The 57,071-nt window shown below is 70.3% G+C and carries 48 protein-coding genes and 1 tRNA gene (1 of these 49 running past the window's edge); 19 read left to right on the top strand and 30 right to left on the bottom strand.

Features of this window, described 5'->3' with window-relative positions; translation table 11 throughout:
- The 6 genes from hflX to miaA all read right to left on the bottom strand — a co-directional run.
- A protein-coding gene (hflX, locus tag ACWDEW_RS27550; RefSeq protein ID WP_362981215.1) for a GTPase HflX crosses the window boundary here: on the bottom strand, positions 1-1,226 show its 5' portion. The gene continues 268 nt to the left of window position 1, outside the view; only the first 1,226 of its 1,494 coding nucleotides appear in the window; the start codon lies at positions 1,224-1,226; its stop codon lies beyond the left edge, outside the window.
- Positions 1,227-1,366: 140 nt separating this feature from the next.
- A complete protein-coding gene (locus ACWDEW_RS27545) occupies positions 1,367-2,854 on the bottom strand; it encodes a M1 family metallopeptidase (protein ID WP_450515925.1) in 1,488 nt (495 codons plus the stop codon).
- 146 nt (positions 2,855-3,000) lie between these two features.
- Positions 3,001-5,145, bottom strand: a complete 2,145-nt coding sequence (locus ACWDEW_RS27540; RefSeq protein WP_450515923.1) for a RelA/SpoT family protein — start codon at positions 5,143-5,145, stop codon at positions 3,001-3,003.
- A 283-nt stretch (positions 5,146-5,428) separates the two neighbouring features.
- Entirely contained in the window at positions 5,429-6,298 is an 870-nt protein-coding gene (gene dapF / locus ACWDEW_RS27535) for a diaminopimelate epimerase (RefSeq protein ID WP_450515922.1), read from the bottom strand.
- Positions 6,299-6,393: 95 nt separating this feature from the next.
- On the bottom strand, positions 6,394-6,894 hold the full coding sequence (locus ACWDEW_RS27530) for a hypothetical protein (RefSeq protein WP_450515920.1): 501 nt from the start codon (positions 6,892-6,894) through the stop codon (positions 6,394-6,396).
- Positions 6,895-7,002: 108 nt separating this feature from the next.
- On the bottom strand, positions 7,003-7,941 hold the full coding sequence (gene miaA, locus ACWDEW_RS27525; RefSeq protein WP_450515918.1) for a tRNA (adenosine(37)-N6)-dimethylallyltransferase MiaA: 939 nt from the start codon (positions 7,939-7,941) through the stop codon (positions 7,003-7,005).
- Between the two features lie 182 nt (positions 7,942-8,123).
- Here miaA and ACWDEW_RS27520 point away from each other — a divergent pair, with 182 nt between their 5' ends.
- Both ACWDEW_RS27520 and ACWDEW_RS27515 read left to right on the top strand, forming a co-directional pair.
- Entirely contained in the window at positions 8,124-8,381 is a 258-nt protein-coding gene (locus ACWDEW_RS27520) for a hypothetical protein (protein WP_450515916.1), read from the top strand.
- Positions 8,382-8,404: 23 nt separating this feature from the next.
- Positions 8,405-8,695 carry an antitoxin gene (locus tag ACWDEW_RS27515; RefSeq protein ID WP_450515914.1) on the top strand — a complete coding sequence of 97 codons (291 nt, stop codon included), beginning with the start codon at positions 8,405-8,407 and terminating at the stop codon, positions 8,693-8,695.
- Positions 8,696-8,811: 116 nt separating this feature from the next.
- Here ACWDEW_RS27515 and ACWDEW_RS27510 read toward each other — a convergent pair whose 3' ends face one another.
- The 3 genes from ACWDEW_RS27510 to ACWDEW_RS27500 form a co-directional block, all read right to left on the bottom strand.
- Positions 8,812-9,525, bottom strand: a complete 714-nt coding sequence (locus tag ACWDEW_RS27510; protein ID WP_450515912.1) for a class III extradiol dioxygenase subunit B-like domain-containing protein — start codon at positions 9,523-9,525, stop codon at positions 8,812-8,814.
- A 139-nt stretch (positions 9,526-9,664) separates the two neighbouring features.
- Entirely contained in the window at positions 9,665-11,182 is a 1,518-nt protein-coding gene (gene miaB, locus ACWDEW_RS27505) for a tRNA (N6-isopentenyl adenosine(37)-C2)-methylthiotransferase MiaB (protein ID WP_450515911.1), read from the bottom strand.
- Positions 11,183-11,245: 63 nt separating this feature from the next.
- The gene (locus ACWDEW_RS27500) at positions 11,246-11,683 is read right to left on the bottom strand and encodes a pyrophosphohydrolase domain-containing protein (RefSeq protein WP_450515909.1); all 438 of its coding nucleotides are present in this window, start codon (positions 11,681-11,683) and stop codon (positions 11,246-11,248) included.
- 88 nt (positions 11,684-11,771) lie between these two features.
- On the opposite strand from ACWDEW_RS27500, the gene ACWDEW_RS27495 reads away from it, so the two are divergent.
- On the top strand, positions 11,772-12,770 hold the full coding sequence (locus ACWDEW_RS27495; protein WP_450515907.1) for a TAXI family TRAP transporter solute-binding subunit: 999 nt from the start codon (positions 11,772-11,774) through the stop codon (positions 12,768-12,770).
- 64 nt (positions 12,771-12,834) lie between these two features.
- On the opposite strand, the gene ACWDEW_RS27490 is transcribed toward ACWDEW_RS27495, so the two are convergent.
- Both ACWDEW_RS27490 and ACWDEW_RS27485 read right to left on the bottom strand, forming a co-directional pair.
- Positions 12,835-14,247 carry an ATP-binding protein gene (locus ACWDEW_RS27490; RefSeq protein ID WP_450515905.1) on the bottom strand — a complete coding sequence of 471 codons (1,413 nt, stop codon included), beginning with the start codon at positions 14,245-14,247 and terminating at the stop codon, positions 12,835-12,837.
- Positions 14,248-14,256: 9 nt separating this feature from the next.
- Complete coding sequence (locus ACWDEW_RS27485; protein WP_450515903.1) at positions 14,257-14,943, bottom strand: response regulator transcription factor; 687 nt, start codon at positions 14,941-14,943, stop codon at positions 14,257-14,259.
- A 288-nt stretch (positions 14,944-15,231) separates the two neighbouring features.
- Here ACWDEW_RS27485 and ACWDEW_RS27480 point away from each other — a divergent pair, with 288 nt between their 5' ends.
- The 7 genes from ACWDEW_RS27480 (at position 15,232) to ACWDEW_RS27450 (ending at position 21,621) form a co-directional block, all read left to right on the top strand.
- Positions 15,232-16,008, top strand: a complete 777-nt coding sequence (locus ACWDEW_RS27480) for an amino acid ABC transporter ATP-binding protein (protein WP_362981190.1) — start codon at positions 15,232-15,234, stop codon at positions 16,006-16,008.
- 199 nt (positions 16,009-16,207) lie between these two features.
- On the top strand, positions 16,208-17,047 hold the full coding sequence (locus tag ACWDEW_RS27475) for a glutamate ABC transporter substrate-binding protein (protein ID WP_450515901.1): 840 nt from the start codon (positions 16,208-16,210) through the stop codon (positions 17,045-17,047).
- Positions 17,048-17,098: 51 nt separating this feature from the next.
- Complete coding sequence (locus ACWDEW_RS27470; RefSeq protein ID WP_026179185.1) at positions 17,099-17,767, top strand: amino acid ABC transporter permease; 669 nt, start codon at positions 17,099-17,101, stop codon at positions 17,765-17,767.
- Positions 17,764-18,672: an amino acid ABC transporter permease gene (locus tag ACWDEW_RS27465; RefSeq protein ID WP_450515898.1), complete on the top strand. Its 909-nt coding sequence runs from the start codon at positions 17,764-17,766 to the stop codon at positions 18,670-18,672. Before ACWDEW_RS27470 ends, ACWDEW_RS27465 begins: the two co-directional genes overlap by 4 nt.
- A 175-nt stretch (positions 18,673-18,847) precedes the next feature.
- Positions 18,848-20,443, top strand: coding sequence for an FAD-dependent monooxygenase (locus tag ACWDEW_RS27460; protein ID WP_450515897.1), 1,596 nt, complete (start codon positions 18,848-18,850; stop codon positions 20,441-20,443).
- Positions 20,444-20,683: 240 nt separating this feature from the next.
- Entirely contained in the window at positions 20,684-21,223 is a 540-nt protein-coding gene (locus ACWDEW_RS27455; RefSeq protein WP_381251262.1) for a cupin domain-containing protein, read from the top strand.
- 26 nt (positions 21,224-21,249) lie between these two features.
- The gene (locus ACWDEW_RS27450; protein WP_450516051.1) at positions 21,250-21,621 is read left to right on the top strand and encodes a rhodanese-like domain-containing protein; all 372 of its coding nucleotides are present in this window, start codon (positions 21,250-21,252) and stop codon (positions 21,619-21,621) included.
- Positions 21,622-21,659: 38 nt separating this feature from the next.
- On the opposite strand, the gene ACWDEW_RS27445 is transcribed toward ACWDEW_RS27450, so the two are convergent.
- Entirely contained in the window at positions 21,660-22,136 is a 477-nt protein-coding gene (locus tag ACWDEW_RS27445; protein ID WP_450515895.1) for a sugar ABC transporter substrate-binding protein, read from the bottom strand.
- A gap of 603 nt (positions 22,137-22,739) precedes the next feature.
- On the opposite strand from ACWDEW_RS27445, the gene ACWDEW_RS27440 reads away from it, so the two are divergent.
- The gene (locus ACWDEW_RS27440; protein WP_450515894.1) at positions 22,740-22,874 is read left to right on the top strand and encodes a hypothetical protein; all 135 of its coding nucleotides are present in this window, start codon (positions 22,740-22,742) and stop codon (positions 22,872-22,874) included.
- Between the two features lie 220 nt (positions 22,875-23,094).
- On the opposite strand, the gene recX is transcribed toward ACWDEW_RS27440, so the two are convergent.
- Positions 23,095-24,120 (bottom strand): recombination regulator RecX, encoded by a 1,026-nt coding sequence (gene recX / locus ACWDEW_RS27435; RefSeq protein WP_450515892.1) that lies wholly within the window; start codon positions 24,118-24,120, stop codon positions 23,095-23,097.
- 3 nt (positions 24,121-24,123) lie between these two features.
- Complete coding sequence (gene recA / locus ACWDEW_RS27430) at positions 24,124-25,260, bottom strand: recombinase RecA (protein WP_450515890.1); 1,137 nt, start codon at positions 25,258-25,260, stop codon at positions 24,124-24,126.
- Between the two features lie 292 nt (positions 25,261-25,552).
- On the opposite strand from recA, the gene ACWDEW_RS27425 reads away from it, so the two are divergent.
- From ACWDEW_RS27425 to ACWDEW_RS27415, 3 genes are all read left to right on the top strand, one after another.
- The gene (locus tag ACWDEW_RS27425; protein WP_450515888.1) at positions 25,553-25,981 is read left to right on the top strand and encodes a class I SAM-dependent methyltransferase; all 429 of its coding nucleotides are present in this window, start codon (positions 25,553-25,555) and stop codon (positions 25,979-25,981) included.
- 117 nt (positions 25,982-26,098) lie between these two features.
- Positions 26,099-26,224: a hypothetical protein gene (locus ACWDEW_RS27420; protein ID WP_450515886.1), complete on the top strand. Its 126-nt coding sequence runs from the start codon at positions 26,099-26,101 to the stop codon at positions 26,222-26,224.
- Positions 26,225-26,322: 98 nt separating this feature from the next.
- Positions 26,323-27,081, top strand: a complete 759-nt coding sequence (locus tag ACWDEW_RS27415; protein ID WP_450515884.1) for a hypothetical protein — start codon at positions 26,323-26,325, stop codon at positions 27,079-27,081.
- Between the two features lie 34 nt (positions 27,082-27,115).
- Here ACWDEW_RS27415 and ACWDEW_RS27410 read toward each other — a convergent pair whose 3' ends face one another.
- Entirely contained in the window at positions 27,116-28,510 is a 1,395-nt protein-coding gene (locus tag ACWDEW_RS27410; RefSeq protein WP_450515882.1) for an AI-2E family transporter, read from the bottom strand.
- Positions 28,511-28,569: 59 nt separating this feature from the next.
- Complete coding sequence (locus tag ACWDEW_RS27405) at positions 28,570-28,764, bottom strand: DUF3046 domain-containing protein (RefSeq protein WP_355902326.1); 195 nt, start codon at positions 28,762-28,764, stop codon at positions 28,570-28,572.
- Positions 28,765-28,844: 80 nt separating this feature from the next.
- Here ACWDEW_RS27405 and ACWDEW_RS27400 point away from each other — a divergent pair, with 80 nt between their 5' ends.
- Positions 28,845-29,789: a hypothetical protein gene (locus tag ACWDEW_RS27400; protein WP_450515880.1), complete on the top strand. Its 945-nt coding sequence runs from the start codon at positions 28,845-28,847 to the stop codon at positions 29,787-29,789.
- Positions 29,790-29,802: 13 nt separating this feature from the next.
- On the opposite strand, the gene ACWDEW_RS27395 is transcribed toward ACWDEW_RS27400, so the two are convergent.
- Genes ACWDEW_RS27395 through ACWDEW_RS27385 form a run of 3 tightly spaced genes read right to left on the bottom strand, consistent with a single transcriptional unit; the run spans position 29,803 to position 31,732 of the window.
- Positions 29,803-30,111, bottom strand: coding sequence for an AzlD domain-containing protein (locus ACWDEW_RS27395; protein WP_450515878.1), 309 nt, complete (start codon positions 30,109-30,111; stop codon positions 29,803-29,805).
- The gene (locus tag ACWDEW_RS27390) at positions 30,108-30,869 is read right to left on the bottom strand and encodes an AzlC family ABC transporter permease (protein WP_450515876.1); all 762 of its coding nucleotides are present in this window, start codon (positions 30,867-30,869) and stop codon (positions 30,108-30,110) included. Before ACWDEW_RS27390 ends, ACWDEW_RS27395 begins: the two co-directional genes overlap by 4 nt.
- Entirely contained in the window at positions 30,755-31,732 is a 978-nt protein-coding gene (locus ACWDEW_RS27385) for an AraC family transcriptional regulator (protein ID WP_450515875.1), read from the bottom strand. The genes ACWDEW_RS27390 and ACWDEW_RS27385 overlap by 115 nt, the downstream gene beginning before the upstream one ends.
- 112 nt (positions 31,733-31,844) lie before the next feature.
- On the opposite strand from ACWDEW_RS27385, the gene ACWDEW_RS27380 reads away from it, so the two are divergent.
- The 3 genes from ACWDEW_RS27380 to ACWDEW_RS27370 are packed head-to-tail and all read left to right on the top strand — an operon-like array spanning position 31,845 to position 38,566.
- Positions 31,845-36,851, top strand: a complete 5,007-nt coding sequence (locus tag ACWDEW_RS27380; protein WP_450515873.1) for an ATP-dependent helicase — start codon at positions 31,845-31,847, stop codon at positions 36,849-36,851.
- A 39-nt stretch (positions 36,852-36,890) separates the two neighbouring features.
- Positions 36,891-37,769 (top strand): Fpg/Nei family DNA glycosylase, encoded by an 879-nt coding sequence (locus ACWDEW_RS27375; protein WP_450515871.1) that lies wholly within the window; start codon positions 36,891-36,893, stop codon positions 37,767-37,769.
- Positions 37,770-37,801: 32 nt separating this feature from the next.
- On the top strand, positions 37,802-38,566 hold the full coding sequence (locus tag ACWDEW_RS27370) for an SDR family NAD(P)-dependent oxidoreductase (RefSeq protein WP_450515869.1): 765 nt from the start codon (positions 37,802-37,804) through the stop codon (positions 38,564-38,566).
- On the opposite strand, the gene ACWDEW_RS27365 is transcribed toward ACWDEW_RS27370, so the two are convergent.
- From ACWDEW_RS27365 to ACWDEW_RS27325, 9 genes are all read right to left on the bottom strand, one after another.
- Positions 38,514-38,792: a hypothetical protein gene (locus tag ACWDEW_RS27365; RefSeq protein WP_450515868.1), complete on the bottom strand. Its 279-nt coding sequence runs from the start codon at positions 38,790-38,792 to the stop codon at positions 38,514-38,516. The genes ACWDEW_RS27370 and ACWDEW_RS27365 overlap by 53 nt on opposite strands.
- Before the next feature lie 279 nt (positions 38,793-39,071).
- Positions 39,072-39,446 carry a helix-turn-helix domain-containing protein gene (locus ACWDEW_RS27360; protein ID WP_019075583.1) on the bottom strand — a complete coding sequence of 125 codons (375 nt, stop codon included), beginning with the start codon at positions 39,444-39,446 and terminating at the stop codon, positions 39,072-39,074.
- 109 nt (positions 39,447-39,555) lie between these two features.
- Positions 39,556-40,101 (bottom strand): CinA family protein, encoded by a 546-nt coding sequence (locus ACWDEW_RS27355; RefSeq protein ID WP_450515866.1) that lies wholly within the window; start codon positions 40,099-40,101, stop codon positions 39,556-39,558.
- Entirely contained in the window at positions 40,098-40,925 is an 828-nt protein-coding gene (pgsA, locus tag ACWDEW_RS27350) for a CDP-diacylglycerol--glycerol-3-phosphate 3-phosphatidyltransferase (protein ID WP_450515865.1), read from the bottom strand. The genes ACWDEW_RS27355 and pgsA overlap by 4 nt, the downstream gene beginning before the upstream one ends.
- Positions 40,922-42,394: a 30S ribosomal protein S12 methylthiotransferase RimO gene (gene rimO, locus ACWDEW_RS27345; protein WP_450515863.1), complete on the bottom strand. Its 1,473-nt coding sequence runs from the start codon at positions 42,392-42,394 to the stop codon at positions 40,922-40,924. Before rimO ends, pgsA begins: the two co-directional genes overlap by 4 nt.
- A 91-nt stretch (positions 42,395-42,485) precedes the next feature.
- Positions 42,486-43,346: a helix-turn-helix domain-containing protein gene (locus ACWDEW_RS27340; protein WP_450515861.1), complete on the bottom strand. Its 861-nt coding sequence runs from the start codon at positions 43,344-43,346 to the stop codon at positions 42,486-42,488.
- Between the two features lie 267 nt (positions 43,347-43,613).
- The gene (locus tag ACWDEW_RS27335; RefSeq protein WP_450515859.1) at positions 43,614-46,319 is read right to left on the bottom strand and encodes a DNA translocase FtsK; all 2,706 of its coding nucleotides are present in this window, start codon (positions 46,317-46,319) and stop codon (positions 43,614-43,616) included.
- Between the two features lie 123 nt (positions 46,320-46,442).
- The gene (locus ACWDEW_RS27330; RefSeq protein ID WP_200714639.1) at positions 46,443-47,126 is read right to left on the bottom strand and encodes a response regulator; all 684 of its coding nucleotides are present in this window, start codon (positions 47,124-47,126) and stop codon (positions 46,443-46,445) included.
- A gap of 286 nt (positions 47,127-47,412) precedes the next feature.
- On the bottom strand, positions 47,413-52,893 hold the full coding sequence (locus ACWDEW_RS27325) for a HAMP domain-containing protein (protein ID WP_450515857.1): 5,481 nt from the start codon (positions 52,891-52,893) through the stop codon (positions 47,413-47,415).
- 378 nt (positions 52,894-53,271) lie between these two features.
- Between ACWDEW_RS27325 and ACWDEW_RS27320 the strand changes: the two genes are divergently transcribed.
- Positions 53,272-56,022 carry a SpoIIE family protein phosphatase gene (locus ACWDEW_RS27320; RefSeq protein WP_450515855.1) on the top strand — a complete coding sequence of 917 codons (2,751 nt, stop codon included), beginning with the start codon at positions 53,272-53,274 and terminating at the stop codon, positions 56,020-56,022.
- A gap of 51 nt (positions 56,023-56,073) precedes the next feature.
- Here the strand turns inward: ACWDEW_RS27320 and ACWDEW_RS27315 are convergent.
- Both ACWDEW_RS27315 and ACWDEW_RS27310 read right to left on the bottom strand, forming a co-directional pair.
- A tRNA-Thr gene (locus ACWDEW_RS27315) sits at positions 56,074-56,149 on the bottom strand.
- A 95-nt stretch (positions 56,150-56,244) separates the two neighbouring features.
- The gene (locus ACWDEW_RS27310; protein ID WP_406465271.1) at positions 56,245-56,907 is read right to left on the bottom strand and encodes a DegT/DnrJ/EryC1/StrS family aminotransferase; all 663 of its coding nucleotides are present in this window, start codon (positions 56,905-56,907) and stop codon (positions 56,245-56,247) included.
- Positions 56,908-57,071: the final 164 nt, after the last annotated feature.

Raw genomic sequence — 57,071 nt, 5'->3', positions numbered from 1 at the left:
CGCATCAGCCGCTGGAGCGTCAACGGGTCCGCCGCGTCCGCCTTGTTGATCACGACGATCTCGGGCACCTTGGTGGCGCCGACATCCCGGATCACCTCGCGTACGGCGGCCAGCTGCTCCTCCGGGACCGGGTGCGAACCGTCGACCACGTGCAGGATCAGATCGGCGTCGCCGACCTCCTCCATCGTGGAGCGGAAGGCTTCGACCAGGTGGTGCGGCAGGTGCCGGACGAATCCGACGGTGTCGACCAGCGTGTAGAGCCGTCCGCCCGGTGTCTCGGCCCGGCGCACGGTCGGGTCGAGGGTCGCGAACAGCGCGTTCTCGACCAGCACGCCCGCGCCCGTGAGGCGGTTGAGCAGGGACGACTTGCCGGCGTTGGTGTAACCGGCGATCGCGACCGAGGGCACCTTGTGGCGACGGCGCTCCTGGCGCTTGATGTCACGGCCGGTCTTCATGTCCGCGATCTCCCGGCGCATCTTCGCCATCTTCTCGCGGATGCGGCGCCGGTCCGTCTCGATCTTGGTCTCACCGGGACCACGGGTGGCGAGGCCGCCGCCCGAGCCGCCGCCCATCTGACGGGACAGCGACTGACCCCAGCCTCGGAGCCTCGGCAGCATGTACTGCATCTGCGCGAGCGCGACCTGTGCCTTGCCCTCTCGGGACTTGGCGTGCTGGGCGAAGATGTCGAGGATCAGGGCCGTACGGTCGATGACCTTGACCTTGACGACGTCTTCGAGGTGGATCAGCTGGCCGGGGCTCAGCTCACCGTCGCAGATGACGGTGTCGGCGCCGGTCTCCAGGACGATGTCCCGCAGTTCGTTGGCCTTGCCGGAGCCGATGTAGGTGGCCGCGTCCGGCTTGTCGCGGCGCTGGACGACACCGTCGAGCACGAGCGCGCCCGCGGTCTCCGCGAGGGCGGCCAGCTCGGCGAGGGAGTTGTCCGCGTCCTGTGCCGTACCCGTGGTCCAGACGCCGACGAGTACGACGCGCTCCAGGCGGAGCTGCCGGTACTCGACCTCGGTGACGTCCTCGAGCTCGGTGGAGAGGCCCGCGACGCGGCGCAGAGCCGCGCGCTCGGAGCGGTCGAACTGGTCGCCGTCCCGGTCTCCGTCGATCTCGTGGCTCCAGGCGACGTCCTCTTCCATCAGGGCATCGGCCCGAAGACCTTCGGGGTAGGTGTGCGCGAAGCGCTCAGTGTCCTGGGAAGGGGAAGAAGAGGAGGTCATTGGGTCCTTACGTCGATGGGAGTCCTGCAAAGGTCACAACGTGCGAGAGTCCCCGGAGATTCCCGGTGACCGGAGATTCCGGGCGGTCCGCGCCGCCGACCCGACGATGGTCGCACGGCACGGATCGCCCCGTCACGGCCTTATTTCACCGGTGCCTGCGACACCCAGTCCGGGTGACCGGGCATCGGCGGGGTCTTAGCGCCGTAGAGCCAGGCCTTGAAGAAGTCGCTCAGGTCGCGGCCGGAGATCGCGGAGGCGAGGTCCTCGAAGTCCGCGGTGGTGGCCGTGCCGTCCCGGTGGACGCTCACCCAGGTGCGCTCCAGGCGCTCGAAGGCGGGGCGGCCGATCTCCTGGCGCAGGGCGTAGAGGACCAGGGCGGCGCCGTCGTAGACGTTGGGGCGGAAGATGCTGATCTTGTGGCCGGGCGCGGGTGCCTTGGGGAGCGCGGGCGGTCCGCCGGCGGCGCGCCAGCCGTCGGAGGCGCCGTAGGCGGCCTTCATCCGCGTCTCCATGGGCCTGCCGGCCTTCTCCTCCGCGTACAGCTCCTCGTACCAGGTGGCGTGTCCCTCGTTGAGCCACAGGTCGGACCATGTGCGGGGGCTGACGCTGTCGCCGAACCACTGGTGCGACAGCTCGTGCACCATGATCGACTCGACGTACCACTTGGGGTAGGCGGGCTCGGTGAAGAGATCTCTCTCGAAGAGAGAGATCGTCTGGGTCTCGAGTTCGAAGCCGGTGGAGGCGTCGGCCATGAGCAGCCCGTACGTCTCGAAGGGGTAGCGGCCGACCTTGCTCTCCATCCAGGCGATCTGGTCGGGGGTCTTCCTGAGCCATGGTTCGAGCTGCTTGGCGTCCGCGGCGGGCACGACGTCGCGCATCGGCAGGTCGTGCGGTCCCGTGCGGTGCAGTACGGCGGAGCGGCCGATGGAGACCTGGGCGAGTTCGGTGGCCATGGGGTGCTGGGTGCGGTACGTCCAGGTGGTGTTCGCGCCGACCTTGTCGACGCCGGCCGGCAGTCCGTTGGCGACGGCCGTGTACGCGTTGGGCGCGGTGACCCGGATGGTGAACATCGCCTTGTCGGAGGGATGGTCGTTGCAGGGGAACACCAGGTGCGCGGCATCGGCCTGGTTGGCCATCGCGAGCCCGTCCTTGGTGCGCACCCAGCCGCCGTCCTGACCCTTGGCGGAGACGGGGTCGCTGGTGTGCCGCACGGTGATCCGGGTCCAGCTGCCCTGGGACAGCGGCTCCTCGGGCGTCACCACCAGGTCCTCGCCGGCACTGGCGAAGTCGGCCGGCCGCCCGTCGACCTCGACCGAGTCCACGGTGCCGTGCGCGAAGTCGAGGTTGATCCGGTCCAGGGACTCCGTGGTCCACGCGTCGATGGTGGTGACGGCCTGGAGGGGCTTGCTGTTGGTGCCGGGATAGGTGAAGGAGAGGTCGTACGACGCCACGTCGTAGCCCGGGTTGCCCAGGTCCGGGAAGAGGCGGTCCCCGACGCCGAGGGGCGTGGGCGGAGCGCTCGCGGCGACGAGGCAGACGGACACGGCGGAGGCGAGCAGGGCCGCCTTCAGCCGTCGGGGAGCCCTGGTACCGGCCCCAGGGGTGGCGGTGCGGGGGGTGAGCAGCATGGACCACCGCTACCAGCGCGCGCGTACCGCACGCCGACGACTCGCGCCCGGCCCACTCGAACGAGGTCTTCCGGGGGCCTACGGGGCGTCGGTCACGCCGGAGCGCGCGCCTCTGGAGAGCGCCGGGGCGCGGTCCTGCCCCAGGCTCAGAAGGCCGTCGTGTGGTGCTGCGCCCGGCTCACGTCGTAGACGCCCGGCACGTTGCGCATCGCCCGCATGAGGGCCGGAAGGTGCGCCGCGTCCGGGAGTTGGAGCGTGTAGGTGTGCCGCACGCGCTGCTGGCTCGGGGGTTCGACCGTCGCCGAGACGATCTCTGCGCCCTCCAGGGCCATCGCCTCCGTGAGGTCGGCCAGCAGATGGGGGCGGCCGAACGATTCGGCTACCAGCGTGACCCGGCACTCGGTGGTGTCACCCCAGCGCACACCGACCTCCGCGCGCCCCACGCTCTTCATGTGCGCCACCGCGCTGCACTCGACACGGTGGACGGTGACGACTCCGCCGCGCACCGAGAATCCGGTGACCTCGTCGGGCGGTACGGGCGTGCAGCAGCCGGCGAGCCGTACGGTCGCGCCGGGCTGGTCGACGACAGGGGTGGCGGGGTTGCCGGTCGGGGCGTCCTCGGCGGCGGGGGGCGCGGATCGCACGGTCTGCGTGTCCTGGACCGCCGGGTCCGGCTCGGTGGCCTCTGGGTCGCCGCTGCCCGGGTGCGCCGCGAGCCAGCGTTGGATGGCGATCCGGGCGGCGGGCGTGTGCGCGTGCTCCAGCCACTCCCTGGAGGGCTCGGAGGCCGGGTCCTGGCCCATGAGGGGCTGGACGGTGTCGCCGTCCCGCAGAACCGTGCTGAGGGTCGCCAGGCGGCCGTTGACGCGGGCGCCGATGCAGGCGTGGGCGTCCTCGCCGTACTGCGCGTACGCGGCGTCCACACAGGTCGCGCCGTCCGGCAGGCCCAGCGTGCCACCGTCGGGCCGGAAGACGGTGATCTCGCGGTCCTGGGCGAGGTCCTCGCGGAGCGTCGACCAGAAGGTGTCGGGGTCGGGCGCGCCCTCCTGCCAGTCGAGGAGGCGGGAGAGCCAGCCGGGCCGGGTGGGGTCGGCGCGCTCCCCGTCGCTCGCGGCCTGCTGCTCCTCCGAAGGAGGAGCGTAGGGATTGCCGAGCGCGATGACGCCGGCCTCGGCGACCTTGTGCATCTGGTGGGTGCGGATGAGGACTTCGACGACCTGGCCGTCCGTGTGGGCGACGGCCGTGTGCAGCGACTGGTAGAGGTTGAACTTCGGTACGGCGATGAAGTCCTTGAACTCCGAGACGACGGGCTTGAGACAGGTGTGCAGTTCACCGAGGACGCCGTAACAGTCCGCGTCCTCGTTGACGAGCACCAGGAGGCGGCCGAAGTCGGCGCCGCGCAGCCTGCCGCGCTTGCGGGCGACGCGGTGCACGGAGACGAAGTGCCGTGGCCTGATGAGGACTTCGGCCTGGATGCCGGCGTCGCGCAGAACGGTGCGCACCTCGTCGGTGACCTCGGCCAGCGGGTCGTCCGCGCGGGAGGCGTTGTCGACGATCAACTCGCGTGTGTGGTCGTACTCCTCGGGGTGGAGGATCGCGAAGACCAGGTCTTCCAGTTCGGTCTTGAGCGCCTGGACGCCGAGCCGTTCGGCGAGCGGGATGAGGACGTCCCGGGTGACCTTGGCGATACGGGCCTGCTTCTCGGGGCGCATCACGCCCAGGGTGCGCATGTTGTGCAGCCGGTCGGCGAGTTTGATCGACATCACGCGGACGTCGCTGCCGGTGGCGACGAGCATCTTGCGGAAGGTCTCGGGCTCGGCCGCGGCGCCGTAGTCGACCTTCTCCAACTTCGTTACGCCGTCGACGAGATAGCGCACCTCGGCGCCGAACTCCTCGCCGACCTGATCGAGTGTCACCTCGGTGTCCTCGACGGTGTCGTGGAGCAGAGAGGCCGTCAACGTCGTGGTCTCGGCGCCGAGTTCGGCGAGGATCAGGGTCACGGCGAGGGGGTGCGTGATGTACGGCTCGCCGCTCTTGCGCATCTGGCCGCGGTGCGAGGACTCGGCCAGGACCCAGGCGCGGCGCAGCGGTTCGAGGTCGGCGTCGGGATAGTGGGCGCGGTGCGCCTCGGCCACATGTCCGATGGCGTCGGGCAGCCGGTCGCGGGCGGTGGGACCGAGCAGGGCGGCCCGGCCGAGCCGGCGCAGGTCGATCCGGGGGCGGGCCTTCCTGCGGGGCGCTGTGTTCATCACAGGGCCTGGGCTCGCAGGGTTCGTGGCCTCCGCACTCATGGGCACCTCCGGCTGCTTGACCGGCGGACGGGTGCCCCATGGCGTACTCGGCTCAGGGGATCTTCGATCCCCCGTCCGGGCCGGTGCTTGATGCTACCGAGCCCACCACGTGCGACTGACCGCCTCTCGCCGAGCGTGAAACGGATCACCCATTCGAGCGAAGGTCGGGAGGTTTACGGTTTTGCGCCACGCTCTCCGGGAGCGGCCGTGATTTCCGGCCGAACCGGCCGCGGGAGACTTCGGATCAGGGCCTCCAGGACGGCCGGGACTGCGAATCACCCGTTCAGCGGATGGCGTTTTCCAGCCACTCGGTATCGATCTCGCCCTCGGCGACGATCACCGCGGGACCGGTCATCTCGATCCGGCCGTCGGGCCACTCGGTGATCACCAGCGTTCCCCCGGGTACGTCGACGGTGTAGGTCGCCCGCGTTCCGGTGACGGCCGGGTCGGTTCCGTCGCGCCGGGCCGCGGCCACGGCGACCGCGCACGCGCCCGTGCCGCACGAGCGGGTCTCGCCCGCACCGCGCTCATGCACCCGCATGGCCACGTGGCCGGGACCCCTGTCGACCACGAACTCGACGTTCACGCCCTCCGGGTAGGCGGCGGCCGGGCTGAAGGGGGGCGGGGAGTGCAGGTCACCGGCGTGCGCGAGGTCGTCGACGAATGCGACCGCGTGCGGGTTGCCCATGTTCACGTTCCGCGCGGGCCAGCTTCGCTCGCCGACGCTCACCGTGACGTCCCCTTCGGGGAGAAGCGCCTTGCCCATGCCGACCGTGACGTCACCGTCCTTGGCGAGGTGGACGGTCTTGACTCCCCCGCGCGTGGCGACCGCGATGTCCCCTGCGGTCACATGTCCGGCGCGCTGGAGATAGCGCGCGAACACCCGCACTCCGTTGCCGCACATCTCGGAGACCGAGCCGTCGCCGTTGCGGTAGTCCATGAACCACTCCGCCTCGGCCGCCATGTCCCGCGCCTCGGGGTGCACGGCGGACCGCACGACATGCAGCAGTCCGTCGCCGCCGATGCCCGCGCGGCGGTCGCACAGGGCCGCCACGGCGGCCGGGGACAGGTCGATGGCGTTCTCGGGGTCCGGGACGATCACGAAGTCGTTCTCCGTGCCGTGCCCCTTGAGGAAGGCGATCCGCGTGCTCATTCCTCGATCGTACGGGGTGGCTACGACATCCCTGCGACCAGTTGTGACCGGCCTCTGCGGCCGACCTCCAGGACTGCCGCGACCGGCCTCGGCGACTAGCGGAGCCTGGCCACGCGCCACACGGCGAGCACCACGACCAGGGCCACCACCAGGGCGTAGGCGACGACGACCCGCCAGTCCGGGCGGCGCCCGGAGCCCCGCTGCGGGAAGCCGGGCCAGGTGTGGCCGACGCGGCGGGCCGCGGTCATGCCCCAGCCGGCCGCGCAGGAGCAGATGAGCAGGCCCAGCATGGCGATCACGGCCCCGCTGTCGCCGAAGTCGAAGGCGAGCGGGAAGGCGAACATCAGGGATCCCACGGCCGCCAGGGCGACGATGGGAGCGAGCTGCCAGATGCGCAGGCGACGCTGCGGGCGCAGCTCGACCTCGACCTCGGGTCCCGCGTACATCTCGTCGGGCCCGGGACCGTCGGCGGTCACGCCGCCCTGGATCTCGTCCGGGCCGTCCGGGCTCAGTCGGCCGTCGACCTCTTCCGGTTCACCACGGTCCGCGGTGACCTGCTCAGCGCCTTCTGCGGTGTCGCGAGGGCCGGCCTCCATCGCCACGCGCCCTCCCAACTCGGACTCCACTTGGTCGATCGAAGCTCGATGATGGCACGCCCCCGGAGGCCGCAACGGCGGCCGGAGCGTCCCGATGCCATGACGTGATCAGGCTGTGACCGGTCGTTCGACCAACGCCAGTGCCAGGTGCGGAAGTTCTGTGAGATCGGCCGCAGCCCCACTCAACCAGTGCACCCGTGGATCGCGTCTGAACCACGAATCCTGACGGCGCGCGAAGCGCTTGGTGGCCCGCACCGTCTCCGCGCGCGCCTCCTCGTCCGTGCACTCCCCCGCGAGCGCCGCGAGCACCTGCTGATAGCCGAGCGCACGGGACGCGGTGACCCCCTCGCGCAGACCCCGCGCCTCCAGCTCCCGCACCTCGTCGACGAGCCCCGCGCTCCACATCCGGTCGACCCGGCGCGCGATGCGCTCGTCGAGTTCGGGGCGGCCCACGTCGACACCGATCTGGACGGTGTCGTAGACCGAGTCGTGGCCGGGGAGGTTGGCGGTGAAGGGCTTGCCGGTGATCTCGATGACCTCCAGGGCGCGGACGATACGGCGGCCGTTGCTGGGCAGGATCGCGTGCGCGGCCTCGGGGTCGGCGGCGGCCAGGCGGGCGTGCAGGGCGCCGGAGCCGCGCAGTGCCAGCTCCTCCTCCAGGCGGGCCCGGACCTCGGGGTCGGTGCCGGGGAACTCCAGGTTGTCGACGGCCCCGCGGACGTACAGCCCGGAGCCGCCGACCAGGATCGGCCAGCGGTCCGCGGCGAGCAGGGCGTCGATGTGCTCGCGGGCGAGGCGCTGGTACTCGGCGACGGACGCCGTGACGGTCACGTCCCAGATGTCGAGGAGGTGATGCGGGATGCCGCCGCGCTCCTGGGGCGTCAGTTTGGCGGTGCCGATGTCCATCCCTCGGTAGAGCTGCATGGAGTCGGCGTTGACGACCTCGCCCCCTAGACGCTGGGCGAGGAAGACGCCCAGATCGGACTTTCCGGCCGCGGTCGGTCCGACGACGGCGATGACTCGGGGGGCGGGGGGTGCGCTGCTCACGTTCACAGTCTCCCAAACGCCGGACCCCGCCTCGAACGAGTTACGTGACGGCACCCCTGTGGGGTCGTTGCCCGTTGCGAGATGTCCCGCCGCCGGTTTCTGGAGGCGGCGCCCCGGGTGACGCAAATGGACGCACCGGGCTACGCGGGATTTCGCCCGCACGAGTAACGTATGGAGTGGATATGGGCGTTTTTGACCGACTTCTTCGGAGGTCGAAGACTACGGAGGACGCGTCGACCGCCGGCGCGGAGACGGCCGAGGACCTCACGGCCGAAGCGGCGGACGAGGTGTCGGAGACCGAGTCGGGGGCAGGCGCCCAGGAAGCGGCGGAGACGACGGCGACGGAGGCCGTCGGGGCCGCGGACGGCGTCGAGATCCCCAAGCAGCAGTCCGCCGAAGAGGCCGCCGACAACGAAGCCGGTGAAGGCGCCCGCACGTAACCACCCCGCGTGGAAGGTGAACCATGGGTCTGATGGACAGTTTGAAGGCCAAACTCGCCCCGGCGAAGGACAAGGTCTCGGGCCTCGCGCAGCAGCACGGAGGCAAGATCGAGAGCGGCCTCGACAAGGCCGCGAAGATGGTCGACGAGAAGACCAAGGGCAAGTACAGCGACAAGATCCAGACGGGCACGGGCAAGGCCAAGGACGCCATGGACCGACTCGCGCACAAGGACGGCGCAGGGAGCGCGGGAAGCACGGGGACGGAGCGCGGCGGCACGACCGCACCTCCGGACTTGCCTCCGCCGACCACCTGACCGGCACCCGCACATCGTTCGGCGGACGGCGGACGGCCGCGGAGCACTCGGCTCCCCGGCCGTCCGCCGTTTCGCGTCTGCACCACGCCTACCGTGTGCTCACGGCTCCGCCACCCCTACGACCAGGTCGCGACCACGTATCCGACGCCGTACGGCGCGCCCTCGTACAGCAGCGCGCCCCCGAGGCCCACGCCCTCCGCCGCGCCCGCGAGGACCTGCCAGGGGGCACGGCCGGAGGCCTTGAGCTCGTATGCCAGCTCGGCGTCCAGCGCCTTGAGGGCGGGCACGTCCGCCGCTCCGAGAGCCCGTGCGACCTCGGCGTCGAAGGGTGCTGCGCGCTCGTCGAGATACCCCGGCGCCTTCAGCGTCCGGCACGCACTGGCGTCGCCCATCACCAGCAGCGCGACCCGCTCTGCCTGCGCGACAACGTCCCTGCCGGTTTGAATACACCGCTCGGCCTCAAGAGGTTCCCCCACACCGAGTCCCTCGATCGGGGCGTCGGACCAACCCGTCCGCTCCAGAAGCCACGCGGCGACGGCGAGCGAGGGGGGAAGCGTCCGCTCCGACACGGCCGCCGCGTCCCTCCCGAGTTGTACATCGAGGGCCACTCCGAAGCCGCGGAACGAACCCCGGGTGCCCTCGGGATACGGACCGCGCCCGCTCTGCTCGGCGGGCCCCACGACCACCAGACGGTCGGGCCGGGCGGCGGCGAGCACCCCGAGCGCGTCGGTGCACGCGGCGCGCGCGGCGTCCAACTCGGAGGCGGCACCGGCGGCGACGTCGGGGACGAGAAGCGGCGGGCAGGGGCAGACGGCGGCGGCTACGAGCATGGCCGGAACACTAACAAGGAGCACCCAGGCCCCAACTGGTCACGCCGTGCGGCGCGAGGAGGGGCGCACGGCGCGATGAGTCCCGCCCCCACCTCAGCTCTGCCCCGGCCCCTCACCAGCGGCGTACAGTCGGCGCCCGTCAGTCGCAGCCGCAGCCGCTCCCCGTGGCGACCGGCAGCGGCGCGGGGGCGCCGATCTTCGGGAGGCCCAGCATCACGCCGGCCGGCTTGGCGGCCTCGGCCGCGTTCCGCTTCTCCCAGGCGTCGCCCGCGCGGGTGGGACGCACGTTCAGGGTCGGGCCCTCTGCGAGGAGGTGGTGCGGGGCGGCGTAGGTGATGTCGACCGTCACCACGTCACCGGGGCGGACCTCCTGGTCCGGCTTGGTGAAGTGGACGAGGCGGTTGTCGGGGGCGCGTCCGGAGAGGCGGTGGGTGGCGCCGTCCTTGCGGCCCTCGCCCTCGGCGACCATCAGCTCCAGGGTGCGGCCGACCTGCTTCTTGTTCTCGTCCCAGGAGATCTCCTCCTGGAGGGCGACCAGACGCATGTAGCGCTCCTGGACGACCTCCTTGGGGATCTGGTTCTCCATGGTCGCGGCCGGAGTGCCGGGCCGCTTGGAGTACTGGAACGTAAACGCTTGCGCGAAGCGGGCCTCGCGGACCGCGTGCATCGTCTGCTCGAAGTCCTCCTCGGTCTCCCCGGGGAAGCCCACGATGATGTCGGTGGTGATGGCGGCGTGCGGGATGGCCGCACGGACCTTGTCGATGATCCCCAGGTAGCGCTCCTGACGGTAGGAGCGCCGCATGGCCTTGAGGATCACGTCCGAGCCGGACTGCATCGGCATGTGCAGCTGCGGCATCACGTTCGGCGTCTCGGCCATCGCGGCGATGACGTCGTCGGTGAAGTCGCGCGGGTGCGGGGACGTGAAGCGGACGCGCTCCAGGCCGTCGATGGTCCCGCAGGCCCGCAGCAGCTTGCTGAAGGCCTCGCGGTCGCCGATGTCGGAGCCGTACGCGTTGACGTTCTGGCCGAGCAGGGTGATCTCGGAGACGCCCTCGCCGACCAGGGCCTCGATCTCGGCGAGGATGTCGCCGGTGCGGCGGTCCTTCTCCTTGCCGCGCAGCGCCGGGACGATGCAGAAGGTGCACGTGTTGTTGCAGCCGACGGAGATCGACACCCAGGCCGCGTAGGCGCTCTCACGCCGGGTCGGGAGCGTCGAGGGGAATGCCTCCAGGGACTCCGCGATCTCGACCTGCGCCTCTTCCTGGACGCGCGCGCGTTCCAGCAGGACGGGCAGTTTGCCGATGTTGTGCGTGCCGAAGACGACGTCCACCCAGGGCGCCTTCTTCACGATGGTGTCGCGGTCCTTCTGGGCGAGGCAGCCGCCGACGGCGATCTGCATCCCGGGGCGCTTGGTCTTCATCGGGGCGAGGCGGCCGAGGTTGCCGTAGAGCCGGTTGTCGGCGTTCTCGCGCACGGCGCAGGTGTTGAAGACGACGACGTCGGCGTCGCCGTCCGACCCTTCGGGCGCGCGGACGTAACCGGCGCCCTCCAGGAGCCCGGAGAGCCGCTCGGAATCGTGGACGTTCATCTGGCACCCGTAGGTGCGCACTTCGTACGTTTTGACGTCCACTGCCTCGCTCCGGTCACCGCTGCTCATGCGACAAGGGTAGGCGGTGCCGGGAGTGACTCTTTCTGCGGCTGAGAACGGCCATGGCTCACGTCACCCGGAGCTACGGCCGGAATCCGGGGTTCCGGCGCGGTGGCCGCCGCTCCACCCCTGCTTGCGCAGCACTCCGTGCACGTCCGGCGTCTCGTAGTGCTCGCCCTTGAGGACCTTGCCGTCGGCCCGGCGCGCGATCTCGCCGCCCGGGCCGATCTTGGTCATGTTGGAGCGGTGGACCTCGGCGATCACCGCGTCCAGGTCGATGCCGTGGACGAGGGCCGTGCCGTAGGCGACGTAGACGACGTCGGCCAGTTCGTGTGCCAGTCGGTCGAGGGGGCCGCTGACAGAGACCTCGGCGACCTCCGCGGCCTCCTCGGCGAGCAGTTCGCCGCGGTGGGCGGCGAGGTCGGGGGCGACCTCGGTGGGTGTGGTGCGGGCGTCGAGCCCGAAGGCGAGGTGGAATTCGCGGACCAGGTCGGCGGGCGAAGAACTCATGCCACGACCCTAACGGCCGCCACTGACACCACCGGCCCGCGTGCCCGGCCCTGGTCAGTACCGCTCAAGGGCTGGCAGGATCGCGCGCATGCTCCAGGTGTTCTCCCGTATCAGCAGGCGCCGGGCCCTGACAGGCGCGGCCGCCGGCTTCGTCGCGTTCGGGATGCTGCTGTGGTGGCTGCTGCCCCTGGGCGACGAGCCGCCGACCGGGACGATCACCTTCAGCACCGGGACACCGCTCGGGGTCTACCAGGAGTACGGCAAGCTGCTGCGGGCCGAGCTCGACAAGGACATGCCGGGCCTCAAGGTGAAGCTGGTGAACAGCGCCGGGTCGCAGGAGAACGTCGCGCGCGTGGCGACCGGCCACGCCGACTTCACCATCGCCGCGGCCGACGCGGTGGAGACGTACGAGGAGGACGGCAAGCCGGGTGCGGCCGGGCTGCGCGGGATCGCGCGGCTGTACGACGACTACGTCCAGCTCATCGTCCCGCGCGACTCGGACATCACCTCGGTCGCCGATCTGCGGAACAAGCGGGTGGCCATAGGGCCGGACCGCTCGGGTGTGCGCCTGATCGCGAACCGGGTGCTCACGGCGGCGGGCATCGACCCGGCGAAGGGCGTCAAGCCGGTGGCGGCCGGCATCGACACCGGACCGGACCTGCTCAAGAAGGGCAAGCTCGACGCCTTCTTCTGGTCCGGCGGGCTGCCGACGGACGGCCTGAAGGACCTGGCCGCCCACTACGCGTTCCGGTTCGTGCCGATAGAGGCATCCCTCGTCGCGAAGATGCACGAGCAGGGAGACGCCACCCGCTACTACCGCGCCACCAACATGCCGGAGTCCGCCTACCCCGACATTCAGCGGGGGTCCACGGTGCCCACCATCGCCGTCTCCAACCTGCTGATGACCCGCAAGGACCTCAACCCCAGGCTCACGGAGTGGATCACCAAGACCGTGATCAAGAGCCGGGACGGCATCGGCGCGCATGTGCACTCCGCGCAGCTCGTGGACCTGCGCACGGCGATCTACACCGACCCCCTGGTCCTGCACGAGGGCGCCCGGCGCTACTACCGCTCCGTCAAGCCGTAGGCGTACAGGGGCCGTTGACGCCCGATCAGGCCGCAGGCGCAACAGGAGGCCTCCTGGCGCCCGCTCAGGCCGTAGGCCCGCTCCTGGGCACCGACACGGTCACTTTGAGCCCGTGCGGCTCGTGGTGGTCGTAGGCCAGGGAGCCGCCGCCCGCGGCCAGCAGGACCTGGGAGATGGACAGGCCGAGGCCGGAGCCCTTGATGTTCTGGTGCCGGCCGCTGCGCCAGAAGCGGTCGCCGACGCGGGCGAGTTCCTCGTCGGTGAGACCCGGGCCCTGGTCCGTGACGACGACCGTGGAGGTCTCACCGTTCGACGCGACCGTCACCTCGACGCACTGGTCCTCGGGCGTGAACTTGACCGCGTTGTCGATCACCGCGTCCAGGGCGCTGGAGAGCGTGACCGGGTCGGCCCAGGCGGTGGTGGGCGGACAACTGCCCACCAGGCGCACGCCCTTGGCCTCCGCGGTCGGAGACCAGGCGGCGACGCGCTCGGCGGTCAGCGCGCCGATGTCGGTGATCCTGAGGTCCGCTTCCGCGTGTTCGGCCAGGGCCAGGTCGAGCAGGTCGTCCAGGACCTGGGTCAGGCGTTTGCCCTCCGTGCGGACCGAGGCGATCTCGTCATTGTCCTCCGGCAGTTCGAGCGCGAGCAGTTCGATGCGCAGCAGCAGCGCCGAGAGCGGGTTGCGCAACTGGTGCGAGGCGTCGGCGACGAAGGCGCGCTGCTGCTCCAGCACGTCCTCGACGTTGTCCGCCATCTCGTTGAACGAACGGGCCAGGCGCTGGAGTTCCGGCGGCCCGCCGGCCGCTGCGACCCGGGACTTGAGGCGTCCGGTGGCGATGTCGTGGGTGGTGGCGTCGAGCACCCGTACGGGCCGCAGGACCCATCCGGTCAGCCGCAGGGCCGCGCCGACGGCCAGCAGCATGGCGCCGATCTCGCCCGCGCCGATCGTCAGCCAGCCGCGCAGGGTCCGTGACCGCATCGGCCCGGTGGGCGAGTCGGTGACCACGACCGCTATGACGTCGCCGTCCCGGATGACCGGCGAGGCGACGACCAGGCGGTGGCGCTGCCAGGGCCAGACCTGTTCCGGGTCGTGGCTGCGGCGGCTGAGCAGGGCCTCGTCGAAGGCGTCACGGACCTCGCCGGTCTTGGGCAGCAGGAAGTCGTCCGGCGCGTTCGCCATGGAGGTGTCGGTACGGTAGAAGACGCCCGCGCGGATGCCGTAGACCTCGTAGTAGCTGGCGAGTTCGCGGTCCAGGGTCTGCTGGCGTTCGTCCGGGACCATGTCGGCGGGACGGCTGCCCGTGGGCGCGTCGGTGACGAACTGGGCGAGCGCCGCGAACCGCGCGGTGTCGTCGATACGGTCGACGATCACCTTCTGCTGCTGAGCCGCGGCGACGCTGACGGCGAGCGGGACACCCAGGGCGAGCAGAACGGCCGCCATCAGGACGATGAGCAGCGGGAGGAGACGTGTGCGCACCCGTGCCCGCTACGCGGCCGGGGCGACGAGCCGGTAGCCGACGCCGCGTACGGTCTCGATCAGCGCGGGCATCCGCAGTTTGGCGCGCAGGGACGCGACATGCACCTCCAGGGTGCGTCCCGTGCCCTCCCAACTGGTGCGCCACACCTCGCTGATGATCTGTTCCCGCCGGAAGACCACCCCCGGACGCTGCGCCAGCAGGGCCAGCAGGTCGAATTCCTTGCGAGTCAGCTGGACGACCGCACCGTCCACGCTGACCTGGCGGGTGGGCAGTTCGATGCGCACCGGGCCGAGCCGCAGCGCGGTGTCGCCGCCCCCGCTCGCGTCCTCGTGGACGCTGCGCCGGCTGACGGCGTGGATGCGGGCGAGCAGTTCCCCGGTGTCGTAGGGCTTCACCACGTAGTCGTCGGCTCCGAGGTTGAGGCCGTGGATGCGGGAGCGTACGTCGGAGCGCGCGGTCACCATGATCACCGGGGTGCCGGTGCGCTTGCGGATCTTGCCGCAGACCTCGTAGCCGTCCTGGTCGGGCAGGCCGAGGTCGAGGAGGACGACACCGAAGACATCACCCTCGGGGACGAGCGCCTGGAGGGCCTCCTCGCCGCTGCGGGCATGGGTGACCTCGAAGCCGTGCCGCGCCAGGACCGCGGACAGAGCGGCGGCGACATGGTTGTCGTCCTCGACGAGGAGCAGTCTCATCCCGGCCCCCTCCGGTTCATCGTTCGTATGGTCTCGGCCTGTACGAAAGCACGTCTCACGCGCGCGTGCACCCAGGCAGTCACGCTGATGGACGAAGACGCCGTCAAGGGGGTTCCGGTTGCGGGCGGTTTCCGTTACGCAGCCGGTACGCGTGATCGCGCCAAGTGCTACAAGACGTGTCCGATTGCTATCCGATCGTGATGCTCAGATCTCGCTCAGATGTGATGACGCTGATCGCAAGGCCTCACTACTGTCCTCCGCAACCGACGAGGACGGAGCCAGCAAGCGATGACCAAGGTATCGGTGGCCAAGGAAGACGCGGTCCCGACGGGCGAACTGGTCGTCCTGAAGAGCGTCAACAAGCACTTCGGCGCGTTGCACGTACTCCAGGACATCGACCTGTCGATCGCCCGCGGTGAGGTCGTCGTGGTGATCGGCCCCTCCGGGTCCGGAAAGTCCACGCTGTGCCGCACCATCAACCGCCTGGAGACGATCGACTCGGGTGCCATCGCGATCGACGGCAAGCCCTTGCCCCAGGAGGGCAGGGAACTGGCCCGGCTGCGTGCCGACGTCGGGATGGTCTTCCAGTCCTTCAACCTCTTCGCGCACAAGACGGTGCTCGAAAACGTGATGCTGGGCCAGGTCAAGGTCCGCAGGGCCGACAAGAAGCAGGCCGAGGAGAAGGCCCGGGCCCTGCTCGACAGGGTCGGCGTGGCCACCCAGGCGGACAAGTACCCGGCGCAGTTGTCCGGCGGTCAGCAACAGCGTGTCGCCATCGCGCGGGCGCTGGCCATGGACCCCAAGGTGATGCTCTTCGACGAGCCCACCTCGGCGCTCGACCCGGAGATGATCAACGAGGTCCTGGAGGTCATGCAGCAGTTGGCCCGGGACGGGATGACGATGATCGTCGTCACCCACGAGATGGGCTTCGCGCGTTCGGCGGCCAACCGCGTGGTGTTCATGGCCGACGGCCGCATCGTCGAAGAGGCCGTGCCCGACCAGTTCTTCAGCAACCCGCGCAGCGACCGGGCCAAGGACTTCCTGTCGAAGATCCTGCACCACTGACGATCACCCGAGCACCCCCAAGAACCCGAAGAACAACGGCAGAACCCAAGAGCCACGAAGAACGCCGACAGCCGGCCGCTGACGGCCCGTCGACGACGGGCGGCCGCCGAGACTGCCGCCGCGATCCCGCACGCCCTCAGAGCCGCCGTCACGCGCCCTGGCGGGCCCTCATCTCCCCACCAGCCAAAGGATGTTCATCATGAAGCTTCGCAAGGTCACCGCCGTCGCAGCCACCGCGCTCGTCCTCTCGCTCGCCGCGACGGCCTGCGGGAGCAGCGACAAGGACGACTCCGGTTCGGGTTCCGGGGGCGGCAAGATCAAGGTCGGCATCAAGTTCGATCAGCCGGGCCTCGGCCTGAAGCAGCCGGACGGGAGCTTCGCCGGCTTCGACGTGGACGTGGCGACCTATGTGGCCGGGCAGCTCGGCTACAAGCCCACCCAGATCGAGTGGGTCGAGACCAAGAGCGCCGACCGCGAGAACGCGCTGGCGCGCGGTGACGTCAAGTTCATCGCGGCCTCGTACTCCATCAACGACGAGCGCAAGCAGAAGGTCGACTTCGCCGGCCCCTACCTGCTGGCCCACCAGGACCTGCTGGTCAAGAAGGACTCGACGATCGCCAAGGGCACGGACCTCAACGGCAAGAAGCTGTGTTCCGTGACCGGCTCGACCTCGGCGCAGAACATCCACGACACGATCGCCCCGAAGGCCAACCTCCGTGAGTACAGCGGCTACTCGGAGTGCATCGCGGGCCTGCAGAGCGGCGCCGTGGACGCGGTGACCACCGACGACTCGATCCTCGCGGGCTTCGCCTCGCAGGACAAGTACAAGGGTCAGTTCAAGCTCGCCGGCCTCAAGCTCAGCAACGAGAACTACGGCATCGGCGTCAAGAAGGGCGACTCCGCGACCGTCACCAAGATCAACACCGCGCTGGAGAAGATGGTCAGCAGCGGCGCCTGGCAGACGGCGGTCACCAAGAACTTCGGCCCGGCCGGGTACAAGAACGAGCCCGCCCCGAAGATCGGCAACATCGTCAAGTAACCCTGGAAATCGCCCGTAAGGCAGGCCCCATACCCGGAAGCGCGGGAGATCGTGTTCGACTTTCTTCAAGGTTATGACGTCCTAGGGGCGTTCTGGATGACGGTGAAACTCACCGTCATCTCCGCCCTCGGCTCCCTGGTCTGGGGCACCCTGCTGGCCGGAATGCGGGTCAGCCCGGTCCCCCTGATGCGTGGCTTCGCCACCTTCTACGTCAACACCGTCCGGAACATCCCCCTGACGGTCATCATCGTCTTCACCTCGCTCGGCCTCGCCGACATCTTCGGCGTGACGATGGGCGCGTCCGACGACTTCAAGGTGCAGGGTTTCCGACTCGCACTGCTGGGTCTCATCGCCTACCACGCGGCCTTCGTCTGCGAGGCGGTGCGCTCCGGCATCAACACCGTGCCCGTCGGACAGGCCGAGGCGGCCCGCGCCATCGGACTGAGCTTCAGTCAGGTACTGCGGATCATCATCCTTCCGCAGGCGTTCCGCGCGGTCATCACACCGCTGGCCAACGTACTGATCGCCCTCACCAAGAACACGACCGTGGCGGCGGCGATCGGTGTCGCCGAGGCGGCCGCCCTGATGAAGTCGATGATCGAGAACGAGGCCCAGACGGTCGCCATCGGTGCGGTCTTCGCGTTCGGCTTCGTGGTACTGACCCTGCCCACCGGCCTCTTCCTCGGCTGGCTGGGCAAGCGAATGGCGGTGAAGCGATGACCTCCGTCCTCTACGACGCGCCCGGCCCCCGCGCCAAGCGGCGCAACACGCTCCTGACCGTCGTCTTCGTTGTCCTGCTCGCCGCGTTCCTGTGGTGGATCTGGCGGACGATGGACGACAAGGGCCAGCTGAAGTGGGCCCTGTGGCAGCCGTTCACCACGTCGGACGCCTGGACGACGTATCTGCTGCCCGGCCTGGGCACCACTCTGAAGGCCGCCGCGCTCTCCATGCTGATCGCCCTCCCCCTGGGCGCGCTGTTCGGCATAGCCCGGATGTCCGACCACCGGTGGGTGCGCGTCCCGGCCGGCGTGGTGGTCGAGTTCTTCCGGTCGATCCCGGTCCTGCTGATGATGCTGTTCGCGAACGAGTTCTACGTCCGCTCCACGAACATCGGCAGCGAGGACCGGCCCCTGTACGCCGTCGTCACCGGCCTGGTGCTCTACAACGCCTCGGTGCTCGCCGAGATCGTCAGGGCGGGCATCCTGTCCCTTCCCAAGGGGCAGACGGAGGCCGCGTACGCGGTCGGGCTGCGCAAGGGCCAGACGATGACGAGCATCCTGCTCCCGCAGTCCGTCACCGTCATGCTGCCGGCGATCGTCAGCCAGCTCGTGGTGATCGTGAAGGACACCGCTCTGGGCGGCGTGATGCTGGGCCTCACCGAGCTCCTCAACTCGCGCAGCACCCTCGCGGCCAACTACGCCAACGTGGTGGCGAGCTTCATCGTCGTCGGGATCATCTACATCCTGCTGAACCTCGTCCTCACCACCTTCGCGAGCTGGCTGGAGGGCAGGCTGCGGCGCAGCAAGAAGAGCACCGGCGCGACCATGGCCCTCGAAGACGCCACCGGGCTCAACCCCGCGCAGGCAACGGGCGGCTTCGGGACCGGGGCGGGCGGCACGATCTGATGATCGGTCATATGGCATGAACGACACGGAGGCAGTGGCATGATCGCCACTGCCTCCGTCACTTGACGCAAGCACCGGCAATGGGTTGCATACGTTCTGTGATCGTGCACCCTGCTCCAACTTCCTGTTCACATGCGTCCCTGAGGACACCGTCACGGGCAGGAGGCGCCGCACCGTGGACCCGGTGATCATCGTCGGAGCGGGGCCCGTGGGGCTCACGCTCGCCCTGGCGCTGGCGCGGCAGGAGGTGCCCTCCGTCGTCCTCGACGAGGGCCCGGGCAAGGACGAACCGCGCCCCGCGCGGACCGTCGTCCTGCGCGAGGACACCACGGCGCTCATGGAGCGGCTGACCGGTGTTCCGCTCGCCAAGGCCGGTGCGCACTGGGCCGGATGGCGGTCGATGCGGCGCAAGCAGGTGATGCGCGAGATCACGTTCGACGACACCGAGCCCGCCCCCCTGCACATCGCCCAGCACGTGCTGACCGGCGCCCTGCGCCAGGCCCTGGCGGGCGAGCGACTCGTGAAGCTCTCGGTGGACAACCGCCTCGACGCGATCGAACAGGAACCCTCGGGCGTCACCGCCCACACCCGCGGCCCCAAGGGCACCTGGTGGCGCGGCAGTTACCTGGTCGGCTGCGACGGCCCCCGCTCCACCGTGCGCAAGCTTCTGGACATCCGCTTCCCCGGCCGTACGGCGGTGGAACGACACGCCGTGGCCGCGCTGCGCACGGAACTTCCCTGGCCCGACCAGGCGTTGTTGCACCGGGCGCCGCCGTGGCGGACGTCAGGGCCCTCGGCGGGCGAGGTCACCGCACGCCCCCTCCCGGACGGTGTGTGGCGCCTGGACTGGCTGCTGCCCCCGGGCAAGGACCTGGTCACGCCCGAGCTGCTGCTCGCCCGCATCCGGGAGACCCTCGCGGGCTGGACCGAGGGGCCGACACCGCCGTACGAGCTGCTCGACACCGGTGTGCACACCGTGCACCACCGGCTCGCGCGCCGTTGGCGGGCGGGGCGGGTGTTTCTCGCCGGGGACGCGGCGCATCTGCTGGGGGCGCTCGGTACGCAGGGGCTGGACGAGGGGCTGCGGGACGCCGACAACCTCGCCTGGAAGCTGGCGTCGGCCTGGCACCACGGGCCGCACGAGGCGCTGCTCGACAGTTACCAGGCGGAGCGGCGGTCGGTCGTGGCGGCCCGACTGCGCGCCGCCGACCAGGCGCTGCCCCTGGTGCGCGGCGGGGGCGGGCTGCGCGCGGTCGTACCCGGCTCGGCCCGCGGTCACGACTCACTGCTCACGGACGGTCACTTGGGGCGCGGCCCGCTCGGTGCGCCGGGGGCGTACGCCGACTCGCCGCTCGCGCCCCGGCACATCGAGGGCGAGGTCGACGTCGACACCCCGCCCGGTGCGCCGGTCACCGATGTCCGGGTCACCGCGGAGGACGGCTCCTTCGTACGACTGCGGGACCGCCTCGGGCGCGGTGCCCTGCTGGTCGTACTGGTCGCACCCGGCACGGGCGTGTGGGAGCGCAAGCACTGGGTGACCGCCGGTGTCATGCCACGTCTGGCGGCCGCGGTGACGGCGCTGCCGCACCCGGCCGAGCTGCTGGTCGCCGAGAGCTACCCGGGCGCCGGCGCCCACACGGTCCTGCTCGTACGGCCCGACGGACACCTGGTCACCGCGCTGAGCGGGGTGCGGCCGGCCGATCTGTACGCGGCGGCCGATGCGACCCTGGGCGGCCCGGCGAAAACGGAGGCAGCGGCCGGCTCGCGCTGAGGCCTCCGTACACCAACTGTCCACATAGTGACGCTGAGTTGACCCGCGGCCACCCTCATGCTCTACTCCGGATCATGACCGACACATCTGTCCACCTCTGGCGGAAGGTCCATCTGGACCTCGTCCGCTACGTGGGCTGCGTCTGTCACGTCTCCTGCTGAATTCGCATCTCTCTCACTCGCGCGCGCCCTTTCCATGGGCCCGCGCGTGCCCTCGCGAACACTCATCAGGACGGTGCACGTGTCTGTATCCCCCTCTGCCTCCGTGTCCCCCGCCGCGCCCGCCCAGGCGCCGACACAGGCGGACCTGCTCGACTTCGTACGGCGTACGGCAGCCGACGCCGAGCTCATCGCCTCGCTCCCCCTCGACCCCGAGGGCCGCACCTGGGTGCGGCTCGAAGGGCCCGGCGGCAGCGAGGCCTGGCTGATCGGCTGGCCGCCCGGCAGCGGCACGGGCTGGCACGACCACGCCGACTCGGTGGGCGCCTTCCTCACCGCCGCCGGCGAACTCAAGGAGAACTCGCTCGCCGCCCGGCTCCCCAGCCACGGCTGGAAGACCCTCGAACTGGAGGAGGGCGTGGACCGCGAGCGGCGGCTGCCGACCGGCAAGGGCCGCGCCTTCGGTCACCACCACGTCCACGAGGTGCTCAACGAGTCCACCGAGGAGCACGCGATCTCCGTCCACGCCTACTACCCGCCGCTGCCGCAGATCCGCCGCTACAGCCGCACCGGCCCGGTGCTGCGCCTGGAGCAGGTCGAGCGCCCGGAGGACTGGCAGTGAGCGCCGTACGCGAACAGCCGTCCGGCATGGACGAGTTGCTGGAGCGGGTCCGCGCGGACTACCGGCGGATCGAGGCCGAAGAGGCGTACGACGCCGCCCGCGACGGCACGGCCCTCCTGGTCGACATCCGCTACGCCGCCCTGCGCGACCGGGACGGTCTCATCCCCGGCGCGCTGGTCGTCGAGCGCAACGAACTGGAGTGGCGCCTCGACCCCCAAGGCAGCCACCGCGTCCCCGAGGCCACCGGCCACGACCTGCGCGTCGTGGTGATCTGCAACGAGGGCTACGCCTCCAGCCTGGCCGCCGCATCCCTGCACCGGCTTGGCCTGCGCCGCGCGACGGACCTGGTCGGCGGCTTCCAGGCCTGGAAGACGGCGGGACTGCCTGTCACGTCGTAGACACAGTGCCTACGACGTGACAGTGCGGCTCGCTGTGCTCACAGCCCGTCGGAGGGGCAGTAGAGCGGGGCGGTGTCCGCGTTGGCCTTCGTGACCAGGCGGGCCGGGGTCGTGGCGATCTTCTCCACCTTCTCCTTGCGGAGAAGGCTGATGGCGTTGGTGACGGCCAGTTCGCCGGTGTCCTTGGCCGAGTTGGAGACGGTGGCGGCGAAACGGCCGTCCTTGAGGGCGGCGAGGGCCTCGTCGGTGCCGTTGACCGTCACGATCCTGACGTTCTTGCCGCCGGCCGCGTCGAATGCCTTGCGGGCGGCGAACGCCATCTCCTCGTTGGCGACGAAGGCGTAGTCCAGACCCGGGTGCGCCTTGATCATGTCCGCGGCGACGAGCTTCGCCTTCGCGGCGACGAACATGGCGGGCTGGTTCGCGACCACCTTCGCGTTCGCCGGCAGTCCCTTGGTGAATCCGCCGACCAGCAGATCGGAGGCGGCACCCGGCGCACCCGCGATGACGGCCACCGGGAGAGTTCCTGCGCGGCGTGCTGATGCGAGTTGGCCGTGACGAGCCTCGCGAAGTTGCTCTTGGCCGTGTTCGCGATCGACTCCTGCAGACAGGTGTGGAACTCGGTACTGCCGGCGTTGACGAACCCGAGCGTGATCGGCCCGCCGTCGGCGGGCGCGGCACTCGATTCGAGTCCGCAGCCACTCAGTAAGAGGCCGACACCGACCAGGGAGGCCATCAGCGATCTTCGGTGGTTCGCGGGCGGAAACAAGGGGGCCGCCTTTCATGACATGCGAAGGGTCGGCCGGTGGAACGGCCTGAAGACGCTCAGGCGGGCCTGACTGCGGCTCAGCAGGCGGGAGGGCCGGGGGGTGACGGCAGCAGAAGCTACTCCCGCACCAAACGTGCGAACCCTTCACGGAACGCACACTAAGCGTGCGGAACACGCGCCATTCACGAAGCGGGAACGGTGCGTCGCCCCCATGGCTACTTCCTCGCGGTCGCCACCGTCACCGTCAGCGCCCGCGACCGGAGGGCCGACCGCCCCGGGAGGGCTGTGGCGACGAGCGCGAGCGCAGCGCCGGCCGTCACGATCGCGACGTGGACGAGAGGCGAGAGAGGTGACCGACGGTGCGGCCCGGCCGGGCATCCCGATGCTGAACCCGGTCAGGACGGCGAGGGCGATATCGCTGCCGGGCGCCCTGGCGAGCAGTACCACCGACGGCGCCTCGATCCGCAGACTCCGCAGGACCTGACGGCGGGTCGCCCTCGCGAGCCGCAGCAGCGCGAACAACGGACTCGCTCGGCGAGCGGAGTGTCGACGTGTCGGGCGACGAGATCGTTCGCGTGCCTGAGACCTCGGCCGGTGCTCGCCCGAACGCGGTCGGCGTCCCCGCGCGTCCACCGTGTTCAGGCCATGTGCACCACCGAGAAGCCGGAGCGGGAGCCGGCCATGAACTCAGGCAGGGGCCCGGATCAGTACCCTTCGTCCCCGAGGAACTCCGTGTCCTCGCCCTCTTCTTCCAGCGCCTGGCGGACCACTCTGAGGGCCATGCCCTGGGAGTAGCCCTTGCGGGCCAGCATGCCCGCGAGGCGCCGTAGCCTCTTGTCGCGGTCGAGGCCCTGGGTGGAGCGCAGCTTGCGGTTCACCAGCTCGCGTGCCGTTGCCTCTTCCTGCTCGGAGTCGAGCTGGGAGACGGCCTCGTCGATCAGTGTGGAGTCGACACCCTTGGTGCGCAGCTCCTGGGCGAGCGCGCGTCGTGCCAGTCCCCGGCCGTGGTGCCGCGACTCCACCCAGGCGTCCGCGAACGCACCGTCGTTGATCAGTCCGACCTCCTCGAACCGCGACAGCACCTCGTCGGCCACCTCGTCCGGGATCTCCCGCTTGCGCAGGGCGTCCGCGAGTTGCTTGCGGGTACGCGGGTTCCCGGTGAGCAGGCGCAGACAGATGCCCCGCGCCCGCTCGGCCGGGTCCGCCGGCGGCTCCTCCTTCTCGGCCCTCGACGAGGAGAAGTCACCTCCGTCTCCTCCGGACGACTCTCCGAAGCCGCGACCACGGCGCCCACGCCTACCGCGTGCGCCGTCACCACGAGCCGTACCCCCGCGTGAGCCACCCTCCCGTGAGCCGCTTTCCCATGAACCGCCCCCGCCGCCCCCGCCGCTCGCTCCGCGACTGCGGCGCGAGCCACGGCCGGGTGCGCCGTCGTCGGTCGATCCCCCGTGGGGCGACGTGCCGTCGGGTGCCGAGCTCCTGAAAGGCCGACCGCTGCCCGCCGAACCATCGCCGGACTCCGGGCCGCCGAACGGCGGACCGGACTCACCGGCGAAGCCGAAGCCACCGGGCGACCACTCGCCGCCCGGCTCGTCGCCGTACGGCCCGTCCATGCCGTACGGCTCCTTGAGTTCGCCGTCCGCGCCGTGGGCCAGGCCGTCGCCGCCTCCCCCGCGCCCCTGCGGGGCGCCGGGATACGCGTACTCGGCCCAGTCCGTTCGTCGTGTCACGGGTCAGCTCTTGGCTGCCGCGGCCTTGGCCTTGGTGGTCTTGGCCGCAGCTGCCGGAGCGGGCACCACCTTGCCGGCGTCGTCCGTGGCGGTGGAGGCCGCCGTGTCCGCGACCGGCTCGGCGGCGGGCTTCTCCTTCTCCGGACGGACGCCCACGCCCAGCTTCTCCAGGATCTTCTTCTCGATCTCGTTGGCCAGGTCGGGGTTGTCCTTCAGGAAGTTGCGCGCGTTCTCCTTGCCCTGGCCGAGTTGGTCGCCCTCGTACGTGTACCAGGCGCCGGCCTTGCGGACGAAGCCGTTCTCCACGCCCATGTCGATCAGGCCGCCCTCGCGGCTGATGCCGTGGCCGTAGAGGATGTCGAACTCGGCCTGCTTGAAGGGCGGGGCGACCTTGTTCTTGACGACCTTGACGCGGGTGCGGTTGCCGACCGCGTCCGTGCCGTCCTTCAGGGTCTCGATACGGCGGATGTCGAGTCGCACCGAGGCGTAGAACTTCAGCGCGCGGCCACCGGTCGTGGTCTCCGGGGAGCCGAACATCACGCCGATCTTCTCGCGGAGCTGGTTGATGAAGATGGCGGTGGTCTTGGACTGGTTGAGCGCGCTGGTGATCTTCCGCAAGGCCTGGCTCATCAGACGGGCCTGCAGACCGACGTGGCTGTCACCCATCTCGCCCTCGATCTCCGCGCGCGGGACGAGTGCCGCGACGGAGTCGATGACGATGAGGTCGAGGGCGCCGGAGCGGACCAGCATGTCCACGATCTCCAGGGCCTGCTCGCCGTTGTCCGGCTGGGACAGGATCAGGTTGTCGATGTCGACGCCGAGCTTCTTCGCGTACTCGGGGTCGAGGGCGTGCTCCGCGTCCACGAACGCGACCTGGCCGCCGGCCCGCTGGGCGTTGGCCACCGCGTGCAGGGTCAGGGTCGTCTTGCCGGAGGACTCCGGGCCGTAGACCTCCACCACTCGGCCGCGCGGCAGACCGCCGACACCGAGGGCGACGTCGAGTGCGGTCGACCCGGTGGGGATGACCTCGATGGGCTCGTTCGGCCGCTCGCCCAGGCGCATCACCGCGCCCTTGCCGAACTGCCGTTCAATCTGTGCGAGAGCGGCGTCCAGTGCCTTCTCGCGGTCGGTTCCTGCCATGGGTTCCACCCGATTTGCTTGAGTCGATCGCTTCACGTCAAAGACGCTAACGCCTGCCACTGACAATGCGCCCCGACGCCCGTCCGGCCTGTGGATAACTCGGGCACTTCACCATCAAAAGCCTGCCGAAATGCCCGCCATGGCCTCGCCGGAGCTTCCATAAGAATGGATGTTCGATTTTCGTGTCAAGCGCACCACGCGGCACTCACGTCATCTACGCCGTCCGACAACACTGCCGCGACCTACGGTCGGGATTGACCTTGCCTCAGGGACAGGCCCGACCTTTCCGGCCATGAGCAGTGATGACGATGCCCTCCTCACGGAGCAGCAGGCCTACTACCGCGCGGCGGCGGCCGAGTACGACCGCCCTATACGGAGCGTGAGAAGCTGCGGCGGCTGCCGGCCGTGGTCGAGGATCTTCCGGCCGGCGACGATGTGCTGGAACTGGCCTGCGGAACCGGCCAGTGGAACCGTGGGACTCGCCGCCCGGGCCCGGTCGGTGACGGCCGTCGACGCGGCGGCCGAGGTACCGGCCGTCGCCCGCGCACGCGTTCCCTTCCCCAACGTCCGGTTCCTTCAGGCCGACCTGTTCACATGGCGACCGTCGCGGCGCTACGACACGGTGTTCTTCGCCTTCTGGCTCTCCCACATTCCGCATTCCGCGGACACGATTGTCCGGGTTCTGGAGCACCGGCGCCGCCATGCTCGCGCCGGGCGGTAAAGCGATCTTCGTCGACGACGGACCGGCCGCTGTCGCGGACGAAGAGGGCGTAACGGACGGACCGGTCCCCACGGTGCTGCGCCGACTCGACGACGGCCGTCACGTCAGTACCGCGTCGTGAAGGTGTTCCATGACGCCCGGACCCTCGCTGAAGACCTCACGGCCCTGGGCTGGACGGTCCGCGTCCGTTCCCTTGAGGAAAGCATCGTCGGCATCGCCGATCCACCGGCCGACCCCGCCTGACCCGGCGTATTCCTCAGGGAACCCTACTTCCGTCGGTGTACGGCTGGTGTCTTCGGTCGTACGACGACTGCGCGGCGAGTTCCCGCGAGGCTCGGGCCATGACTCGGGCCCTGAAGAACCACGTACGCCCCGCCGAGCGCCTCTGTCATGCGACCGGTGCCCTGCTGATCCTCTCCGGGTTGGTGCACCTGGTGGTGTTCGCGGTCGACGGCGGCCCCTGGTACGGGCCCGTCTCCTGGCGCAAGCCCGTCACGTTCGGGCTCTCCTTCGGGGCGACGCTGATCGCGGTCACCTGGGTGACGTCGTATCTGCGTGTCGGGGCCAGACTGCGCACCGTCCTGCTCGTCGTGTTCGCCGCCGACTGCGTGGTGGAGGTCGGCGGCATCACCCTGCAGGCGTGGCGGCGGGTGCCGTCGCACCTGGACATGGAGACGCCCTTCGACACGGCGGTGTCCATGACGCTCGCGGTGGGCGGCGCTGTCCTCGTGGTGCTGCTCGCCGTGTTCGCGGTGGCGTCCTTCCGGCACCGGCCGACGGGTCCCACGGGGATGGCGCTGGCGGTGCGTTCCGGGTTCGCGATCCTGCTCGTCGCGCTGGCCTCGGGCGCCGCGATGATCGCGCGCGGGGTCGTCCTCGCCCGGACCGGTCACCAGGAGGCGGCCTACCACTCGACGGCCCCCCTCAAGCCGCTGCACGGGGTGAGTCTGCACGCCGTCCTGGTCCTGCCGGCCCTGGCCTGGCTGTTGTCCCGCACGTCCTGGAGCGAGACGGTACGGCTGCGGACCGTGGCGGTGGCCGTCGGCTGCTACGCCGTCGCGGTGGCCGGGGCGGGGGTGTGGGCGGTGTTCACGTACTGACCGCGGCACCCCGGTGTTCTCGCCGGATCATCCCTCAGGAGGAGCCGCCTCCGGAGTCTCTCCGCTCGGAATCGGTGGCCCCGGAGTCCCTTCGGCCGGAGTCGGTCGACCCGGAGTCAGCCGGTCCTGAGTCAGTCGGTCCGGAATCGGTGGCCCCGGAATCGGCTGTCCTCGCAGAATCCGCTGCCGTGTGCTCGGCAGTCCCCGATCGCCGCTCCCACAAACCTCGCGCGCGAGTCAGCAGACCGGGCCCACCGGCCCCCCGGGTGGTCCGGTGCCCGTGCACCCGGGGATCGTCCGTGACGGCGTACCGCTTCACGTACGCCCCGAGGAACGCCTGAAGCGTGGCCACGGCCGGAATGGAGATGAGCGCGCCCACGGCACCCAGGAGCGCGGTGCCCGCGATGACCGAGCCGAAGGCGACCGCGGGGTGGATGTCGACGGTCTTCGCGGTCAGCTTGGGCTGCAGCATGTAGTTCTCGAACTGCTGGTAGACCACGACGAAGATCAGCACCCACAGGGCGTACCAGGGGTCCACGGTGAAGGCGATCAGCATGGGCAGGGCGCCCGCGAGATAGGTGCCGATGGTCGGGATGAACTGGGAGACCAGGCCGACCCAGACGGCGAGCACGGGCGCGTACGGGATGCCCAGTGCCTGCAGCAGGATGTAGTGCGCCACTCCGGATACCAGCGCCATGAGACCGCGGGAGTATATGTAGCCGCCGGTCTTGTCGACGGCGATCTCCCATGCCCGCAGCACCTCGGCCTGCCGGGCGGGCGGCAGCACGGAGCACAGCGCGCGCCGCAGGCGTGGCCCGTCGGCGGCGAAGTAGAACGAGAACAGGCCGATCGTCAGCAGCTGGAAGAGTCCGCCGAGGACCTGCGTGGACACGTCCAGCACGCCGGTGGCGCTGTTCTGCACGTACTTGCGCAGCCAGTCGGAGTGGAGCAACCCCTCCTGGATGTCGACCCGTCTCAGGTCGGTGTGGAAGTGCCCGTTGACCCAGTTGATGACGGAGTCGAGGTAGTTCGGGAAGTCCTCGATCATCTTGATGATCTGGCCGGCGAGCATCGACCCGAGCAGGGTGACGAACCCTGCGCTCACGATCAACAGGCCGAGGAAGACCAGGAAGGTGGCCAGTCCCCGGCGCATACCGTAGGCGGACATCCGGCTCACCGCGGGCTCGATGGCGAGGGCCAGGAAGAACGCGATGAGGATGTTGATCAGCAGCCCGATGAGCTGGTGGAAGGCCCAACTGCCCAGCTGGAACACCGCGACGAGAGCGAGCGCCAGCACCATGGCGCGCGGCAGCCAGCGCGGCATGCCGGTGCCCGGCGCGGCGCCGTCGGCCGGAGGCCGGGTCGAAGGCGTCGTACCGAACGGGGATGCCTGCGGGGCGTCGTGCCCGGTCTCGTCAGTGGATGCCACGGAGCAAGTCTCGCCTACGTCACTGACAACCGGTCACCGCCGTCGATCTTCGTGACCGATCAGCGACTTTCCCGCGGAACGTTCATGACCGCGCAGACCACGCGCCACACGTCCTTGGCCTCCCAGCCCGCGTCCAGCGCCTCGTGCACCGTCCGCCCGCCGAGCTCCGTCATCACGTGATCGCGCGCGAAGCTCTCGGCGTAGCCCGCCCCGAAGTGCTCCGTCATCCGCTGCCAGAAGACCGTCAACCGCATGACATCAGTATCCCGCCCCTGAGAGTGGGCCCTGGCCGGGACCGCCTGCCGAGACCGCTTTCCGTCCTACGGTCTGACGCATGGCCGAAACAGGAGCTTCCCCACTCCCCCCGACGCCCCCGGCGCACTCCCCGCTCTTCCGCGCCGAGCACTTCGTCTGGCTCACCGCGCGCGTGCTGGAGCAGCGCCTCTTCGCGTACCACTTCCTCAACGGCGAACCCGATCCGGTGGAGACAGCGCTGGACGCGTACCGCAACGAGGACGGCGGGTACGGGCACGCGCTGGAACCCGATCTGCGCGGCCCGGTGAGCCAGCCGCTGCACACCGGTCACGCGCTGCGCGTCCTGGACTCCATCGGGCGCTGCGGCGGGCAGCGGGTGGAACGCGTGTGCCGCTATCTGACCTCGGTCTCCACGGCCGACGGCGCCCTGCCGGCGATCCTTCCCGGCCAGCGCGGCTATCCGACGGCGCCGTTCGTGCCGATCGTGGACGACCCGCCCAGTGAACTCCTCGCCACCGGGCCGGTGGTGGGCCTGCTGCACCGCAACGAGGTGTGGCACGCCTGGCTGTTCCGGGCCACCGACTTCTGCTGGCAGGCGGTCGACTCCCTGGAGAAGTCGCACCCCTACGAGATCGAGGCCGCCGTCGCCTTCCTGGACTCGGCGCCCGACCGCCCGCGCGCGGAGGCCGCCGCCGACCGGCTCGGCCGCCTGGTGCGCGAACACCGGCTCGCCGCCCTGGATCCGGAGCACCTGGAGGCCTACCCGGTCGCCCCGGGGTACGCGCCGGGCGAGCACCACTTCCCGTACGACTACGCGAAGACGCCGAGTTCCCTCGCGCGCGCGTGGTTCACGGACGACGAGATGGCCCGCTCCCTGGACCATCTGTCGGTCGGCCAGCAGGAGGACGGCGGCTGGCCGATCCGCTGGCGCCAGTGGGCGCCGGGCATCGCCCTGGAGGCACGCCCCATGGTGACGATCCAGGCACTGCGCACCTTGAAGGCGTACGGCCGCTCCATCGGCTGACTCCGGGGCCGCCTCAGCCGCCCATGGCCCGCACACCCGCCGTCACCAGCACGGCCGCCGCGACGACAAGCAGGAAGGGTGCCCGCAGCACCAGCGCCACGGCGGCCGCCGCGAGCCCGGCGGCCCGCGCGTCGAGCACGAGCGCGTGCCCGTCGGCGAAGGTCTGCTGCGCCGTGAGCGCCGCGAGGAGGGCGACGGGCAACAGGGCGGCGAGCCGCCTGACGAGCGGCCGCTCCAAGGCGCCCGCGGGCACCAGCAGACCGGCGAGTTTGACGACGTAGCAGCCGAGGGCGGTCGCCACGATCGCGATCCAGACGGTCAACTGTCTTCCTCCTGTGCGTCGTTACGGGTGCCGGACTGCCGACGGCCCGCTGCGTAGAGGGCGATCGGCGCCGCGAGAGCGGCCGCGAGGACCGGCACGCCGGCCGGCAGCACGGGCAACAGGCCCAGTCCCAGCAGGACCGCGAGCGCGGCGACGGCCCGCTCGACGGTGGTCCTGAGCATGGGCGCGAGCAGGGCCAGGAAGACGGCGGGCCCGGCCGCGTCGAGACCCCACGCGTCCGTGTCCCCGATGGCCTTGGCGCCGAGCGCGCCCAGCAGCGTGGTGAGGTTCCACAGCAGGTACAGGGTGAGCCCGGTGACGGTGAACCCGATCCGCGCGGCACGTCGCGTGGGCTGGGCGAGGGTGACGGCCGTCGTCTCGTCGATGACCCACTGGGCGGCGAAAGGGCGCACTGCGCGCGGGAGGGCCAGCAACTGCGAGAGGCGCAGCCCGTAGAAGGTGTTGCGCACGCCCAGGAAGAAGGCTCCCGCCGCCGCGGTGAGCGGATTGCCGCCGGCCGCGAGCGCTCCCACGAGGGCGAACTGGGAGGCACCGGTGAACACCAGGAGGCTCAGAGCGCAGGTCTGCAGCAGGGTGAGCCCTCCTCCGGCCGAGGTCACGCCGAAGGCGAACCCCGACAGCCCTACGGCGACCCCGACTCCGAGGGCGTCCCGCACGACGGCGGAGTCCGGCTTGCTCCCAGCCGCTTCTCCTCCCCCTCGGGTGCGTATGTCGTCTGAAGCGATCTGTTCTGGCACACGTCGGACGGTAGGAGGAGCCGCCGCCCCGCGTCTTGTACGTTCTTGCGCTCCCGCTGGTACGCACCCGGGGGCACGCCGACAATCCGGGCGAAGTGCCGGTTGAGGTGCGGCTGGTCCGTGAACCCGACGGCGACGGCGGCCTCCGCGGGCGCCGTACCCGCGTCCAGGAGCCGCAGTGCCCGGCGCACCCGGGCGTCGGTCAGCCAGGTGTGGGGCGGCATCCCGTAGGCGCCCCGGAACGCGCGCAGCAGCGCGAACGGACTGGTTCCCAGATCCCCGGCGAGCTGCTCCAGGGTGGGCGGATCCACCATCCGGTCCTCCAGCACGGCACGCGCGCGTGCGGCGACCCGGCGGCCCGCCGTGGGTACGGCGCGCTGCGGCAGCGATCCCCCGTTCAACCGGAGCAGCCTGGTGACGGCGATCCGCAGCAGGGTGTCGGCGGCGAGTGCGTTGCCCTCCTCGGCCGCGCGCAGGATCTGATGGACGAGTCCGGCGGCGTAGGGGTCGTCGAGCACGGGGCTGCTGAATCCGGGAGTGCCGCTGATCGAGGTGGTCTCGGCGGCTATCGCTGCCACCACCTCGGGCGACGGGTAGACCGCCCCGTACCGCCAACCCTCCGGCACGCCCGCCCGGCCGGTGTGCGGAGTGTCCGGATTGACCAGCGCCAGAGCCCCCGGCCCGGCGGACACGTCACCCCCGCCGTGGTGGAACACCTCGACGCCGTCCGCGATGGCGGCGATCACGAAGTTCTCGTGCGTGTGCCGTACGAACGTCTTGCGGATGTACCGGGCCCGGAGCAGGTCGACCCCGGGCAGTTCCTTGTACCGCCAGTGCCTCGCCCGCTCGCCCGAACCTGCCATACGGCCATTCTCCGCCACGTGGGCAGCAGCCTCGGAAACCGTCCAGCACTCCGTCGCCGGAGAATTCCCGCAGGTCAGACGCATTGTCAGTGGTCGGGTGCAGGATGGACACATGGTCAGCTCCGCACATCGAGCCCTCGACGGCTTCTCCCCCGCGACCCGCGGCTGGTTCACGGGGGCGTTCTCCGCGCCCACCGCGGCCCAGGCGGGCGCATGGAGGGCCATCGGCGCGGGCTCGGACGTGCTGGTGGTCGCCCCGACCGGCTCCGGCAAGACCCTGGCCGCCTTCCTCGCCGCTCTGGACCAGCTCGCCGCGACACCCCCGCCGGCCGACCCGAAGAAGCGCTGCCGCGTCCTGTACGTGTCTCCGCTGAAGGCCCTCGCGGTCGACGTGGAGCGCAACCTCCGCAGCCCGCTCACCGGCATCCGTCAGGAATCCGTGCGTCTGGGCCTGCCGGAGCCCGAGGTCAAGGTCGGCATCCGCTCCGGCGACACCCCGCCCGCCGAGCGCCGCGCCCTGTCCACCCGACCGCCGGACATCCTGATCACCACCCCGGAGTCCCTGTTCCTGATGCTGACGTCGGCCACGCGTGACGCGCTGACCGGCATCGAGACGGTGATCCTGGACGAAGTCCACGCGGTCGCGGGCACCAAGCGGGGCGCGCATCTCGCGCTGTCCCTGGAGCGGCTGGACGAGCTGCTGCCGAAGCCGGCCCGCCGTATCGGCCTCTCGGCGACCGTGCGCCCGGTCGACGAGGTCGCCCGCTATCTCTCCCCGCGCGGCAAGGTGGAGATCGTCCAGCCCAAGTCGGGCAAGGAGTTCGACCTCTCCGTGGTCGTCCCCGTGGAGGATCTGGGCGAGTTGGGCGGCTCCCCGGTGGCGGACGGCAACGAGGGCAAGGAGAAGCCCTCGATCTGGCCGCATGTCGAGGAGCGCATCACCGACCTCGTCCAGTCCCATCGTTCAACGATCGTGTTCGCCAACTCCCGTCGCCTGGCGGAGCGTCTGTGCAACCGGCTCAACGAGATCGCCTACGAGCGGGCGACCGGCGAGCCCCTGGACGAACACCACGCACCGGCCGAGCTGATGGGCGGCTCCGGCGCGGCCCAGGGCGCGCCCCTGGTCATCGCCCGCGCGCACCACGGCTCGGTCTCCAAGGAGCAGCGCGCCCAGGTCGAGGAGGACCTCAAGGCGGGCCGGCTCCCCGCCGTGGTCGCCACGTCCAGTCTGGAGCTGGGCATCGACATGGGCGCCGTCGATCTCGTCATCCAGGTGGAGTCCCCGCCGTCCGTGGCCTCCGGCCTCCAGCGCGTGGGCCGCGCGGGACACCAGGTCGGCGCGGTCTCCACGGGCGTGGTCTTCCCGAAGTACCGGGGCGACCTCGTCCAGGCCGCCGTGGTCACCGAGCGGATGCGCACCGGTTCCATCGAGTCCCTGAAGGTCCCCGCCAACCCGCTGGACGTCCTCGCCCAGCAACTCGTCGCGATGACGGCGCTGGACACCTGGCAGGTCGACGACCTGCTCGCCACGGTCCGCCGCGCCGCACCCTTCGCATCGCTCCCGGAGTCGGCGTTCACTGCCGTGCTGGACATGCTCGCGGGCCGCTATCCGTCCGACGCCTTCGCGGAGTTGCGCCCACGCGTGGTGTGGGACCGCATCGCCGGCACGATCACCGGCCGCCCCGGCGCACAGCGCCTCGCCGTCACCTCCGGGGGCACGATCCCCGATCGCGGTCTCTTCGGGGTCTTCCTCGCGGGCGCCGACCCCAAGAAGGGCGGCGGCCGGGTCGGCGAGCTGGACGAGGAGATGGTCTACGAGTCCCGGGTGGGCGACGTCTTCACCCTCGGCACCAGTTCCTGGCGGATCGAGGACATCACCCGCGACCGTGTCCTGGTCTCCCCCGCACCGGGCGTCCCGGGCCGGCTCCCCTTCTGGAAGGGCGACCAGCTGGGCCGCCCGCTCGAACTGGGCCGCGCGGTGGGCGCGTTCCTCCGCGAGGTCGGCTCCCAGCCCAAGGAGGACGCCCGGCTGCGCCTCCTCGCCGCGGGCCTCGACGCCTGGGCCGCGGAGAACGTGCTGTCGTACCTGGCGGAACAGCGCGAGGCCTGCGGCCACATCCCGGACGACCGGACGATCGTCGTGGAGCGCTTCCGCGACGAGCTCGGCGACTGGCGCGTGGTCATCCACTCCCCCTTCGGCGCCCAGGTCCACGCCCCCTGGGCCCTCGCCCTCGGCGCCCGCCTCTCCGAGCGCTACGGCATGGACGCCCAGGTGATGCACGCCGACGACGGCATCGTCCTGAGGCTGCCCGACGCCGACCTGATGGGCCTGGACCTGCTCGACCAGGAGCCCGTGAAGGCCGGCACGGAGTACGACGCCGACCAGGCCCCCGTGGGCGCGGCGGACGTCGCCTTCGACAAGGGCGAGGTCGATCAGATCGTCACCGACCAGATCGGCGGCTCGGCCCTGTTCGCGGCCCGCTTCCGCGAGTGCGCCGCCCGCGCGCTGCTCCTGCCGCGCCGCAACCCCGGCAAGCGCACCCCGTTGTGGCAGCAGCGCCAGCGGGCCGCTCAACTGCTCCAGGTGGCAAGCGAGTTCGGTTCGTTCCCGATCGTCCTGGAAGCGGTCCGCGAATGCCTGCAGGACGTCTTCGACGTCCCGGGGCTCACCGAACTGATGGGTGACCTGGAGTCCCGCAAGGTGCGCCTCGTCGAGGTCACCACCCCCGAGCCGTCCCCCTTCGCCCGCTCCCTCCTCTTCGGGTACGTCGCCCAGTTCCTGTACGAGGGAGACTCACCGCTCGCCGAGCGCCGCGCCGCCGCCCTGTCCCTGGACTCCCGGCTGCTGGCCGAGCTGCTCGGCCAGGCGGAGCTGCGCGAACTCCTCGACGCGGAAGTACTCACCGAGCTGGAGCGCGAGCTCCAGTGGCTCACCGAGGACCGCCGCATCAAGGACGCCGAGGGCATCGCCGACCTGCTGCGGATGCTCGGCCCGCTCACCGACGCCGAGTTGGCCGAGCGGGGCGCCGAGCCCCAGTGGGCCCAGGACCTGGCCTCCGCGCGGCGCGCGATCCGGGTCCGTATCGGCGGTGCCGACCACTGGGCGGCGATCGAGGACGCCGGCCGCCTGCGCGACGCGCTCGGCACGGCGCTGCCGGTCGGCGTCCCGGAGGCGTTCACCGAACCGGTCAAGGACCCGCTCGGCGACCTCCTCGCACGCCACGCCCGCACCCACGGCCCGTTCACATCGGCCACGGCAGCCGCCCGCTTCGGGCTCGGCGTGGCCGTCACCGAGGGCGCGTTGCAGCGGCTCGCGGCGAACGGCCGTGTCGTACAAGGGGAGTTCCATCCGGCCGGCATCGGTCAGGAGTGGTGCGACGCGACGGTGCTGCGTCGGCTGCGCCGCCGCTCCCTGGCCGCGCTGCGGCACGAGTTGGAGCCGGTGCCGCCGGCCGCGCTCGCGCAGTTCCTCCCCCAGTGGCAGCACATCGGGAAGGGCCACGGACTGCGCGGCATCGACGGACTGGTGCGCGCCGTCGAGCAGTTGCAGGGCGCCTCCGTGCCCGCGTCCGCCCTGGAGAAGCTCGTCCTGCCGTCCCGCGTGGCGAACTACGCGCCGGCCATGCTCGACGAACTCACCGCATCCGGCGAGCTGGTGTGGGCAGGCGCAGGCTCCCTCCCCGGCAAGGACGGCTGGATCTCCCTCTACCTGGCGGACGCGGCCCCCTTGCTCCTCCCGCCACCGCACCCGCTCGAACTCACGGCACTGCACCAGTCCGTCCTGGACACCCTCTCCGGCGGCTACGGCCTCTTCTTCCGCCAGATCGCCGACCAGGTCCGCGCGACCACCCACCCCGACGCCACCGATCCCCAACTGGCCGACGCCGTCTGGGACCTGGCCTGGTCCGGCCGGCTCACGAACGACACGCTCACCCCCATGCGCTCCCTGCTGGGCTCCGGCCGTACGGCGGGCTCCACGGCCCACCGCGCGAAACGTACGGTTCCGCGCGGGCGCTACGGCTCCCTCACCGCCGCCGCACGGCCCGCCTCCCGCACCGGTCCGCCGACCGTCGCCGGCCGCTGGTCCCTGCTCCCCGCCCACGAGCCGGACCCCACCGTGCGCGCCCACGCCCTCGCCCGCACCCTGCTCGACCGGCACGGCGTGGTGACCCGGGGCGCGGTCGCCGCGGAGGGCGTGGAAGGCGGGTTCTCGGCGACGTACCGCATCCTGTCCGTCTTTGAGGAGAGCGGTCAGGCGCGGCGCGGCTATGTCGTGGAGGGGCTCGGCGCCGCCCAGTTCGCGATGGACGGCGCGGTGGACCGCCTCCGCGCGGTCGCCAACGCCCGCGACCGGGGCGACGACCTGCCCACACCGGACGCCTCGGACAACGACCCCTACGGCTTCGCGAGGCTCGGTGGCTCCAGCTCACCGCCCGCCGGTTCCGTCGACCGCTTCGCGACCCCGACCACCTACGACTCCCCCGACCTCCACGGCCGACGCAACACATCCGACTTCCCCGGGGGTCACGACTTCGCCGACGCCTTCGGCCCGTTCACCGATTTCGACGACCTCGACGCCACGGGCACAGCGGCCGGACCCACCTCACGGCTCCGGGGCTCCCCCGCCTCCCACCCCCCGTCCCCGGGCGACTACATCTCGCCCCGCGACTTCCCCGCCCCGGCACCCCGGACCAACAGCACGTCCTCCTACCGCCGCCCCTCCCTCGCCACCCGGGCGGTGGTCCTGGCCGCCGCCGACCCGGCGAACGCGTACGGCGCCGCCCTCCCCTGGCCCGAGCCGCCGACGGGCGCCGGGCACAAGCCGGGGCGAAAGGCCGGCTCGCTCGTCGTACTCGTCGACGGGGAGCTGACGCTGTACATGGAGCGCGGCGGCAAGACCCTGCTCGCCTGGCCCTCCGCACCGGACACCGCGGCCACCGAAGACCCACGCCTGCAAGGGGCCGCCGAAGCGCTCGCGGCAGCGGCCCGAGCCGGTTCGCTCGGCACGGTCACGGTGGAGCGCGTCAACGGCACCTCGGCCCTGACCTCTCCCATCGGCACCCTCCTGGAAGGAGCGGGCTTCATCGCGACACCGCGCGGCCTGCGCCTGCGCGCATGAACCGAACCGACCCTCACCACCGCGTGCCACCCTTGACCCATGCCTGAAGGCGACACCGTCTGGCAGACCGCGAAGCGCCTCCACACCGCCCTCGCGGGCAAAGTGCTGACCCGCAGCGACCTCAGAGTGCCCAAGTACGCCACGGCGGACCTCACCGGACGCACCGTCCTGGACGTCACACCCCGGGGCAAGCATCTGCTGACCCGCGTCGAGGGCAACCTCACCCTCCACTCACATCTGCGCATGGACGGCACCTGGCGGGTGTACGCCAACGGTCAGCGCTGGAGCGGTGGCGGCCCGGCCCACCAGATCCGCGTGATCCTCGGCACCGCCGACCGCACGGCCGTCGGCTACCGCCTCCCCGTCCTGGAACTCCTCCGCACCAGCGAAGAACACCGCGCCGTCGGCCACCTCGGCCCCGACCTCCTGGGCCCCGACTGGAACCCCGAGCAGGCGCTGGCCAACCTCCTCGCCGACCCTGCCCGCCCCCTGGGCGAGGCCCTGCTCGACCAGCGCAACCTGGCCGGCATCGGCAACATCTACAAAAGCGAACTCTGCTTCCTCCTCGGCGCCACCCCCTGGCTCCCCATCGGCGCCCTCCCCGCCGACCGCGCGGCGAAACTCCCCGCCATCGCCAAGCGCCTCCTGGAAGCCAACCGCGACCGCCCGGTCCGCAACACCACGAGCAACATCACGAACGGTTCCGCACACCGCACCACGGGCGGCCCCCACACCCCCGACCTGTTCGTCTACGGCCGCGCCCCCCGCCCCTGCCTGCGCTGCGGCACCCCGATCCGCACGGCCGACCAGGGCGACGGCTCGCGCGAGCGCCCCACCTACTGGTGCCCGACCTGCCAGATCGGACCGGCCCCGGGCACCTCCCCACTTCGCGAAACTCAACGCCGTACGACTAATTGACGACCCGTCAGAAACCCTCGTACCGTCGCTGCATGCCCGTCAAGGCGTACGACCTCACCGGACGCACCGCTTTCGTCACCGGCGCCGCCAGCGGTATCGGCCGCGCCTCGGCCGTGCTGCTCGCCGAGGCGGGTGCCGCCGTGCACTGCGCCGACCGTGACAGCCAGGGTCTGCACGAGACGGCGACCCTGATCAAGGACAAGGGCGGCACCGCCCGCACCCACCACCTCGACGTGACCGATCGCGCGCAGATGAGGCAGGCCGTCGAGTCCTGCGAGGAGCTGCATGTGATGGCGGCGGTCGCCGGGATCATGCACAGCAGCACAGTGCTGGAGACCCGCGACGAGGATCTCGACCGAGTGCTGAACGTCAACTTCAAGGGTGTCCTGTACGGCTGCCAGGAGGCGGCCCGGCTGATGCTCGACCGCGGTACCAGGGGGAGCATCGTCACCATGGCCTCGGGCGCGATCGACACCGGAGGGTCCGGGCTGCTCTGCTACAGCGCGGCGAAGGCGGCCGTCGTCCAGCTGACGAAGACGCTGGCGACGGAGGTCGGCCGGCACGGCATCCGCGTCAACGCCGTAGCACCGGGCTGGATACGCACGCCCATGACCGATCACCACGAGGGCGAGGCGCAGGCGCGCACCGAGGCGCTGATGGCCCGGCTGTCGCCGCTGGGCCGGGTAGGTGAGCCGGAGGACATCGCGCAGGCCGTGCTGTATCTGGCGTCCGACGCGTCCTCGTTCACGACGGGTCAGATCCTCCGTCCGAACGGGGGTGTGGCGATGCCGTGGTAGCGAGGGGCACCCGCCAGGCCTCCCTCCAGCGTCCCTGGCCCACGGCTCCGGCCGCCCTGGCCTTCGGCACACAGTGCACCGGCAGCAGGCTCAGGCCCCACCCTCCGGCCGCGACCGCCCCCTCCAGGACCCCGGCGTCCGGCGCCAGAGTGAGCCGCAGCACGGCCCACCACCACAGCGCCCCAAGTCCCAGGGCAGCCCCCCGGCGCGCTATCCGCCCCGTCATGGCCACCACCTCCAGCCGGACGCTAGACCGCCACGGTCACCCGCGAGGAGGGCGCATCGACGGCACACGGACGCACCACCCGCCTCAACCATGACCGCACTGGGCCACACCGGCAAACGGACCGCCACGGACCGACAAAGCGCGCGGCCGCACAAGGCGCCCGGAACGCGAAAGACCCCGACCGCACCTCTCCAGCTCTCACCGGAGAAGCCCCGGCCGGGGCCCTCAGCACAACTTCAATGCCGGTCAGCGCCGCATCGGCTCAGACCGGCGTCAGGGTCACGCGGCGACCACGTCCACCGCCTCGGCGGGGGCCTTGATGGTCACCCGTTCCGGCGGCACACCGGTCACCGACACAGAACCCAGCATCGGACGTACCGACGTGGGCACGGAATCGGTGGCCGCAGCAGACTGGGCCAGCTCGGCGAGAGCGAGTTCGTCACTCACTTCCCGCATGAGCTCGGACATCCGTACGTCCAACGCGTCGCAGATGGCGGAGAGCAGTTCAGAGGAAGCCTCCTTCTGCCCCCGCTCCACCTCGGAGAGATAGCCGAGTGAGACTCGGGCGGACGAGGAGACTTCGCGCAGAGTACGGCCCTGGCGCTGGCGCTGCCGACGCAGCACGTCACCCAGCAGGCGACGGAGCAGAATCATCGGTGGCTCCCTCCTCGGACCGCGTAGCCGCATCCTTCTCGCCCCACCGTACCGCCTTGCGCCGCGGCCGTGCGGGGAGCGATGTCGTGTTCACTCAGGGCTGCAAACATCAAAACCCCCCGTTCTGTTCCGTATCCTGTGTCCGCTCATTTCCGGTCTGTTCGCTCACGAGCCGCTCCAGAAGCAGCGCGAGTACGCTCCGTACACTCTCCATACGAATTTCCGCCCGGCCGCCGTTCAACCGCAGCGCAGCCACTTTCCCGCCACCGGGTCCATCCGAATCCGGACCAAAGGGCCCGTCCACGGCCACGAAAACGGTGCCCACGGGCTGCCCGTCCTGCGGCTCCGGACCCGCCACACCGGTGGTCGCGATGCCCCAGTCGGCACCCAGCGCCTTCCGCACGCCGGCCGCCATCTGTGCCGCTACCTGCGCATCCACCGCTCCCCGCTCGGCCAGCAGGGCGGCGTCGACACCGAGCAACTGGTGCTTCAGCTCGGTGGCGTAGGCGGTGACCGAACCGCGGAAGGCCTTGGAGGCTCCGGGCACCGATGTGATCTCCGCCGCAACCAGACCACCGGTGAGCGACTCGGCGACAGCGAGCGTCGCACCGCTCACAGTCAGTAGTCGCACCACTTCAGTGGCCATGGAACTCACGCTTCCGTCTCCTCCGACGCCGCCATGCGCTCGGCGATTCCCTGCCTGCGCAGCACAATGGCCTGTCTCACATAGTCGAGCCCGGTCAGCACGGTCAGCACGACCGCCGCGGCCATCACCCAGAACCTCAGAGTGGCCAGCCATCCCGTGAGCGCCAGCACATACATGCCTACGGCCACGCCCTGGGTGAGCGTCTTCAGCTTGCCGCCGCGCGACGCGGGAATGACGCCGTACCGGATGACAAGAAAACGCAGCAGCGTGATCCCGAGTTCCCGGCCGAGGATGACGACGGTCACCCACCACGGGAGATCGCCGAGCGAGGACAGACAGATCAGCGCCGCGCCCATGATCGCCTTGTCGGCGATGGGGTCGGCGATCTTCCCGAAGTCGGTGACGAGGTCGTAGGTGCGCGCCAGATGGCCGTCGAACAGGTCGGTGATCATGGCGATGGCGAACGCCGCCCAGGCGAACGACCGCATCGCCGGGTCGTACCCGCCGTCGGCCAGCATCAGGGCGACGAAGCCGGGGACGAGCAGCAGCCGGAGCATGGTCAGGAAGTTGGCAATGTTCCAGACGCTCGCCTGGTTGACGGCGGCGGCGACGACCTTCGCACCGCGCGCGGGCTTCGGGCCGCCGAGCACGCCGGACTCGCCAACACCGGAGGCACCACCGGCCGGGACTCCCCCGGAGGGGACACCGCCGGAGACACTGCCCGACATCGCGCCGGAAGGGGCGCCACCGGAGGCCGCACCGGAACCCGCGCTCGCGGGCGCGTCGTTCGCGCTGGAGGTGCCGCCCGCCGCCGATGCCGGGACTCCGGTCATCTGCCCGCCTCCTCACTACACGCGAGCGAGCCCAGGAGCGGCTCGGCCACCAGGTCGACACCTTCCGTACCGACCACCTTCGCCTCGACCATACGGCCGACGCTCAGGCCTTCGCCGCTCGTGAGGAGCACCTGGCCGTCCGTCTCCGGCGCCTGGTGCTCGCCGCGGCCGTAGACGCCGTCCTCGGAGTCCACCGACTCCACCAGCACGTGAACGGTCTCGCCGACGCGTTCCTCGGCGCGCTGCGAGACGAGTTCCTCGGCCAGCCGCGAGATGTGCGCGAGCCGCTCGTCGACGACGTCCTGGTCGAGCTTCTTGTCGTACGTCGCCGCCTCCGTACCCTCCTCGTCGGAGTAGCCGAAGACACCGATGGCGTCCAGCCGCGCACCGTTCAGGAAGCGCTCCAGCTCGGCGAGGTCGGCCTCGGTCTCGCCGGGGAAGCCGACGATGAAGTTGGAGCGCACGCCGGCCTGCGGGGCCTTGGAGCGGATGGTGTCGAGCAGTTCGAGGAAGCGGTCGGTGTCGCCGAAGCGGCGCATGGAGCGCAGCACGTCGGGCGCGGAGTGCTGGAAGGACAGGTCGAAGTAGGGCGCGATCTTCGGTGTCGAGGTGAGCACGTCGATGAGCCCGGGGCGCATCTCGGCCGGCTGGAGGTAGCTGACGCGCACGCGCTCCAGGCCGTCGATGTCCGCCAGCTCGGGCAGCAGCGTCTCCAGGAGGCGGATGTCGCCCAGGTCCTTGCCGTAGGACGTGTTGTTCTCGGAGACCAGCATGATCTCCTTGACGCCCTGTTCGGCCAGCCAGCGCGTCTCGTTGAGTACGTCGCTCGGGCGGCGCGAGATGAAGGAGCCGCGGAAGGACGGGATGGCGCAGAAGGAGCAGCGCCGGTCGCAGCCGGAGGCGAGCTTCACCGAGGCGACCGGGGAGCCGTCCAGGCGGCGGCGCAGGGGCGCGCGGGGGCCCGAGGCGGGCGCGAGGCCGTCCGGGAGGTCGGCCGGGCCGTGGCCGGGCAGCGCGACGTCGGCGGCGGACTCCTGCCGCTCGGCGGGGCTGATCGGCAGCAGCTTGCGGCGGTCGCGCGGGGTGTGCGAGGCGTGGATGCCGCCATTCAGGATGGTCTGCAGGCGGTCGGAGATGTCGGCGTAGTCGTCGAAGCCGAGCACTCCGTCGGCCTCGGGCAGCGCCTCGGCGAGTTCCTTGCCGTACCGCTCGGCCATGCAGCCCACCGCCACGACGGCCTGCGTTCTGCCATGCCCCTTGAGGTCGTTGGCTTCCAGGAGGGCGTCTACGGAGTCCTTCTTGGCGGCCTCGACGAAGCCACAGGTGTTGACGACGGCGACGTCCGCGTCCTCGGCGTCCTCCACGAGTTGCCAGCCGTCCGCCTCCAAGCGGCCTGCGAGCTCCTCCGAGTCCACCTCGTTACGGGCGCAGCCAAGAGTGACGAGTGCGACGGTACGGCGTTCAGGCATGGGCTCAAGACTACTTCGTCCCACTGACACCCCACGTCGAAGGGGTTGGCCGATCTTGGCCAACCCCTTGAGCAACCATCCGCCGGACCGGTTATCCGACCTCGGGGTCGCCCTTCGTGTACGTGAGGCGCTCCACAGCTCCGGGCTGGAAGTCGTCCTCGATCTTCTTGCCGTTGACGTAGAGCTGGATCGCGCCCGCGTCGCCGAGGATCAGGTTGACCTTCGAGCTGTCCTGGAAGGTCTTGGACTCGCCCTTCTTGAGGAGTCCGTCGAAGAGCATCCGGCCGTTGTGGTCCTTGGCGGAGATCCAGCTGCGGCCGTCGACCGCGGTCACCTGCACCGTCACCTTGTCCTGCGGAGCGGCGGCGATGGCGCTGTCGGAGGGGTCGGACTTGGGGGTGGCGGAGTTGGTGTTCGAGGGTGTCGGCTTGGCGGGTTTGCTGGCGCTGGGCGAGGCTCCCTGGGCGACCTGCGACTTGGCGTCGCTGTCGCTGTCGCCGCCCTTGAAGGCGGTGAATCCGACGAAGCCGACCACCGCGACGATCGCGGCGACCATGGCGGCGGTCCAGTTGGGCCCCCGCCGCTCCGGACGGATGCGTTCCGCCTCGAACAGAGGCGCCGCCGGCGTCGGGGCCGGGCGGCCGCCGTGATCGTCGTCGTAGCGCGCGAGGAGCGGGGCGGGATCGATGTGGACGGCCCTGGCGAGGGTCCGGATGTGCCCGCGCGCGTACACGTCACCGCCGCAGGGCGTGAAGTCGTCGGCTTCGATGGCGTGCACGATGGCGATGCGGACCCGGGTGACACTGCTGACGTCGTCGACGGTCAGCCCGGCGGCGATACGAGCCTGTTGCAGGGTCCGGCCGACGGAAGGGCGGGCTGCTTCCTCATGACCGTCTTCGGAGCGACCGTCTTCGAACGGAGGCTCGTCTTGAGGGGAGTTGCCGATGGACACGGGGGCGCCTTTCGAGCGTGTAGCCGCCTGTGCTGGAGGTTCAGTCTAGGGGGGGTGTGAAAGGGTGGGGCAACCGGGCGGTGGGACTTTGTACGCCATCGGTATGGCCGGACAGACCGATGGCGGGCCAGACACGGACCCCGTGGCGGGAGCCCCATCTGTCCTCTCGCTCAACTTGACGTACGGCAAAGGGAAACGGTTGCCCGACGATCTCTAACGGGTGAGTCACGGCCCGTCGCACCCCCTTGGGGAACCGCCTACCCACTCCTAGCCCTCGGACTCCCCGCGGATCACCGCGAGCACGCCGTCCAACTCGTCGCCCTTCAGCAGAACGTCACGCGCCTTGGACCCCTCACTGGGTCCGACGATGCCGCGGGACTCCATGAGGTCCATCAACCGCCCGGCCTTGGCGAAGCCGACGCGCAGCTTGCGCTGGAGCATCGAGGTGGACCCGAACTGCGTGGACACGACCAGTTCCGCCGCCTGGCACAGCAGGTCGAGGTCGTCGCCGATGTCCTCGTCGATCTCCTTCTTCTGCTTGGTGCCGACGGTGACGTCCTCCCGGAAGACCGGGGTCATCTGATCCTTGCAGTGCTGGACGACTGCGTGGATCTCGTCCTCGGTGACGAAGGCGCCCTGCATACGGGTGGGCTTGTTCTGACCCATCGGCAGGTACAGCCCGTCGCCCTTGCCGATCAGCTTCTCGGCCCCGGGCTGGTCGAGGATGACCCGGGAGTCGGCGAGCGAGGAGGTGGCGAACGCGAGCCTGGAGGGCACGTTCGCCTTGATCAGGCCCGTGACGACGTCCACGGAGGGGCGCTGTGTCGCGAGCACCAGGTGGATGCCGGCCGCGCGCGCGAGCTGCGTGATGCGCACGATCGAGTCCTCGACGTCCCTCGGCGCGACCATCATCAGGTCGGCGAGCTCGTCGACGATCACCAGGAGATACGGATAGGTCTTGAGCTCCCGCTCACTGCCCTCCGGCGTCTTCAGCTTGCCGTCGCGGATCGCCTGGTTGAAGTCGTCGATGTGCCGGTACCCGAAGGCCGCGAGGTCGTCATACCTGAGGTCCATCTCGCGTACGACCCACTGGAGCGCCTCGGCGGCCCGCTTCGGGTTGGTGATGATGGGCGTGATCAGGTGCGGGATGCCTTCGTAGGCGGTCAGTTCGACGCGCTTGGGGTCGACGAGGACCATGCGGACGTCCTCGGGGGTGGCGCGGCACATGATCGACGTGATCAGGCAGTTGATGCAGGACGACTTGCCGGAGCCGGTGGCACCGGCCACCAGGATGTGCGGCATCTTCGCCATGTTGGCCATGACGTAGCCGCCCTCGACGTCCTTGCCGAGCGCCACGAGCATCGGATGGTCGTCCTCGGCCGCGTCCGCGAGGCGCAGGACGTCTCCTACGTTGACCATCTCCCGGTCCGTGTTCGGGATCTCGATGCCGACCGCGGACTTGCCGGGGATCGGGCTGATGATCCGCACATCGGGGCTGGCGACGGCGTAGGCGATGTTCTTCGTGAGAGCGGTGATCCGCTCCACCTTGACGGCGGGGCCGAGCTCCACCTCGTAGCGGGTGACCGTGGGCCCGCGCGTGAAGCCGGTGACGGCGGCGTCGACCTTGAACTCGGAGAAGACGTTCGTCAGGGAGGCGACCACGGCGTCGTTCGCGGCGCTGCGCGCCTTGCCGGGGCCCCCGCGCGTGAGGAGGTCGAGCGAGGGCAGCGCGTACGTGATGTCGCCGGAGAGCTGGAGCTGCTCGGCACGCGGCGGCAGGTCGCGGGGCTCCTCCGGGGGCGCCTTCGTGAGGTCCATGACCTCGGCCTTGAGCTTCTCCTGCTTGGGGCGCGCGGCGGGGGCCGGGACGGGCGTGGGGGTGGTGTCCTCGCGGTCGCCTCCCACCCGTACGCCCTGGGTGAGGTCGGCGACGATCGGCGAGGGCGGCATGCCGTGCAGGACGGCTCCGTCGAGGGCGGCTGCGGCGGCCGCTGCGACGTCCACGGCGTCCATGGGGCGGTGCATGTCGGGCTGGGGCACCGCGGAGCGCCTGGGGCGGCTCCGGCGCCTGCTGAGGGCCTCCTGCTCCGCGCTCTCGGGGTCGTACGCCTCGGGGTCGCTCCCGCGCTTGCGGGAGCGCGCGGGCAGCGCCTCGCGCCACTGCTCGTCGTAGCGCTCGTCGTCCTCGCCGAACTCGTCCTCGTCGTCGGGGTCGTGGACGATGCCCAGCTTCACCCCGAGCAGCCGCAGGCGCTGCGGGATCGCGTTGACGGGTGTGGCCGTGACGACCAGCAGCCCGAAGATCGTGAGCAGCACGAGCAGGGGTACGGCGAGCACCTCGCCCATGGTGTACGTCAGCGGGGTCGCCACACCCCAGCCGATGAGACCGCCGGCGTCCCTTATCGCCTGCATGCCGTCGCTGCGGGCGGGCGCGCCGCAGGCGATGTGGACCTGGCCGAGCACGCCGATGACGAGCGCGGACAGGCCGATCACGATGCGGCCGTTGGCCTCGGGCTTCTCCGGGTGCCGGATGAGGCGCACGGCGATCACCGCGAGCAGTATCGGCACGAGCAGGTCGAGGCGGCCGAACGCGCCGGTCACCAGGATCTCGACGAGGTCGCCGACCGGGCCGCGCAGGTCGGCCCAGGTGCCGGCGGCGACGATGAGCGCGAGGCCGAACAGGAGCAGTGCCACGCCGTCCTTGCGATGGGCCGGGTCGAGGTTCTTCGCACCCTGCCCTATGCCGCGGAACACGGCGCCGACGGCGTGCGCGGTGCCGAGCCAGATGGCGCGCACGAGCTTGACGATGCCGCCGGTGGGGCTGGGCGCGGGCTTGGGCGCCGGGCGGGCGGTCTTCTTTGCGACCGCCTTCTTCGCCGGCGGCCTTTTCGCGGCGGCCTTCTTCGCCGGAGCCTTCGCCGGAGCAGCCCTCTTGGCGGGCTGCTTCTTGGCTGCGGAGGGACGTGAGGCCATAGGTGTGAGGTTACCTGTGGAGAGCGCAGGGGACACGTGTGCCCACTGCTTCACCCGTTCGTGTCGCCCGTACGGGACGGGCAACTGACGCACGCTCACGCACAACTGCGCCCGCGGCGGACGTCAGTTCTGGGACGGAAGCGAAGGTGCTCCGGTGCCGGTGCCCGGCTCCAGGGCGTCGAGCGCCCTGCGCAGTCCGGTGAGTTTGCGTTCGAGATGGGCCGCGGTGGCCACGGCCGCCGCGTCCGCCGACTCGTCGTCGAGCTGCTTGGACAGCGCCTCGGCCTGCTCCTCGACGGCCGCGAGCCGCGCCGACAGCTCGGCGAGCAGTCCGGCCGGTTCCTTGGCCGCACCGACCGCGGGCTTGCCGCCGCCCTCCAGCTGGAGCCGCAACAGCGCCGCCTGCTCCCGCAGTTGGCAGTTCTTCATGTACAGCTCGACGAAGACCGAGACCTTCGCGCGCAGCACCCACGGGTCGAACGGCTTGGAGATGTAGTCCACCGCGCCCGCCGCGTACCCCCGGAAGGTGTGGTGCGGGCCGTGGTTGATCGCGGTGAGGAAGATGATCGGGATGTCCCGGGTCCGCTCCCGTCGCTTGATGTGCGCGGCGGTTTCGAAACCGTCCATGCCCGGCATCTGGACGTCCAGCAGAATGACCGCGAAGTCGTCCGTGAGCAGTGCTTTGAGCGCTTCCTCCCCGGACGATGCCCGAACCAGTGTCTGATCGAGCGCAGAGAGGATGGCCTCCAGCGCAAGCAGATTCTCCGGCCGGTCATCGACCAGAAGGATCTTGGCCTTCTGCACCATGGCCCGCCCTCCTCGCCCCGGATGTGCACCGGGCGCCGCCCCAGAGGACGGCTCTCTTGCGCCGCCCGTCCTTGTGCCGGTCATGGTAGCCGCACCCCGCCTGTCGCCACACCCTGTCACCGCGATGTCACTGTGCACGAAGCAGAAACGTAGCGGGAGACCAGAAGGTTCCCCGAATCCCGTACTTCTACACGGCTTCGGACACACTGAGTCAGCAACTCCGCGTGCACACCGGACGTTCCCCGCACCGTTCCCACTGCTTTCCCGTCAGGCCCGGTCGTTTCCCTCACTCCGGACGCATCCACTGCTCCATCACCGACAGCAGATGATCGGGATCGACCGGCTTGGTGACGTAGTCCGAGGCACCGGACTCGATCGCCTTCTCCCGGTCGCCCTTCATCGCCTTCGCGGTCAGCGCGATGATCGGAAGCCCGGCGAACTGCGGCATCCTGCGGATCGCCGTCGTCGTCGCGTATCCGTCCATCTCGGGCATCATGATGTCCATCAGAACGACCGTCACATCGTCGTGCTGCTCCAGGACTTCGATGCCCTCCCGGCCGTTCTCCGCGTACAGCACGGACAGCCCGTGCTGCTCCAGGACGCTCGTCAGCGCGAAGACGTTGCGGATGTCGTCGTCGACGATGAGCACCTTCTCCCCGTTGAACCGGATACCCCGGCGCGACGCCGGCGCGGCCTCCTCTGCGGCCCACTGGTCCCGCACGGTCTGCCCCAGCTGCGGCGCGGACCGCTCGATCGAGGACACGGCCCTGCGGCGCCTCCTGAAGAGCGCGGCGGCACCGTTCTGCGTCTCGTGGTACGACTTCACCTCGGCCGGCGTCTCGATGTCCACCTCGCTCCGCTCGGACAGCTCGGCGAGTTCCGCGGCGGAGGACGCCACGAGGTCGCCCGCCTCCAGCGCGGGCAGCTGCTGGTAGCCCTGCGGAGGCAGTTCGCTCGGGTGCAGCGGCAAATACAGCGTGAACGTCGAACCGCGTCCCGGTTCGCTCTGCGCGAAGATCTCTCCGCCGAGCAGCTGCGCGATCTCCCGGGAGATCGACAGCCCGAGGCCCGTACCGCCGTACTTGCGGCTGGTCGTACCGTCCGCCTGCTTGAACGCCTCGAAGATGACCCGCATCTTGCTGCCCGCGATCCCGATCCCGGTGTCGGTCACCGAGAACGCGATCAGGTCGGCGTCCGCGTCCCGCAGCGAACCGGCCTCCAGGAGCTGCTCCCTGATGGCTACCGGCACATCGGCGCCGGCCGGCCGGATGACCAGTTCGACCGCCCCGGAGTCGGTGAACTTCACCGCGTTGGACAGCAGGTTGCGCAGCACCTGGAGCAGCCGCTGCTCGTCGGTGTGGAGCGTGGCGGGCAGTTCCGGCGAGACCCGGACGGACAGGTCGAGGCCCTTCTCCGCGGTCAGCGGGCGGAAAGTGGCCTCTACGTAGTCGACGAGCTGGACGAGCGCGATGCGTGTCGGAGAGACGTCCATCTTGCCCGCCTCGACCTTCGACAGGTCCAGGATGTCGTTGATCAGCTGGAGCAGGTCGGACCCGGCGCCGTGGATCGTCTCGGCGAACTCGACCTGCTTCGGGGAGAGGTTCCCCTCCGCGTTGTCGGCGAGCAACTTGGCCAGGATCAGCAGCGAGTTGAGCGGTGTGCGCAGCTCGTGCGACATGTTGGCGAGGAACTCGCTCTTGTAGCGCATCGACACGGCGAGCTGCTCGGCGCGTTCCTCCAGGACCTGCCGGGCCTCCTCGATCTCTGTGTTCTTCACCTCGATGTCCCGGTTCTGCTGGGCCAGCAGCTCGGCCTTCTCCTCCAGTTCGGCGTTGGACGACTGGAGTGCCTTCTGCCGGTTCTCCAACTCGGCCGACCGCTCCTGGAGTTGCTCGGTCAGCTCCTGGGACTGCTTCAGCAGCAGCTCCGTCTTGGTGTTGACGGAGATGGTGTTGACGCTGGTCGCGATCATCTCGGCGATCTGGTTGAGGAAGTCCTTCTGGATCTGCGTGAAGGGCGTGAAGGAGGCCAGCTCGATGACGCCGAGCACCTTCCCCTCGAACAGCACCGGAAGCACGATCACCTGCGCGGGCGGTGCCTCCCCGAGCCCCGAGGAGATCTTCAGATAGCCGCTGGGCGCGTTCTCCACGAGGATCGTGCGCCGCTCCTGGGCGGCCGTCCCGATCAGCGCCTCACCGGGCCTGAACGACGTCGGCATGGAGCCCATCGAGTAGCCGTAGGACCCGAGCATGCGCAGTTCGTACGCCTCCTCGCCCTCCGCGTCGGCCAGGGGCAGCGCGAGGAAGAACGCGCCGTGCTGCGCGGAGACCACCGGTGTCAGCTCGCTCATGATCAGCGAGGCGACGTCGTCCAGGTCGCGGCGGCCCTGCATCAGTGCGGAGATGCGGGCGAGGTTGCCCTTGAGCCAGTCCTGCTCCTTGTTGGCGATCGTGGTGTCGCGCAGGTTGGCGATCATCTTGTTGATGTAGTCCTGAAGTTCCTGGATCTCCCCGGACGCGTCCACGTCGATCTTCAGGTTCAGGTCGCCCCGGGTCACCGCGGTCGCCACGCGCGCGATGGCACGCACCTGACGGGTCAGGTTCCCGGCCATCTCGTTCACGGACTCGGTGAGGTCGCGCCAGGTGCCGTCGACGTCACGCACGCGTGCCTGACCGCCCAACTGGCCTTCCGTGCCCACCTCGCGGGCCACCCGGGTGACCTCCTCGGCGAAACTGGACAGCTGATCAACCATGGTGTTGATCGTCGTCTTGAGTTCCAGGATCTCGCCGCGGGCGTCAATGTCGATCTTCTTGGTCAGGTCACCCTTCGCGATGGCTGTCGTGACCATCGCGATGTTGCGCACCTGACCGGTCAGGTTGGACGCCATGCCGTTCACCGAGTCGGTGAGGTCCTTCCAGGTGCCCGCCACACCCGGAACGTGCGCCTGGCCGCCCAGGATGCCGTCCGTGCCCACCTCGCGGGCCACCTTGGTGACCTGGTCGGCGAACGAACTCAGCGTCTTCACCATGGTGTTGAAGGTGTCGGCGAGCTGCTGGACCTCGCCGCGCGCCTCGATCGTCACCGTCCGGGTCAGGTCGCCGTTGGCGACGGCCGCCGCGACCTGGGAGATGTTCCGCACCTGCATGGTCAGGTTGTTGGCCATCAGGTTGACGTTGCCGCTGAGGTCCTTCCAGATGCCCGTGATGCCCGGCACGTGCGCCTGGCCGCCCAGGATGCCCTCGGTGCCCACCTCGCGGGCCACCCGGGTCACCTGCTCGGCGAACGACGAGAGTTGATCAACCATGGTGTTGACCGTCGTGACGAGCTCAAGGATCTCGCCCTTCGCGTCAACAGTGATCTTCTTGGACAGGTCGCCCTTGGCGACGGCGGTCGTGACCTCGGCGATCTGACGCACCTGGATGGTCAGGTTGTTCGCCATGAAGTTCACCGACTGCGTGAGGTCCTTCCAGGTGCCGGAGACACCCTGCACCTCGGCCTGACCGCCCAACTGGCCCTCGGTGCCCACCTCGCGGGCCACGCGCGTGACCTCCTCGGCGAACGAGGAGAGCTGGTCGACCATCGTGTTCAGGGTGTTCTTCAGCTCCAGGATCTCCCCGCGCGCGTCCACGGTGATCTTCTGGGACAGGTCACCCCGGGCAACCGCGGTCGCGACCTGCGCGATGTTGCGCACCTGGGCGGTGAGGTTGCCGGCCATGCCGTTCACGGAGTCGGTCAGGTCGCGCCACACACCGGCGACACCGGGTACCTGCGCCTGCCCGCCGAGCCGGCCCTCCGTGCCCACCTCGCGGGCGACCCGGGTCACCTGGTCGGCGAACGCGGAGAGTTGATCAACCATCGTGTTGATGGTGTTCTTCAGCTCAAGGATCTCGCCGCGCGCGTCCACGTCGATCTTCTGCGACAGGTCGCCCTGGGCCACCGCCGTCGTCACCTGGGCGATGTTGCGCACCTGGGAGGTGAGGTTCCCGGCCATCGAGTTGACGGAGTCGGTGAGTTCCTTCCAGGTGCCCGAGACGCCGTCCACGCGCGCCTGGCCGCCCAGCCGTCCCTCGGTGCCCACGTCCCGGGCCATCCGGGTCACCTGGTCGGCGAACGACGACAGTTGGTCGACCATCGTGTTGACGGTGTTCTTCAACTGAAGCATCTCGCCGGACACATCGACGGTGACCTTCTGGGAGAGGTCGCCGTTGGCCACGGCCGTCGTCACCTGGGCGATGTTGCGCACCTGGCCGGTGAGGTTGCGGAATGCGGTGTTGACCGAGTCGGTCAAGTCCTTCCAGGTACCCGCCGCGCCCGGCACCTGCGCCTGGCCGCCCAGCTCGCCCTCGACGCCGATCTCGCGCGCCACGCGTGTGACCTCGGCACCGAACGAGGACAGCTGATCGACCATCCCGTTGACGGTGTTCTTCAGTTCCAGCATCTCGCCGGCGACGTTCACCGTGACCTTCTGGGAGAGGTCACCGCTCGCCACGGCGGTCGTCACGGCGGCGATGTCCCGCACCTGGATCGTCAGGTTCCGGAAGACCGTGTTCACCGAGTCGGTGAGGTCCTTCCACGTCCCCGCCGCACCCGGCACGTTCGCCTGCCCGCCGAGCTGCCCCTCGGCACCGACTTCGTTGGCCACGCGCGTGACCTCGTCGGCGAAGGTGCGCAGCGTCTCGGTCATCTGGTTGATCGTCTCGGCGAGCTGGGCGACCTCGCCCCGCGCCGACACCGTCACCTTCTGTGACAGGTCACCGTTGGCGACCGCAGTCGTCACCTGGGCGATCCCGCGCACCTGGGCCGTCAGGTTGCCGGCCATGATGTTCACCGAGTCGGTGAGGTCCTTCCACACCCCGGCCACACCCGGCACCTGCGCCTGGCCGCCCAGCTCACCCTCGGTGCCCACCTCACGGGCGACTCGGGTCACCTCCGAGGAGAACGACGACAGCTGGTCCACCATCGTGTTGACGGTGTTCTTCAGCTCCAGCATCTCACCGGCGACATGAACGGTGACCTTGCGTGACAGGTCCCCCTTGGCGACCGCCGTCGTCACCAGCGCGATGTCCCGCACCTGGGCCGTCAGCCGGTACGCCATCGTGTTGACGGACTCCGTGAGGTCCTTCCAGGAGCCGGACATGCCACGCACGCGTGCCTGCCCGCCGAGCTTGCCCTCGGTGCCCACCTCGCTGGCCACGCGTGTGACCTCGTCGGTGAAGGTCGACAGCTGGTCGACCAGATTGTTGACGGTCCGCCCGACCTTCAGGAACTCCCCGCGCAGCGGATGCCCGTTCCCGTCGTCCTGCGCCTGCGTCCGCAGCTCCATGCGCGGCGACAGATCACCCTCCGCCACCGCGGAGAGCACCCGTCCGACCTCCGAGACGGGCCGTACGAGGTCGTCCACGAGCGCGTTGGAGGCATCGATGGCCGAGGCCCAGGAACCCTCACAGGCGGCCGTCTCCAGCCGCTCCGTGAGCTTTCCCTCACGGCCCACCACGCGCCGCACCCGCGACAGCTCACCCGTGAGGTGCAGATTACGGTCGGCCACCTCGTTGAACACGGCGGCGATCTCCGACATCACGCCGTCGCCGGACACCGTGAGCCGCTTGCGGAAGTTCCCGTCCCGCATGGAGACGAGAGCCGTCAGCAGCCGGTCCAAGGACGCCGCGTCCACTTCCGTGGTCCCATTGCGCGGTTTGCGCTGGTTCTTCAGGGACTGTCCGCCTTTCGCGCGCGTCTTGGTGGCCCGCGTCGCTGCGCCAGACTCCACTGTGTCCCTCCCGCAGGGGTCGACCGTTACTGCTGTGCTTGGGTGCTACTGCTCGGCGTATCAGTTACTGCCGCGTATCTCTGCCCGGTTTACCGGGCTTCAACAGGGCCTGCCGCCCTCCGTACACAGAAGACACCCAGCCTGCCCGGACCTTCACCAGAATCCTGCCCAGTGTTTCACCCTGCCTGAACCAGGCCATAACAGTTCGGCAGCTTCGCACATCGTCCGCACACCCTCCGGACGGAAACACCGCGACCGGCATCCGCGTGGACGGTGAAGGTAAGTAACCTTGCATGCGGCTGTCCAGCCTCGCCGGTTCCGTCCGGCCTGGGCGGTGGCACGAGCACGAGCGGGCAGGCATCGGAGGGGCACCGCACCATGACCACCGGACTGCATCCTGGAGGCACGCCCCAGGATCCCCCGCCGACCGGGAACCAGCCGTTGCCCCGGCAGGCGCCGATCGGCCATGGGCCCCTGCCCGCCGACAACAGGCCGAGGAGTTCTGTGATCACCGCGCGCGCGGCAGCCAGCTTCGAGCCCGTCGGACGATCGGTCGCCACCGCGCGGTCCTTCGTCCGCGACACCCTGCAGGGCTGGGGCTTCGCCGACATCGTCGACGACGCCGTGGTCCTCACCAGCGAACTGGTGACCAACGCCGTGGTCCACGCGGGCACGGCCGCGGATGTTCTGTGTCTACGGAGTGACGACGGTGTGCGGATCGAGGTCGCCGACCACTATCCGGAACGCGAAATCCCTCTCCAGGGGGCCGCGATCACCATGAGCAGCCCCGACCGTGAGGGCGGCCGCGGCCTCCAACTGTGTGCCGCGCTGGCCAGCCGCTGGGGCGTCGACTACACGCCCACACAGAAGCTGGTCTGGTTCCAACTCGACCTCCCCGCCCGCCCGGTGGGCACCCGCGCGGCCGGCCCGTCCCTCCCGGCAGCCCTGCTCCCGCTCGCCGACGGCAGGGTCCGTGTCGCGGTCGTCCAGATCGACCGTACGGGCTCCATCGCGTCCTGGAACGAGGACGCCGAGGAACTCTTCGGCTTCGCCGCCGAGCAGGTCACCGGCAAGCCCCTGACCGACCTCGCGGCCTGGCCACACACCCCGGGGACCAGCACCGGCATCGCCGAGGCCCTCCGTCTCTCCCGCTGGGAGGGCAGTTACGGCATCCGAGGCGCCGACGGCCGCGTGATCCCGGTGTACGCCTCCCACCTCCGCGTCCGCGACACCGGCGGCGAGCCGTCAACCGTGTGCCTTCTGGTGAGGGACCACGAACGCGCGGTTCTCCAGACCCCGTTGCGCGGCCCGGCCCCCGACGCGGCGTCCACCCCGGACGGCCATAACGCCGATCCCTTCGAGGTGTTCATCGGCTCCCCCGCGCCGGACGACCTCGACGGCCTCCTCCAGCGCACGGTCGAGCGCGCCCGCGACATGCTCGACGGAGACTCCGCGTTCCTCCTCCTCGCGACCGACGACGAAACGGAGTTGGAGGTCCGCGCCTCCACGGGCCTGCCCTCCGCCCGCCAGCGCTTCGCGCGCGTGCCCGTCGAAGCGGGCCCCGGCCGCTACGGCTCCGCCCGCATGCCGGCTGTCCACGAAGACCTCCAAGCCGTCCCAGGTGCCGTACCGCTCCTCAGCGGCACCGGAATGCGCTCGGTCGTCACCGTCCCCCTCAAGGTCGAGGGCCGCCTCACCGGCTCCCTGGGAGTCGCCGCCGAAGGCCCCAACAAATACTCGAACGAAGAGGCCCTTCGCCTCCAATTCGCCGCCGACCGCATCGCGTTGGCGGTCGAGTCGGCCCGCCTGGGCGAACTGGAACGCCTGCGCCGCGGCTCCCTCAGCTTCCTGGTGGAGGCCTCCGACCTCCTCGCCGGCACCCTGGACCGCGACCAAACCCTGGCCCTCATGGCCCAGATGACGGTTCCGACCCTCGCCACCTGGTGCGCGGTCTACACGATCGCCGACCAGGCCTCGGACCCGTACCTCTCGTACGTCCTGCACGAGGACGAGGAACTCATCGACGGCATCAAGTCGTTGCTCTCCAAGATCGCCCCTCCGGACCCGGTCCCCACCCCCGGCGCCCGCGTCTGGGCCGCCCCCGCCGAGGCCGCCCACCAGGCGGCCCTGCGCACCTCCATGCGCAACCTCGGCCTCGGCGAGCCCACCCGCCGCGTCAGCTCGGGCATCGGCCCAACTCTCGCCACGGCCTCTGCGGTCGGCGGCGAAACAGTCGTCCTCCCCCTGGTCGCCCGCAACCGTGTCATCGGCATGCTGACCCTCGGCAAGCCCACCGACGAGCACTTCCGCCAGGAAATCCTGGAACTGGCCGAGGACTTGAGCCGCCGGGCCGCCCTCGCCCTCGACAACGCCCGCCTGTACTCGGAGCGCACGGCCATCAGCCAGTCCCTCCAGCGCAGCCTCCTGCCCCCCGACCTTCCCCACATCGAGGGCGTCGAGGTCGAGGTCATCTACCGCGCGGCCGGCGAGGGCAACGAAGTCGGCGGCGACTTCTACGACCTCTTCCCCATCCGCGACGGCGTCTACGGCTTCGCCATCGGCGACGTCTGCGGCACCGGCCCCGAGGCAGCCGCGGTCACGGGTCTGGCCCGTCACGCCCTCCGCCTGCTCGCCAGAGAGGGTTTCGGCGGCCCCGCGGTCCTGGAGCGCCTCAACTCCGCGATCCTCGACGAGGGCGCCCGCAGCCGCTTCCTGACGCTCCTCTACGGCGAGTTGTGGCCCCAGGAGGACGGCAGCGCCAAGCTGAAGGTGGTCTGCGCCGGCCACCCGCTCCCGCTCCGCCTGCGCCAGGACGGCACGGTCGAACCGGCCGCCGAACCCCAGCCCCTCCTCGGCGTCATGGACGACCTGGAGCTCTACGAGCAGACGGTCACCCTCGACCCGGGCGACGTCCTCCTGTGCGTCACGGACGGCGTCACCGAACGCCGCGAAGGCACCCGCATGCTGGGCGACGACGGCCTCACGGACGTCCTCACCACCTGTACGGGCCTTACGGCCGGCGCGGTCGCGGCCCGCATCATGCGCGCGGTCGAACGCTTCGCGTCGGACGCCCCGTCCGACGACATGGCCATCCTCGCCATGCGCGTCCCGGGCCTCCAGAAGGACTGACACCCGAACACGCAAAAGGCCCCGCCCAATTGGGCGGGGCCTTTCAGTTAATGGAGCCCTCTAACGGAATCGAACCGTTGACCTTCTCCTTACCATGGAGACGCTCTACCGACTGAGCTAAGAGGGCCTGTCGCTTTCCCGAGGCTTCCCTCGCGGCGACGAAAAGAATCATACCCCGAACAGGCCCGTGCGCCCAACCACCGCCGTCCGACCCCGACTCGGTCAGAAAGCGGGCTGCAGCAGTCCCCCCAGCGCGTTGCACGCAGAAACGATCCGCTGCATCTCCCGCTTCGTCAACGACGCGTCCACCGGCAGCGCGAGCGTCTCGTCCGCGGCCCGCTCGGTCTCGGGCAGCGCCACACACCGCCGGAACTCCGGCAGCCGATGCACAGGCGTCTTCACCGGCACCCGGCACTCAACTCCCCTGCCCCGCACGGCCCGAGCGAAGGCATCGCGATCCGGCCGCCCGTTCCCCGGCACCCGCACGATGTACTGCTGGTAGGTGTGCCCGTCCCCACCGTCGGGCGTCCGCACCCCACGCAACTTCGCATCCAGATAGGAGGCCCGCTCCCGCCGCTGAGCCACCTCGTCGTACGGCGCCTCGGACTCCCCCTGCTGCAACACCAGCAGCCCATGTCGCTGCCCGACCCCGAGCAGCCGCGCCATATCAGCCGACCGACCGAATCGGTGTACGACAACTATCGCCGCCGTACGCGGAGTTACGGCCGCTTCGACAGCGGACGCGTCGAGGCAGTACGTCACCGGATCTATGTCGGCGAACACTGGCAGCCCACCCGCGAGAGTGACGGCCTCGGCGACTTCCACGTTCCCGAACGCCGGCACGACGACCTCGTCACCGAGTCCGACGCCTGCGGCCCTGAGCATTGCAGCAGTACCCATGCTCGGATGGTGATTGCGCAACGTGAACTTCAAGTGACGCCCAACAAAAAAGGGTTGGACCCCGAACCGAAGTTCAGGGTCCAACCCTTTCAGAATTTGTTCGGCGGCGTCCTACTCTCCCACAGGGTCCCCCCTGCAGTACCATCGGC

This window comes from Streptomyces sp. NPDC001100, assembly GCF_053598575.1.
This window is presented reverse-complemented; position numbering and strand designations above follow the sequence as displayed.

Excerpts from the sequence above, each read along its gene's own strand:
- ACWDEW_RS27495 (WP_450515907.1), top strand. The coding sequence starts at position 11,772 with ATGCTCCAGGTGTTCTCCCGTATCAGCAGGCGCCGGGCCCTGACAGGC.
- ACWDEW_RS27400 (WP_450515880.1), top strand. The coding sequence starts at position 28,845 with ATGGCCGAAACAGGAGCTTCCCCACTCCCCCCGACGCCCCCGGCGCAC.
- ACWDEW_RS27475 (WP_450515901.1), top strand. The coding sequence starts at position 16,208 with ATGAAGCTTCGCAAGGTCACCGCCGTCGCAGCCACCGCGCTCGTCCTC.
- ACWDEW_RS27405 (WP_355902326.1), bottom strand. The coding sequence starts at position 28,764 with ATGCGGTTGACGGTCTTCTGGCAGCGGATGACGGAGCACTTCGGGGCG.
- ACWDEW_RS27385 (WP_450515875.1), bottom strand. The coding sequence starts at position 31,732 with ATGGCAGGTTCGGGCGAGCGGGCGAGGCACTGGCGGTACAAGGAACTG.
- ACWDEW_RS27510 (WP_450515912.1), bottom strand. The coding sequence starts at position 9,525 with ATGCTCGTAGCCGCCGCCGTCTGCCCCTGCCCGCCGCTTCTCGTCCCC.
- ACWDEW_RS27375 (WP_450515871.1), top strand. The coding sequence starts at position 36,891 with ATGCCTGAAGGCGACACCGTCTGGCAGACCGCGAAGCGCCTCCACACC.
- dapF (WP_450515922.1), bottom strand. The coding sequence starts at position 6,298 with ATGAGCACGCGGATCGCCTTCCTCAAGGGGCACGGCACGGAGAACGAC.
- ACWDEW_RS27335 (WP_450515859.1), bottom strand. The coding sequence starts at position 46,319 with ATGGCCTCACGTCCCTCCGCAGCCAAGAAGCAGCCCGCCAAGAGGGCT.
- ACWDEW_RS27545 (WP_450515925.1), bottom strand. The coding sequence starts at position 2,854 with ATGCTGCTCACCCCCCGCACCGCCACCCCTGGGGCCGGTACCAGGGCT.
- ACWDEW_RS27370 (WP_450515869.1), top strand. The coding sequence starts at position 37,802 with ATGCCCGTCAAGGCGTACGACCTCACCGGACGCACCGCTTTCGTCACC.
- recA (WP_450515890.1), bottom strand. The coding sequence starts at position 25,260 with ATGGCAGGAACCGACCGCGAGAAGGCACTGGACGCCGCTCTCGCACAG.
- ACWDEW_RS27540 (WP_450515923.1), bottom strand. The coding sequence starts at position 5,145 with ATGAGTGCGGAGGCCACGAACCCTGCGAGCCCAGGCCCTGTGATGAAC.
- pgsA (WP_450515865.1), bottom strand. The coding sequence starts at position 40,925 with ATGACCGGAGTCCCGGCATCGGCGGCGGGCGGCACCTCCAGCGCGAAC.
- ACWDEW_RS27500 (WP_450515909.1), bottom strand. The coding sequence starts at position 11,683 with ATGAGTTCTTCGCCCGCCGACCTGGTCCGCGAATTCCACCTCGCCTTC.
- rimO (WP_450515863.1), bottom strand. The coding sequence starts at position 42,394 with ATGCCTGAACGCCGTACCGTCGCACTCGTCACTCTTGGCTGCGCCCGT.
- ACWDEW_RS27380 (WP_450515873.1), top strand. The coding sequence starts at position 31,845 with ATGGTCAGCTCCGCACATCGAGCCCTCGACGGCTTCTCCCCCGCGACC.
- ACWDEW_RS27360 (WP_019075583.1), bottom strand. The coding sequence starts at position 39,446 with ATGATTCTGCTCCGTCGCCTGCTGGGTGACGTGCTGCGTCGGCAGCGC.
- ACWDEW_RS27425 (WP_450515888.1), top strand. The coding sequence starts at position 25,553 with ATGAGCAGTGATGACGATGCCCTCCTCACGGAGCAGCAGGCCTACTAC.
- miaB (WP_450515911.1), bottom strand. The coding sequence starts at position 11,182 with ATGAGCAGCGGTGACCGGAGCGAGGCAGTGGACGTCAAAACGTACGAA.
- ACWDEW_RS27320 (WP_450515855.1), top strand. The coding sequence starts at position 53,272 with ATGACCACCGGACTGCATCCTGGAGGCACGCCCCAGGATCCCCCGCCG.
- ACWDEW_RS27415 (WP_450515884.1), top strand. The coding sequence starts at position 26,323 with ATGACTCGGGCCCTGAAGAACCACGTACGCCCCGCCGAGCGCCTCTGT.
- ACWDEW_RS27530 (WP_450515920.1), bottom strand. The coding sequence starts at position 6,894 with ATGGAGGCCGGCCCTCGCGACACCGCAGAAGGCGCTGAGCAGGTCACC.
- ACWDEW_RS27515 (WP_450515914.1), top strand. The coding sequence starts at position 8,405 with ATGGGTCTGATGGACAGTTTGAAGGCCAAACTCGCCCCGGCGAAGGAC.
- ACWDEW_RS27520 (WP_450515916.1), top strand. The coding sequence starts at position 8,124 with ATGGGCGTTTTTGACCGACTTCTTCGGAGGTCGAAGACTACGGAGGAC.
- ACWDEW_RS27330 (WP_200714639.1), bottom strand. The coding sequence starts at position 47,126 with ATGGTGCAGAAGGCCAAGATCCTTCTGGTCGATGACCGGCCGGAGAAT.
- ACWDEW_RS27310 (WP_406465271.1), bottom strand. The coding sequence starts at position 56,907 with ATGCTCAGGGCCGCAGGCGTCGGACTCGGTGACGAGGTCGTCGTGCCG.
- ACWDEW_RS27480 (WP_362981190.1), top strand. The coding sequence starts at position 15,232 with ATGACCAAGGTATCGGTGGCCAAGGAAGACGCGGTCCCGACGGGCGAA.
- ACWDEW_RS27450 (WP_450516051.1), top strand. The coding sequence starts at position 21,250 with ATGGACGAGTTGCTGGAGCGGGTCCGCGCGGACTACCGGCGGATCGAG.
- ACWDEW_RS27485 (WP_450515903.1), bottom strand. The coding sequence starts at position 14,943 with ATGAGACTGCTCCTCGTCGAGGACGACAACCATGTCGCCGCCGCTCTG.
- ACWDEW_RS27465 (WP_450515898.1), top strand. The coding sequence starts at position 17,764 with ATGACCTCCGTCCTCTACGACGCGCCCGGCCCCCGCGCCAAGCGGCGC.
- ACWDEW_RS27365 (WP_450515868.1), bottom strand. The coding sequence starts at position 38,792 with ATGACGGGGCGGATAGCGCGCCGGGGGGCTGCCCTGGGACTTGGGGCG.